Here is a 56,487-nt window from a genome sequence, read left to right as displayed (position 1 = left end):
GGGGTGATCAGCGCAGCTATTGAGCGACGCGCCAAAACTTCGGTCCGTTGGCGCGTAAGTGCGGCGTGGGAGGGCATAGGCTCTCGGCGGATCATTCGCGCTCCTTCTTGCTCAGCGAGTAGGCCACGCCAGCGCACGGCGCCGAGGTGTACATCGTGCCCAGCTACTCGGCCAGTTGCGCGCGTCAGGCAGCGATCCGCGCGGCATCGACGGCGGCATCCAACTTGGTGCCCGTGTTCTCGATAAGGATGCCGTTGCGGCCGATGCTCACCGGGGTATTGCGCGCCCATCGATAGCGCTGAGCATCCTCGCGAAGATCATCAATCCAGCCGCCGGGAGCGTTGGCAGTGATCCAGTCGTTCAGGCTATCGATTGCCGTGTGGAGCGTGGCATCGCACTTTTTTTTCCTCGCTGTCCGCAGGAAGCGGCACAGCGATGGTGCGGATGAATGCGATGGCTGCGCGGTTGATCAGCGAACCATCCTCGGGCAATTCGCACAGGTAGTCGGCCGGGTTGGGGGACGATCCTTCCTTGCGGTTGCAGCGCGGGAAGTGGGATTCGAGGGAGATGGTCGCGGGACGGTAGGTGGTCATGGCTTATTGCTTCCCGCGGGCAACCGGCTTGACCACGAAATCGGGCGCATTGAATTCGATGCGCGGGATCTCCCCTTCGGCTTGCAGACGACGCACGTCGACATGAACATGAGCGGCGACGTGGCCGCGCGTGGCCTTACCATAGGCAAGGCCGTCGATATGGTACGAGCCGCAGGAGGGGCAGACATACGAATAGCCGTCGTGTGAGCGGAGGGGCGCTCGCTCTGCAGGTGATTTGCACAGAGGGCAGCCGGCAGGTTCGAGTGACATATCGGTCTCCTTTTGGTTGCTGGTGGATGGAGATAACAATGCTCTCGCCCCGACCAGTATTAAGCAAAACCCGCACAGCATTTTTTGTGTGAGGTTTTTTGTTACCTGTTCAAAACGCCTGCATTTAGCCCGACAAAAACACGCGGCAACAAGCGTCATCGAATTCGCGTTAGTCTTTTCGAGTCGAATCGATGCAGCCACCGCTTCCACGCAGCCATCCCTTCGCTACATCGTCGGCGAGTCACGCCAAGCCGGTGAAGTTGCCTTGCCCCCCGTCGTCCAGTACTGATCGGCCGGCTCCTCGAGCGTGGCATAGTGGCGCTCGCCACGTGTGCGCACGCGAAGCGATCTCGCGTCGAGAAAATCGATGCCTTGCGCGAGCGCGAAGCGCAGCCGCGCTCCATCGTGCTCGATCACCAGGCTGTCGATAGGACGGGGCAGGGCCTTGAGTGCGGCAGTGTCGATGCCCATCAGATAGAGCGTTGCACCGGCGGCCTGCGCGGCGGCCTCGGCTTCCGGGTTCCAGGTATCCGCCGTGAGCAGTGGGTCGTCCACGGTCAGGGTCTGGCACGTGATGGCCACGCCGTGCGTGTCGCGGATGTTGTGGGTGTTGTGAGTTTCGTGGGTGTAGAGATAGATGATGCCCGGATCGCAGGTGAACATAGCCTCACTCAAAAAACACTGTATAGATATACAGTATAGCCGGACTATTTGCGTCCAGCCAGGCCCTCGGTCGCCTGTGCTAACGTATCGGCGTCCAGACCATCCGGCGAGTGAGAATGGGGGAATTTCTAGTTTTTCTCGCAGCGCAGATTTCCGACGCTGTAGCCAATTACATTGGCTACACCCGGAACCCGGCGAAGAATTTCTACTTCTGGATATCCGGCCTGATCATCCTCGCTTGCCTTGCGGCGCTGGTGGTGTCGCGCCGGTAGCGCTAAACGAACTAATGCATCTGTCCGATGCCGTTGCCGACGAAATGTTTCACCATTGGGTGATGGCCGCGGTTGGCGATCCACCGGGGTCTGAGCAGCTCCTGACATCACGGAGTTCGCTCCACAGTGGAGAGCGCCATGATGCCGCCCGTGAAAACCAAGCATACCAACCTCATGGTCGGAGAACCCCTCGACTGGGATGCCGCCAGGCAGGGCGAATTCTCAGGGCTGCCGGTGCACCTGGATACGCCGAATGGCGTGATGCATTCTTTCTGGCAGCCCACGGAGCAGGACATTGCCAACATACTGGCCGGCATGCCCATTCGCCTATCCGTGTTCGGTGAGATGCACCCGCCCGTGGCGGTCGCGGTGACCAATGACGTGATGGACTAGCGAAGCCTTCGCCAATCAATCAGGTTTGTCGCTAAGCGGCGGCGGACTCTACAATCAAGCCATGGACCGCGCGGTGTGCATGTCTCTTCAGGTAGACGTTTGCTGTGCGCGTGGTCCCGGGGCACTGGTTTGGCCGGATGCCGTTTACCGTGTGTTGCGCATACGATAGGAGTACACGATGGCCAAACGCGAGCGCGCTGCCAGGTCCTTGCAGGACGAGGTGAGCCGGCGCATCCAGCGTATCGATGACATTGTGGAGGACGGCGCGAAGATCCGGGTGCCGGCGCCGCAAGCGCATGCACGCGATGCGCGTGGGCGCAACTGGGATATGAAGGCCTTCGGCAATGCCGCAGGCTATGAGCGGAGTATCCGGGTCGTGGTGGACAAGGCGCGTGACGAGTTCGACCTGACCGAGGTGCCGGGCCAGCAAAGCGCTGATCCCTTTGGCACTCCGCCCTCGCTGGAGTGAGCGTTTCGTTGGAGTAAGTCATGCACGCTTGCGATCTCTGCCATCTTCTCGTTGGTGCGCCGACCACGGTGGAGCCGCATGAGAATCTGGCCGCATCGGGTGCGGGCGCACTTGGCATGAACATCAACTCGCGCTGGGTGGACCGGCCCTGGCGGTGCACGGTCTGCGGCGCCTGGATGTTCCAGAATGCCGCCCACGGCGAGCCGCCCAATGTCTGGCGCATGGGGCGCCGCCCACAGGATCGCCCGCAGGACCGGACCTAGGCCCGGCATCTTCCACGGCTGCTGGCCGGACGCTGCGGCATGCTACGATGGCCGGCAAAGGGAGACGCAATGAATGAATCCAGAACACAGCATTACCGAGGCTACGTGATTTTGATCTCGGTGCAGCAGCATGAGCGCGGATGCCTTGTTAGTGCCTCGATTGTCCAGGAGGCCAAAGGCGCGGTGCGCAATCCGTCGCCGCTGCAGTCGTGGGTGGGGCATGAGCAGGGCGAACTGCTGGAAGTCGCCGACCGGGCCCAGGCCCGCGCTTGTCGGCTGATCGACGCGACGGTGGACCATGTTGCCTATGCCGCGGGCTGATTGATTGGTCCGGGCGGCCTGCCTGGCCATACTTTGGCTCGCGCAGAAGTTTTGCGGGCTAGCCTACATGGCGCGGGATCGCTGTCGTTAATCCGGGTATGAACTCATTCGATGCTTCCGAAGAATGCGCCGCAAACGCCGATGCCATGGGTTGGGGCTCGTCGCCGCCGCATGTGCTGGCCGCGGTGCTCAATACCGCCCTGGCCGCTGAGGACCTGAACGGCTTTGCCGCGCTGTTGTCCGACATGGCCCGCGATCGCGGCCTCAAGGGTGCGCGTGGCTCGCACCAGTCCATCTACGACATGCCCTATGCCAGTTTGTTGCCGCGCCAGCAGCATCTGCTGGCCGATGCGTTCGAGCTGCTCATCCGCCTGGGCCTGGAGTTGCAGCCGCGCAGGCCGCGCATGCTCGGCGACAGCCCGGGCAGCCTCCTGGCGCATGGCAACCACGAGATTCCAGCCGACTAGCCGCCAGACAGAGTCCACGCGGTGGTGCGCCAGGCGCGCCACGTGCGCCATAGATGCCACGACGGCCACGCTGCGTGCTAGCATCACGCGAAAGCAGGGTGGTGGCACAGCGTGGCGCTAGCCCTGATCAACCAGATTGCCGCACTGACGGCGACGTATTGCCCGGTCCGATGCCGATCCCGACCTGGCGATGATGCTGACACGGCACGCGCGCGCACGGCCGTGGTGTTCGAGGGGAGCGATCGCGTGTCGTGGAGGTTGCAATGGACGAAGACGAACCTTTCGGGGTAGTGTTCGAGGATTTTCGCGTCATCTGGGTGGCGGAGCGCTTGCAGGACGGCACATGGACGGCGCGTTATTGCTGGAGTCCCGGCACGTCGGAGGCATCCGGCAAGGCACTCCAGGAGGCGGTGCTCAGCGGCAAGTCAAAGCGGCTGCTGGGCGATTTCAAGACCGAAGAGGAGACCATCGACGCGATCAAGGCGGCGGTGCTGCTCGAGGCGAAATGGGGCCGGTGAAGCCTGGCATTGAAGCCTAAGCCAGATAAAGCCTTAGGCCAATCAAGGCCTAAGGCTTGGAAAGCTCCGGCAGCACGACGCTGCTCCATTTCCACGTCCATATGCCTTGGCGCGTCAGGCCAATGAGAATACGTTCGCCATTGTCCTTGGTGGCCGAGGCCTCCACGGTGTTCAGTGCCCGATAGGACAAGCTGTACTTGAGCGCGTCCTTGGCGGCCTCCTCCTCCTTCTTGGCCGGCCTCGCTGATTCGCCTTTGTTTTCCGCCGGGGCAGGCGGCGCGGGGGGCTTTGGCTGCGGCGTCGACGCGGGCTTCTCGCCGGCCATGAGCGCCATGACGCCGGCGGGCGACACCATGGTGTCGATCATGGTGTTGATGACCGCCAGGCCGATTGCCTGCCCGATCCCGGCAAAGGGCGTGTTCTGCAAGGCGGGCGTGCCGAGCTTCTGCTGCAGGCTCAGCGTCAGTTGCGCCTTCAGGCTTTCCCGCAGGGCCGGATAGTCGACATAGCGGGAGAACTTGTCAGCATCGCGCGCTTCGATGGCAGAGCGCATCTGGTAGAGCGCCCAGTAAGGGCTGGCGTAGCTGGTGGCAGCAACGACGATCACCGCGGCAATCGCGGCTTTGACGGGTTTGTTCATCGGGTGTCCGGTGCAAGCGCGCTGGCTAAGGCCCCCATTGTCTCCAATCGGCCGCGCCTGCGTCTACCCGGCTTGCTGGCTGCGCTCCAGCAAGCCGATTTCCCGTACCGCCACCGACAGCATCGACAAGCCGGCCGCGCCCGATGCACGCTGATCCGCCAGCATGCGCGAGAAGCGCTCGATCTGCGCCTGGCGCCCGCCGCGCCATGCCTCGATCAGCTGTGCCGGCGTATCCAGTTCCTGCGGCTGCGCCAGCACGCTGACCGTCAGCGCGCGCTTGAGGCGCCCGAGGTCTTCCAGCGTCGTGGTGCGCGCCAGCAGGTCCCAGTGGCTGTCGGCGGGCAAGGCCAGGGCGCGTTCGCGCAGCCAGCCAAAACTGAACTCCGTATCGAGCGCAAAATAGACGCCCGCCACCAGTGCCAGGCTGCGCTGCGTAGCCCCTGCCACCTCGGCGATATCCAGCGCCGCCGCGGAGATTTCCCCCGCGGCTACGCACAGGGCCAGTTCATCGTCCACGCCGGACTGGCTCAGAGCCTGCCGCCGTTCCGCCAGCGCCGTGGCCTCCGGCCCGGCCAGCAACGCGGGCAGCTGCGGTGTGAGCCAGGCCGCGGCTTCGGCGTAGCGCGCGCTGTTGCCATCGGTGGGGCCACCCGCGTGCGGATGCCGCAGGAACCACAGGCTGGCGTGTTCCAGCAGCCGTCCCACGGCGACGAACATGCGCGCCTGCACGTCGTCGTCGACCCGGTTGTCCAGCGCGTCGATGCGCAACCAGAGCGGGTCCAGGCCGAACACGTCGCGTGCAATCAGGCAGGCGCGCACGATGTCCGCGGGACGCGCATCGGTTTCCTCCTGCATGCGGTGGACAAAGGTGGCGCCGATGCGGTTGACCAGCGTGTTGGTGAGGTGCGTGGCCAGGATCTCCCGGCGCAGCGGATGGCGCAGCATGGTGTCGGCGTGCCGCTGGCGCAGCGGCTGCGGGAAATAGGCGGGCAAGAGGCCGGCCACCAGCGGGTCCTCTGGCAGCGCCGACGTGAGCAACTCGTCGTACAGCCACATCTTGCTGTAGGCCAGCAGCACCGCGCGTTCGGGCGAGGTGAGGCCAAGCCCGGCGGCCTTGCGCTCACCCAGCTCGTCCTCGGTCGGGAGGAATTCCAGCGCGCGCTTGAGGCGGCCGGCGCGCTCCAGCCAGCGGATCAGCCGGCCTTCCGCGTCGAGCAGCGCGGCGGCGTTGCGCCCGGCAACCGACAGCGCCTGGCTCTGGTAGTAGTTGTCCTCGAGCACCAGCAAGCCGACTTCATCCGTCATTTCCGCCAGCAGCTTGTTGCGTTGCTTCTCGGTCATCTCGCCATCCGCCACCACCAGCCCCAGCAGGATCTTGATATTGACCTCATGGTCGGAGCAATCGACGCCGGCGGAGTTGTCGATCGCATCGGTGTTGATGCGCCCGCCATTGAGCGCGAACTCGATGCGGCCAAGCTGCGTGAAGCCAAGGTTGCCCCCTTCGCCCACCACCTTGCAGCGCAGTTCGGCGCCGTTGACGCGCACCGCGTCGTTGCTGCGGTCGCCCACTTGCAGGTGGCTCTCGTGGCTGGATTTCACATAGGTGCCGATACCGCCGTTGTAGAGCAGGTCGACCGGTGCCAGCAGGATCGCGTGGACCAGTTCGGCGGGCGAGAGCGTCGTGGCGCTGATGCCAAGGCAGGCCTGCACCTCGGGTGTGATCGCGATGGTCTTGGCCGTGCGCGGGAACAAGCCGCCGCCGGCGGAGACCAGGCTCATGTCATAGTCGGCCCAGCTGGAGCGCGGCAGCTCGAAGATGCGCTGGCGCTCGCGCAGGCTGGTGGCGGGGTCGGGGGTGGGGTCGAGAAAGATATGCCGATGGTCGAACGCGGCCACCAGCTTGATGTGGGGCGACAGCAGCATGCCGTTGCCGAAGACATCGCCCGACATGTCGCCGATCCCGGCGACGGTGAAATCGGTGGACTGGATGTCGGTACCCATCTCGCGGAAATGGCGCTTCACCGATTCCCATGCACCCCGCGCGGTGATGGCCATCTTCTTGTGGTCGTAGCCGACCGAGCCGCCTGAGGCAAAGGCGTCTCCGAGCCAGAAGCCGTACTCCGCGGAGATGGCGTTGGCATAGTCGGAGAAGCTGGCCGTGCCTTTGTCCGCCGCAACCACCAGGTAGGGATCGTCGCCATCTTCGCGCACCACTTCCGGCGGCGGCACCAGGGTGCCGGCGACGCGGTTGTCGGTGACGTCGAGCAGGCCGCGCAGGAAGGTCTGGTAGCAGGCAATGCCTTCCTGCAGGAAGGCGTCGCGGTCGTTCGCCGGCGGCGGGCGCTTGACCACGAACCCGCCCTTGCTGCCCACCGGCACGATCACCGTGTTCTTCACCATCTGCGCCTTCATCAGCCCCAGCACTTCGGTGCGGAAATCCTCGCGCCGGTCGGACCAGCGCAGGCCGCCGCGCGCCACCGGGCCGCCGCGCAGGTGCACGCCTTCCACGCGCGGGGAGTAGACCCAGATCTCGAACATCGGGCGCGGCTGGGGCAGGCCAGGCACCAGCGCGGGATTGAACTTGAACGACAGGTAAGGGCGCGGCCCGCCGTCGGGACCGTTGCGGAAATAGTTGGTGCGCACCGTGGCGTTGATCACACCCAGGAACAGGCGCAGGATGCGGTCTTCGTCAAGGTTGGGCACCTGGTCCAGCGCCGTGCCGATGGCTTGCTGCAGGCGCTCGCAGCGCGCCGCGCGGGCGGCTTGCGTGGCGGGGTCGAAGCGCGCCACGAACAGTTCCACGAAGCGGGAGGCAATGGCCGGGTTGCCGGTCAGCGCCCGCTCGATGTATGCATCGCTGAAGGTCGACCCGACCTGGCGAAGATAGCGGGCATAGGCGCGCAGGATGGTCACGTCGCGCGCGGCCAGCTCGGCGCGCAGCACCAGGCGGTTGAAGTCGTCGTTCTCGATCTCGCCGTTCCAGGCGCGCGCGAAGGCGTCCTCGAACAGCGCCTTGATGCGCGCGATATCGGCCCCGAGGTCGATGCCGGCCGCGACGCCATCGGCCATTTCCAGCCCGAAATCATGGACCCACACCGGCGCCGCGCCGTTGGGCTCGATCAGGTAGGGACGCTCTTCGTCCACGCGCACGCCAAGGTGCTCGAGCATCGGCAGGCTGAGCGACAGTGCGATCGGCTCGCGCGCGCGGTAGACCTTGAAGCGGAATGCGCCGGGCGCGGCTTCGATGGGCCGGTACAGGTTCATGGCGATGCCGCCGGTGGCCTGCGCCGCCTCCATCAGCTCGATATCCCGCACGGCGGTGCGGGCCGGGTAGTCCTCGCGGTAGCCGGCCGGGAAGGAGTCGCCGTAGCGGCGCAGCAAGCGGTTGCCTTGCTCCTCGCCGGTGCTGTCGAGCAGGGCGGCGGCAAGGTCGTCCTGCCAGCGGCGGGCGGCCTGCAAGATGCGCTCTTCCAGCTCGTCCGGGTTGACCTCGGGCATGGTGCCGGGCTCGCCGCGCACGATCAGCTGGATGCGCGCGAGCGGCGACTCGGAGAGTTGCGGCGTGAATTCGCAGCTGTTGCCGCGAAAGGCGGTCATCAGCAGCTTCTGGATGCGCTGGCGCAGGTCCGTGTTGTACTTGTCGCGCGGCACGAAGACCAGGCAGGAGACGAAGCGGTCGAAGCGGTCGCGCCGCACGAACAGCCGGATGCGCTGATGCTCCTGCAGGCGCAGGATGCCCAGCGTGATGTGGAACAGTTCGTCTTCCTCGGCCTGGAACAGTTCGTCGCGCGGGTACTGCTCGATGATGGTCACCAGCGACTTGTAGAGATGGCCCTTGGTCAGGAAGCCCGCGCGCGCCAGGATGTTGGCGAACTTGCGCCGCAGCAGCGGGATGTCCGCGCACGACATCATGTAGGTGGTGGAGGTGTAGAGGCCCACGAAGCGCCGCTCGCCAAAGAGCTTGCCGTTGGCGTCGGTCAGCTTGATGCCGATGTAGTCCAGGTAGCCGGGCCGGTGCACGGTGGAGCGCGAATTGGCCTTGGTGACGAAGATCGGCGATCTGCCTTCGATGACCGAGGTGGCCGCCGCGGGCAGCTCGGTCAGCGTTTCCGCCTCGGGCGGGCGCAGGCTCTCGCTCAGGATGCCGGCGCCAGAGCCGGGCACGCCGCGCAGGTAGAAGCGGTCGTTCTGGGTAACCAGTTCATAGTCGCGCTGGCCGAGGAAGGTGAAGTGCTCGTCCAGCATCCACTGCAGGAACGCGCAGGCTTCCTGCGTCTCGGGCTGCTTGCCCTCCGGGCCCTGCGCCAGCGTGTCGATGGTGGCGCGGGTGATGGCGGTCATCGCCGGCCAGTCTTGCACCGCAGCGCGCACATCGCCCAGCACGCGGGCAATGCCGTTGCGCAAGGCTTCCTGCGTGGCGGTGTCGCCGCAGCGGTCCACTTCGAAATGGATGAAGGATTCGAGCCGGGGGCCACCGGCGGGCTCGCTCGCGGCGACATCGCCCTCGCTGCCCAGTCCCACCTTGGCGATGGTGCCGTCCGCGTTGCGCCAGACCCGGAACACGGGGTGGATCGCGGAGTGCAGGGCCAGCCCGAGCCGGTTGATCTCCATGGTGACCGAGTCGACCAGGAACGGCATGTCGTCGTTGACGATCTCCACCACTGTGTGGTCGGAGTGCCAGCCGTGCTGCTCGAGGTTGGGGTTGTAGACGCGCAGCCGTGCATTGCCCGGGACAAAGCGCTGGGCGGTCTGCCAGTGCGCCATGACCGCGCCGTAGAGATCGGCTACGTCCCGCTTGAGCAGGTCGTCGGCGTCCGCCAGGTCGTAGTAGTGCCGCAGGAATGGCTCGGCCTGGACGAACATGTCGCCGGGCAGGCGCCCCTGGGCGAACTGCATCAGGTCGGCCAGCAACTGGGCCAGTCGCGCTTCGCTTTCCGCAAGCATGGTGTCTCCCCCAGACGGCTGTTTTTTGGCAGTCGGTTGCCGGCGCTGGCCCGCGCGACGCGCGTCGCGCGGTGCCTGCGCCCTGGCAGCATGATCGTGCTAACTACTGTAGAGCATAAAGGGGGGCACCGCGCACAAAGTGCGCTGCAGGGCAGGGCCGGCTGGCCTTGCCCGCGCCAGGCTGCGCGGGCGTCGGGGTGTATGAGATTTACGACTGGTTTTCATGATTTTATATCGCCGCAGGAATGTACCTGCCGTGGCTACACTGCCTGTCTGCGCCTTACCCGCCGGTAGGAAGCGCGAGCCGAGCTGGGCGCCGGGCCTTGCCGCGGCGCGCGGCACGGCCTCACTGGCCGGGACAGGCATCATGGAGACATAAGATGTACAAGGAACGTATCCGGCTGGCCAGCCTGCTCGACAAGGTCATGCCAGCCGAGGCCGCGGCGGCGATGATCCGGGACGGCATGACCGTCGGCATGAGCGGGTTCACCCGCGCAGGCGACTGCAAGGCGGTGCCGCAAGCGCTGGCAAAGCGCGCGGCGCACGAGCCGCTGCGCATCACGCTGATGACCGGCGCCTCGCTGGGCAACGACACCGACAAGATGCTGGCCGAGGCCAACGTGCTGGCGCGGCGCCTGCCGTTCCAGGTGGACGCCACCTTGCGGCGCAAGATCAACGCGGGCGAGGTGATGTTCGTCGACCAGCACCTGTCCGAAACCGTGGAGCAACTGCGCGGGCGGCAGATCGCGCCGGTGGACGTGGCTGTGGTGGAAGCGGTTGCGATCACCGAATCCGGCGGCATCGTGCCGTCGACTTCGGTCGGCAACTCCGCGAGCTTCGCGATGCTGGCGCAGAAGGTGATCGTCGAGATCAACCTCAATATGCCGGCCGGCCTGGAAGGCCTGCACGACATCTACCTGCCGACACCGCGGCCCCATCGCCAGCCCATTGCGCTGGTCTCGGTGGACCAGCGCATCGGCTTGCCCTATATCCCGGTGGACCCCGCGAAGATCGCCGCCATCGTGATCACGCAAAAGGACGACAGCCCGTCCAATGCGCTGCCGCCCGACCAGGAGACGCGCCAGATCGCCGGGCACCTGAACGATTTCCTGTCGCATGAAGTGCGGACAGGCCGGCTGGCGCCGTCGCTGCAGCCGCTGCAGGCCGGCATCGGCACGATCGCCAATGCCGTGCTGCATGGCCTGATCGATTCCCCCTTCCGCGACCTCACGATGTATTCGGAGGTGCTGCAGGACAGCACCATCGAGTTGCTCGACGCCGGCCGGCTGCGCTTTGCCTCGGCGTCGTCGGTGACCTTGACCGGCGCCGTCTATGCGCGCTTCCTGGCAGACCTGGAGCGTTACAAGACCCGTGTGATCCTGCGCCCGCAGGAGATCAGCAACCATCCGGAGCTGCTGCGCCGGCTCGGGCTGATCACCATCAACACGGCGCTGGAGTGCGATATCTACGGCAACGTGAACTCCACGCATGTGGGCGGCACGCACATGATGAACGGGATCGGCGGGTCGGGAGACTTTGCGCGCAATGCGCATTTGTCGGTGTTCGTCACCAAGTCGGTGGCCAAGGCCGGCGCCATCTCCAGCATCGTGCCGATGGTGTCCCACGTGGATCATACCGAGCATGATGTCGACATCATCGTGACCGAGCACGGCCTGGCCGATCTGCGCGGCCTGGCGCCGCGCGAGCGCGCGCAGCAGGTCATCGCCAATTGCGCCGATCCGCTGTATCGGGAGTTGTTGCGTGATTACGCGGCGCGCGCCACGCGCCGCGGCGGGCATACGCCGCACCTCATCGAAGAGGCGCTGGCCTGGCACGCGCGCTTGCGCGAGGAGGGCACGATGGGTGGCACGAAGGCGGCCCTGGCCGCAGCCTGAGGCGGCTTGTGCTTTGAGCTTCCTCGTCGTCCTTCAGCCTTATCCCTTGAAGATGAGCACAGCCAGCACCAGGGAGGAAGCCATTAGGATCAGCAGGTCTAGCATGATGGTCTCCGAAAGGGAGAGGTCCGGGATAGCGAAAGGGTAAGCCTGCGCTACGGTTCACGCAGCAGGCGGGCTTCCGAATGCATTCTCGGATATCTCGCACATTTCCACATGCGGCGCCATCTGGCTCAGACGGCGTTTCAAGCGGGCGTTGGGCATGGCCGTGTCGATCCCGCTGGCTGGATCTTGCCTGTTCCCTGCGGCCCGGATGGTGCGCTGGCGCACCATCCGGCGGGACGGGCTGCTGCTTGCTGCTGCTGCCGCGGCTTACTGCTTGGCCTTGGCGCCGTCGGTATAGGGATCGAACTTGCCGGCCTTGGCACCGTCCGTGTATGGGTCAGGCTTGCCGGCCTTGGCACCGTCGGTGTACGGATCGGGCTTGCCAGCCTTTGCCCCGTCCGTATAGGGATCGGCCTTCTTCTTGGTGCCGGAAGCGTTCAGGTTCGACTTGGTCGATTTCTTCGCGCCATCCGTGTATGGATCGAACTTGCCCGACTTGGCGGCGCTCTTGTTCGGGTCGGTCTTGTTGGTATGGGCGCCGCCGTAAAGGTCGCCACCATCGGTGTAGTTCTTCTGGGCGTGCGCCAGCTGCGCGCCGCCAAAGGCGGTCAGGGCGACGATGATCAGGGCGGGTACGGTCTTGTTGCGCATTTTCATCCTCGTGAGTAAAGCGTGGGTAGTTCGTGAGCAATGGCCACGGGCAGGGGGCATGGCCGCAAAAATGGTCGTCAGACCAGGGTGACTCTACCGACTTGGGATGATCCTGCGAAGTTAATCTTTCTTCCCACTGTATTGAACCGCGTATTTGCCTGGCAGGTTCTGCGCCAGATCAAGGCAAGCGTTTTTTTGGGGGAGCGCTTATGGGAAAGGGGAAGGGTGCTGGAGGGATGCTTTAGGGCGGGGGTGCCGAAAGCGCGAGCCCTGGCAAGGCCCGGCTGCAGGCAGCCGGGCCATTGCGACGTTACTCGAGCGTAATGTTCTGGTCGTGCGCGATCTTCTTGCGCACTTCCAGCTCGCGCTTGATCTGCGCGGCGTACTGCTGCGGCGTGTTGCCGTCAGGGTAGGCGCCGCTCTCCGCCAGGCGGCGCTTCACGTTCGGGTCCTGCAAGGTCTTCACGGCCGCGTCATGCACCTTGGCGATGATCGCGGCAGGCGTGCCGGCGGGTGCCACCAGGCCGTACCAGGCCATGTTGTTCATGTCCTTCATGCCGGCTTCGGCAAAGGTCGGCACATCGGGCAAGCCATCCACGCGCTTGGGCGCCGCCACCGCGAGGGCGCGCAGCTTGCCGGCCTGGATGTGCGGCATGGACGAGGGCAGGTTGTCGAACTGGCCGCTGACCTGGCCGGCCAGCGTGTCGTTCAGCGCTGGGCCCGATCCACGGTAAGGGATGTGGACCATGTCGGTCTTGGTCAGGAACTTGAACAGTTCGCCGTCGAGGTGGGAGATGCTGCCTTTGCCTGCCGACGCGTAGCTGTATTTGCCGGGGTTAGCCTTGACCAGCGCGATGAACTCCTGCAGGTTCTTGGCCGGCACCTTGGGGTTGATCGTCAACACGTTCGGCACATTGACCAGGTTGGTAATGGGCGCGAAGTCCTTGATCGGATCGTAGGGGTTGCGGGCGTTGGTGGCGGGGTTGGTCGCCATGGTGCTGACCGTGGCAATGCCCAGCGTGTAGCCATCGGGCGCGGATTTGGCCAGCGCGTCGGCGCCGATCGCGCCGCCGCCGCCGCCGCGGTTCTCTACCACCACGACCTGGCCAAGCTCACGGCCGATGCCGTCGGCCACCGCGCGGCCCACGATGTCCGTGGTGCCGCCCGCGGCGAACGGCACGATCAGGCGGATCGGCTTGGTCGGGTAGGTTTGTGCAAAGGCGCTCTGGCACAGGCCAAGGAGGGCCAGGCAAGCTGCGCTGCCGACATTCAATACTGCTTTCAAGAGAGGCTCCCGAGGGTTCTAGGTCTAATGACGGCCCGGGCGGGCGCGGGTTGGGGCACGGCGATCTGCGTCGCGCTTGTTGCCCTCGTTCCTGCCTGCCGCGGGACGCTGGAGATATCGGATGGGTTCCGTGATGCGGAACCATGTTCCGCATTGTGCTCCAGGCGCAATTCAACCGTGAAAGCGTAGCCGGCGGAATCGGTATCAACCCGCGTATGTGTCGTGGTGTGGGAGGGGTTGGCGCGCCAATGGACGCCAATGGAAAAAGCCGGAAGCATTGCTGCTTCCGGCTTTTAGAATTCGCTGGTGGGGCGTGAGTGACTCGAACACTCGACCTACGGATTAAGAGTCCGCTGCTCTACCAACTGAGCTAACGCCCCAACGAAGTCCAAGATTATAGAGGGCAGATTGTGACATTGCAACAGCTATTTGCGCTTAGATGTGTGCTGCCGGGCCCAGCGCGAATTTGCGGCAGTGTTCGAGATAGCCGACCTCATGGCTGGCAATCAGGTCCAGCACGCTGGTCCATAGCCAGGACGGCGCATCCAGCTGCTTGGAGCGATTGCGCGCCAGTTCGCGCAGCCAGGTGCGCTGGGTGGCCAGATCCATCTGGCGCGCGTGGGCGTTGCCGAGCACCTCGCCCAGGTACATCGCGACGCGGCCGGCTTCGTCCTGTGGCAGCGTCTCGATTGCCAGCTTCAGGTCCTGGGGCAGCAACTCGCGGATGAAGACGGCCTTGTCGAGCAATTGCGCGGAAAGAATGCGATCGCCCAGTGCCGGCGAGAGATGCCGGGCGCCTTCCACTACCCGCTCGCCATTGCCGCGCGGCATGTTCGCCTTGGGGTAGCCCGGCGCGGCAGCCTGCACCGCTTCCTTGATATCGATCAGGCAGATTTCGGAATTGGGGCTGTCATTGCTGCCTACGGACAGCAGTGCGGCGAAGCGCAATCGTCCCAGCGAGCTGCAGCCCTTGACCCAGTAGGCGGCGTCCATCACCTCCACGCGCGCGCCTTCGTCGCGGGAGGTCAGCTGCGTGGCGAGGTGGGCGATCTCGCGCCGCTCGAAGAGGGCGCGGATTGCGCGCCGCTCGTCCGGGGCGAGCCGCCAGAACCGGTTGCCGAGCGGAATGGAGGGGGTGGTGTCCTGCAGGCGTTCGCGCGCGAGATGCTTCCATTTGCGCCCCAGGGCCTGGCGCATCACGGTACGTACCGCGACAGGCCGGCGCGAAGTCAGGCCTGCCGCGGCGTCGGGATTATCGAAAGCGCTTTCATAGCCCACCATCAGGCTTTCCAGCATGCGCGCGGTAATCACGCCCGGCAGGTCCGAGCCGCGCGCGGCGGTGGCCAGCGACAGCGCGAGGCGGATCAGGTCGTGCGCCGGGTTGCCGATCACGGTCTGGTCAAGGTCGCGGATCTGGATGTAGACGTGGCCCTGGATATCGGCGATCGGACCAAGGTTGCCCAAATGGCAGTCGCCGCAGATCCAGATGGCCGGGCCCTCGGGCAGGGCGTGCGGCTGCTTGGCCTCCAGCCATTCGTAGAACTTGCGCGTGTTGCCGCGCACGTACGCATGGGCAGAGCGCGCCATCTTCAGGTTCCGGCACCGCATCAGTTCTTCCTGGCGTTTTGCCGGGCCAGGCGTGCGTGGCTTGGCGCTGCGCTTTCCGGCGGTCTTCGTGCCGGTCTTTTTGCTGCTTGTCTTCGTGGCCATGGAAGTCGGAGCGCCGAGCGCTGGCAGGGTATCGAGGCGGGCCGGCCACCATCGGCTGGCAACTGATGTCAGCGTACTCCATGCCGCCTGGAAAGACTGTCAGCGCAACACGGATTTCGTGCGCCTGGCCAACGGCTACAATGCGCTCGTCTTCCCAGGCGCGGGATGCCGCTGCCGCGCTGAATCCAACGCCAGAATCCGGAGTCCGTCATGCATGCCAGAGTCCTGCGCTACCTCGACGAGGTGGTGAGCCGCGGATCGATCCGCCAGGCCGCGCTGCATCTGCACGTGGCGCCGAGCGCGATCAACCGGCAGATCCTGGACCTGGAGACGGAACTGGGCGCGCCCTTGTTCGAGCGCATCAACAAACGCCTGCGCCTGACCCCGCTGGGCGAGATGGTGCTGGCGCACGTGCGCCAGACGCTGCGTGAGCACGCACTGCTGCGCAGCCGTATCGAGGCCGTGAAGGGCGTGCGCCAGGGCGAGGTCACCGTGGCTACCACGGCCGGCCTGGCCGGTTCGCTGATGCCGTCGCTGGTGCATGCATTCCGCCAGCAGTATCCGGGCATCCTGGTGCGCCTGCTGGATCTGCCCGTGGCCGACATTGTCAGCGCCGTGGAGCGCGGCGACGTCGACCTTGGCCTTGCCTACGACCTGCCCGATATCGCCGCCTTCCGCATCCTGGCCAGCAACGACTGGCATATCGGCGCGGTGGTGGCGCCCGGGCATGCGCTGGCCGCGCTGCCGTCGACACTGCTCAGCGAGTGCCTGGCCTGCCCGGTGATCCTGCCCGCGCCGTCGATGTCGATTCGCGCCATCCTCGATGAGGCCTTCGCGCGAGCCGCGATCGAGGTGTTGCCGGTGACCGAGACCACCTCGACCGCGCTGATGCGCCGCCTGGTCATGCTTGGCGCCGGCATCGCTTTCTTGAATCCGCTCGACGTGCTGGAGGAGCGGGAGCGCGGGGCGCTGGCCTGGGTACCGCTGCGCGACGGCCAGTTGCCGTGCCAGACGCTGCGGCTGGTCGCGCGCGCGCGCAATCCGCTGAGCGCGGCGGCGGAACTGATGGCCGAGCGGATTGGCGAGGGCCTGGTGGCACTGTTTGCGGCGGTGCGTTAGCGGCGCAGTGCGCTCGGTTGTGCTGTTTTTGCGCACACCGTCGGTGGAAATCGATGCTTTGCCAAGGCCCGCTGGCGTCTTAGACTGTCTGGGCCGGGCCGCATGATGCGCCGGCCCCGTGTCCACTCCCTTGCGCTGCCCACCCGAAGACCCTGCCATGACCCTCATCCTTATCAATGCCGACATCCTGGTGACCATGGATGCGCAACGCCGCGAGATTCCGGGCGGCGCGCTGGTGGCGCCAGGCCCGACGATCGAATGGGTAGGCGCCACCGCCGAGCTGCCGCCGCAATACCGCCGGCTGATCGACGAGGGCAGTGCCGAGGTGATCGACATGCGTGGCAAGGTGGTGATCCCCGGGCTGGTCAACACGCACCACCACATGTACCAGAGCCTGACCCGCGCCGTGCCGGCGGCGCAGGACGCCGAGCTGTTCACGTGGCTCACCAACCTCTATATGTTGTGGTCGCACCTGACGCCGGAAATGATCGATGTGTCGACCCGCACCGCGATGGCCGAGTTGATGCTGTCCGGCTGCACCACCACCAGCGATCACCTGTACCTGTATCCCAACGGCTCGCGCCTGGACGATTCCATTGCCGCCGCGGCAGCAATGGGCATGCGTTTTCATGCCGCGCGCGGATCGATGAGCGTGGGCCGCAGCAAGGGTGGCCTGCCGCCCGATTCGGTGGTGGAGGAGGAGCACGCCATCCTGAAAGACAGCCAGCGGCTGATCGAGCAGTACCACGACGCATCGCGCCACGCCATGCTGCGCGTGGTGGTGGCGCCGTGCTCGCCGTTTTCCGTCTCGCGCGACCTGATGCGCGAGTCGGCGCTGCTGGCGCGCAACTATGGCGTGTCGATGCACACCCACCTGGCCGAGAACGATAACGACATCGCCTACTCGCGCGAGAAGTTCGGCCTCACGCCGGCCCAGTACGCCGAGGAACTCGGCTGGGTCGGCCCCGACGTATGGCACGCCCACTGCGTCAAGCTGGACGATGAAGGCATCGCGCTGTTTGCCCGCACCGGCACGGGCGTTGCCCATTGCCCTTGCTCGAACATGCGCCTGGCGTCGGGCATTGCGCCGGTGCGCACAATGCGCGATGCCGGCGTGCCGGTCGGCCTGGGCGTGGATGGCAGCGCGTCGAACGATGGCGCCCATATGCTGGGGGAGGTGCGCCAGGCCATGCTGCTGCAGCGCGTGGGTTACGGGCCCGCCGCCATGAGCGCGCGCGAGGCGCTGGAGATCGCTACGCTGGGCGGCGCGCGCGTGCTGGGCCGCGACGATATTGGCGCGCTGGCACCTGGCATGTCGGCCGATTTCGTGTCCTTCGACATGGAGCAGGTGGGCTACGCCGGCGCGGGCCACGATCCGGTGGCGGCGCTGGTGTTCTGCACGCCGGGCAATGTCGCCACCAGCGTGATCAACGGCAAGGTGGTGGTGCGCGATGGCGAGTTGCAGACGGTGGAGTTGCCGCGCGTCCTTGCACAGCATCGCGGGCTCGCGCGTGAATTGTTCGAGCGCGCGAGACAAGCTTGAGGCAATGACCGAATGCGCCGCGCGTGCGACCCCTCTCGAGTGGGGTCGCGTCATGTTTGCAATGTATTCACACTAAGCCCGGGTCGTTCCCTGAACGCCCCTGACCCTTCCCCAGCCCGCCATCGATCGCGGGCTTTTTTTTCGGGTTCTTCGCCGAATTGCGGGGTGGGAGAGTCGAGGCGGCCGGGGGAGCATAGTTCAGGGATCGCTCCGAAGGCTGCGTTCGGGCCAACTCCGGTGACTGTTTCCACCTGGAAGACTAAGCCGAGCTGGTATCTGGTTTCGACGGAAGATTGCACGAAACCCCGCCTGCGCAGCGATGCTGCCGCAGCGGCCAGTCAAGATCGGTGACCTTCGATCAACGCCGCCGCCGGCATGCATCAAAGTGATCTTTCGACGGGGTTAGTTTCACGAAGGCGATCAACTCGGCATGCGCGACAAAAACGACAAAGATAAATTTGACTGAGGCGAATGTCCGGATTCGGCTGAGGATTCAACCGGTCGATGCAACACACCAAGTCCGTGCGCCGGACTCCGTTCCCTATGCGGACGTGCGCTGACGGCGGGCCCGCCGCGCGTCGGCGTGTTCGCGGATCATGTCGATCAGCGCGCGCAGTCCGGCCGGCACGTGGCGGCGGCCCGGATAGTATAGACAGAGGCCGTCGAGCGGGGGTGTCCAATCGTCCAGCACGCGAACCAGCGTGCCAGCTTCCAGATCCGCGGCGACATTCCATTCGGTCAGATACGCAAGACCGAGACCGGCACGCGCCGCCGCCAGCATCAGGCCCGGCTCGTCGAGCGTCAGCGCGCCTTTGCCGTCGATACGCAACGTTTCGCCGTGCCGCTCGAACTCCCACTGATATATTGCGCCGCTCGGCATGCGTGAGCGGATGCAGCGGTGTGCGTTCAGATCGGCGGGCGTGCGCGGCGGTTTTTGCTGCGCAAAATAGGCTGGACTGCCGACCACGGCAAAGCGCTGCCTGTCACCGAACGGCACCGCGATCATCTCCTGCGGCACCGTTCCGGTCAGCCGAATGCCAGCATCGAAGCCTTCGGCGACTATATCGATCAGGCGCCCTTCGGTGACCAGATCGAGCTTCATCTCCGGATAGCGCTGCAGGAATTCGATGAAGAGCGGCATCACCTGCCTGGCCGCGCCGGTTGACGCATTGATACGCAGCGTGCCCGACGGGGTGTCGCGGAAGCTACCGGCCTGTTCGATCGCGACGCGGATCGTGGAGAGTGCGGGCGCGACGCTGTCGACGAACTGCGCGCCGGCTTCCGACAACGACACGCTGCGCGTCGTGCGATTGAAGAGCCGTACGCCGATACGCGCTTCAAGCGCCGCCACAGCATGACTGAGCGCAGACGTCGACATGCCCAGATCCGTCGCGGCCCCGCGAAAGCTGCGATGACGCGCGACGGCCAGCACCGCCTCCAGTTCGCCCAAGCCCGATGTCTTCATTGTCCCAATTTTTTCAACAGCACGTGCCATATTATACTACTAGTCAGCGCAATGCATCGGGTCTATCTTTCGTCGTCTGGAACGTTTTCTGGTGGCAGCCATGCAGATCATCGACAAAATCTATATCGACGGCGCGTTCGTTACACCGCACGGCGACGAACTGTTCAACCTCTTCAATCCGGCGACCGAGCAGGTAATCGGGCGCGCGCGTCTCGCCGACGCGCAAGACGCGCGCGATGCGATCGCCGCCGCAAAGCGCGCGTTTCCCGCGTTCTCCCGCACCAACAAGCGCGAGCGCATCGACATGCTCAAGCGCATGCACGAAGCCGTCGTCGCCAAAGAGGACGAGTTGTACGAGGCGATCACGGAGGAATATGGAGCGCCCGTATCGCGCGGTCGCTGGATGGCGCAGCACGCGAGCAATGTGCTGCTCGAAGCGGCCAAGGTGCTGCAGGACTATGCGTTCACGCATCGCGCAGGCACTGCTGAGGTCCTGATGCAGCCGCTAGGTGTCGCCGGTCTGATTACGCCGTGGAACAGTAACGCGGGCTTCATCTGTGGCAAGCTCGCCGCCGCGCTGGCTGCGGGCTGCACGGCCGTCATCAAGCCAAGCGAGATGAGCGCGATCCAGACGCGCATCGTCACCGAAGCGTTGCACGAAGCCGGCTTGCCGCCGGGCGTGTTCAACATCGTGACGGGACGCGGCGAAACGGTCGGCGCGCAGATCAGTTCGCACCCGGACGTCGCAAAGCTGTCGTTCACCGGTTCGACCGTGGTCGGCAAGACGATTCTGCGCGCGGGTGCCGAGACGTTGAAGCGCGTGACGCTCGAACTTGGCGGCAAGTCGCCGGTGCTCGTGCTCGACGACGCGAACTTCGACGAGGTGGTACCGCTCGTGATTCAGGCCGGCTTCATGAATAGCGGCCAGGCGTGCATCGCGGGTACGCGTATTCTGGTGCCGCAGCAGCGGCTCGCGGAATTCGAAGCGCGGGTGCAGCAAGAAGTTGCGCGCACGCAGGCAGGCGATCCGCGCGATCCGCGCACGACTGTCGGCCCAATGGTCAGCCAGAAGCAGTGGGAACGCGTGCAGCGCTATATCCGTATCGGTATCGACTCAGGTGCGCGTCTGATCGCGGGAGGCGAAGGCCGGCCAGATGGCATCGATGCAGGATGGTTCGTGCGTCCGACCGTCTTCAGCGATGTGGCCAACGACATGGCGATTGCCCGCGAAGAGATCTTCGGTCCTGTGCTGTCGATTATCACGTACCGCGATACTGAAGATGCGGTTGCTATCGCCAACGACACCGATTACGGCTTGCAAGCGTACGTGTTTTCGGCGGATGACCAGCGTGCGCGCGAGCTCGCACGGCGAATCGAAGCGGGTCGAGTACTAGTCAACACGCTGGCACACGAACCGGCCGCGCCATTCGGCGGCTTCAAGCAATCTGGTATCGGCCGCGAATACGGCACGTTCGGGCTCGAGGCTTTTCTCGAGCCGAAGGCCGTTCTCACTGTATCGGCAAGGATCGCCAAGGCCTGTTAGCACCGGTACACATTGGTGGCCTACAGTGCGCGCTTCCACGCTATGCAATGCCCTAGCGCAGGTTCCGTGCACACTGCGTAAGAAGCTGCTGCAGCAGAGCCACGTGCTCAGCGGCAATCCCGTCCAGCATCTCTCCTTCCAGTCGCTTCACCGTTTCGTCGCAGCTCGCTAGCAGCGCCCGCGCGCTGTCGGTCAGGCTCAGCTTGACGATACGGCCATGCATCGGGTCCGGCTCACGAATCAACCAGCCTTTCGCCTGCATTGTTTTGACGATCTCGTTCGCCGACTGCGGCGACATGAATGAGCGCTCTGCCAGTTGCGCGTTGGACAGGCTGCCGCGTGCGTGCAAGACCGACATCGCTGTGAACAACGGCAACGTCAGGCCGTGGGGCGCCAGGGCTTCGCTCAAGCGGCGCTTTACCACGCGGTCGGTGCGGCCGATGAGATAGGGGATACGTATCGGCGCTGGCGGCACACCGGCCTTTTCCGCCTCCCCGCCAGGGGTTGCATGCGCTTTTGCCTTGGCGCTTTGTCTTGTCTGAGATGCCATTGTGATGCTCGATCCTCGTCAGCGTGGACTGCGTTTAGGGGTTTACGCGCGACAATGATAATCTACTTGCTGTATCAGGCTACCTGATATTATATTGGCAACTCGTTAGCCCGCCACTGATTGAGGAGCCACTGAAATGAGCAACTACGAAGGACGCTGGAAGACTGTCGATGTGAAGGTCGAGCAGGGTATTGCCTGGGTGACGTTCAATCGCCCGGAAAAACGCAACGCGATGAGCCCCACGCTGAACGCCGAGATGGTGCAGGTGTTGGAAACGCTCGAACTCGATGCCGATGCGAAAGTGCTGGTGCTGACCGGTGCCGGTGATGCGTGGACAGCCGGCATGGACCTGAAGGAGTACTTCCGCGAAGTCGACGCGGGCCCGGAGATCCTCCAAGAAAAGATCCGTCGCGATGCCTGCCAGTGGCAATGGAAGCTGTTGCGCATGTATGCCAAGCCGACCATCGCCATGGTCAATGGCTGGTGTTTCGGCGGCGGTTTTTCCCCGCTGGTTGCCTGCGATCTGGCGATTGCCGCGGACGACGCTGTTTTCGGGCTGTCCGAGATCAACTGGGGCATCCCGCCGGGAAATCTCGTGAGCAAGGCGATGGCCGATACGGTTGGCCACCGCAAGGCGCTGCACTACATCATGACGGGCGACACATTCACCGGCGTCGAAGCCGCTGCCATGGGCCTGGTCAACGAAAGCGTGCCCAAGGCGAAACTGCGCGAGCATACGACCGCGCTGGCCGGCAAACTGCTGGAAAAGAACCCTGTGGTGCTGCGTGCGGCCAAGCACGGCTTCAAGCGCTGCCGCGAGCTGACGTGGGAGCAGAACGAGGACTACCTCTACGCGAAGCTTGACCAGGCACAACTGCGCGATCCGGAGCACGGACGCGAGCAAGGCCTCAAGCAGTTTCTCGACGACAAAGCGATCAAGCCCGGCCTGCAGACCTACAAGCGCGACTGAAGACGCGGTACCTGGGGCGCCATATCGCCCCGGGGCGAGCAGAACGAGGAGACATACCCATGCATGAAGTCACCATGCTGATCGACGGCCAGCCGTGTGCGGCCGAGACCGGCAAGATGTTTGAACGTCACAATCCCGTTACCGGCGCGCCGGCCTCCCGCGCGCCTGCTGCAAGCCTGGCCGATGCTACGCGCGCCGTGCAGGCGGCCGCGGATGCGTTTCCCCGCTGGGCGGCACTGGCCCCCGGCGAGCGCCGCCAGCGCCTGTTGAAGGCTGCCGATCTGATGGACGCGCGCATCGACGAATTCGTCCGTATCGGCGTCGCCGAAACGGGTGGCATGGCCAACTGGTATGGGTTCAACGTCACGCTGGCGGCGAACATGCTCCGCGAGGCCGCGGCGATGACCACCCAGATCGACGGCAGCATCATACCGACCAACTTGCCAGGCAATCTGGCGATGGCCATGCGCCAGCCGTGCGGCGTCGTGCTCGGCATTGCGCCATGGAATGCCCCGGTCATCCTGGGCACACGTGCATTGGCCATGCCGCTGGCCTGCGGCAACACGGTCATCCTGAAGGCTTCGGAGTCGTGTCCCGGTGTCCACCGGCTTATCGGCACCGTGCTGCAGGAAGCCGGCCTCGGCGACGGTGTGGTCAATGTGGTGACGAATGCGCCGGAGGATGCCGCTGCGGTGGTGGAGCACCTGATCGCGCAGCCTGCCGTGCGGCGCGTGAACTTTACCGGTTCCACCCACGTCGGCCGCATCATTGCCCAGCATGCAGCGCGCCATCTCAAGCCCGCGCTGCTGGAGTTGGGCGGCAAGGCGCCGGTACTCGTGCTCGAGGACGCCGACCTCGACGCTGCGGTGGAAGCCGTGGCCTTTGGCGCCTTCTTCAACCAGGGCCAGATCTGCATGTCGACGGAACGTGCGATCGTGCATGAGGCGATCGCAGACGATTTCGTCGAAAAACTCGTGGCCAAGGCACGCACATTGCGCGCCGGCGATCCGACCGATGCCGGCAGCGTGCTGGGCGCGATGGTCAGCGAGCAGGCCGTGCGGAAGATCGCGGCGCTCGTCGAAGACGCACGAACGCAAGGCGCCAGCCTGCCGCTTGGCTTGCACAGCGACGGCGCGATCCTCCAGCCGGTGATCGTGGACGGCATCACGCCCGGCATGAAGCTGTATCGCGAGGAGTCCTTCGGCCCCGTGGTGACCGTCGCCCGTGTGAAGGATGACGATGAGGCAGTCGCCATGGCCAACGACAGTGAGTATGGCCTGTCCGCGGCCGTGTTCAGCCGTGACATCTCGCGTGCCTTGCTGGTCGCGCAGCGGATCGAGTCCGGCATATGCCATATTAATGGCCCCACGGTGCATGATGAAGCGCAGATGCCGTTCGGCGGCGTGAAGGGCAGCGGCTATGGCCGTTTCGGCAGCAAGGCGTCTGTCGCGGAGTTTACGGATCTTCGCTGGATAACGGTGCAGAATGCACCGCGCCACTATCCAATCTGAAGTCAAGGGCCGCTACGGCCCGCAATGACCGCCTGCCTGGCCCAGGGCAGGCGGGGAATAAAGGGAGACACGGCGTGAATGCAATCGCCTCGACTATTCAGGAATCGGCTCCGCGCTACCGCACCGTCGCCGTCAGCACCGCCACAGCGATTTGCCACAAGGATGGAGACGTCTGGCGCATCACATCCGCCGAAGCACTGGCGGACTACCCCGGCCGGATGACCGATTGCCTCACCGCCGGTGCCGAGCGGCATCCCGACCGGGTGCTTGTAGCTCAGCGCGGCGCGCAGGGCAACTGGATCGAGATCACGTATCGCGAGATGCTGGCCCGTGCCCGTGCGATCGGCCAGGCGCTGCTCGACCGTGGGCTTTGCGCGCAGCGCCCGCTAGCGATCCTGTCGGGCAATGACCTCGAGCACCTGCAGTTATCGCTTGGCGCGATGTGGGCCGGCATCCCTTTCTCTTCAGTGTCGCCGCCTTACTCGCTGGTGTCGACCGACTACGGCAAGCTGCGCCATGTGTTCGAGGTGCTGACGCCCGGCCTCGTGTACGCAGCGGACGGCGCGATGTTCGCGCGGGCAATCGGCGCCGTGGTGCCAGCCGATATGGAGGTAGTGACGCGCGATGGAAGCTTGCCCGGGCGCACGGCCACGGCGTTTGACGCGTTGGTCCAGACGCAGCCAACCAATGTGGACGACGCACAAGCCGCGGTTGGGCCCGAGACGCTGGTGAAGTTCCTGTTTACGTCGGGCTCGACGCGCCAGCCCAAGGCCGTCCCGACCACGCATCGGATGCTCTGCAGCAACCAGCAGATGCTGCGGCAAGCCATTCCCGACTTCACGATCGAGCCGCCGGTACTGGTCGACTGGCTCCCCTGGAACCATACGTTTGGCAGCAGCCATAACTTCGGCATCGTGCTGTACAACGGTGGCACCCTTTACATCGATGACGGCAAACCGGCGCCGGGCAAGTTCGAGGAAACGCTGCGCAACTTGCGCGAGATCTCCCCGACCGCTTACTTCAATGTGCCAAAGGGGTGGGAAGAGCTCGGCCTCGCGCTGGAGCGCGATGCGGCGTTGCGGGAGAGGTTCTTCTCGCGCGTCCGGATCTACTTCTTCGGCGGCGCCGGGCTTTCGCAACAGGCCTGGGACCGGCTGGAGCGCGTGGCGCAAGCGCATTGCGCAGAGCGCATCCGCATCATGGCCGGGCTTGGCATGACCGAGACATCGCCATGCTGCCTGTTCACCACGGCCCCCATCATGCGCGCAGGCTATGTCGGCACGCCGGCGCCGGGATGCGAAGTCAAGCTGGTGCCCGTCAACGGCAAGCTCGAAGCCCGCTTTCGTGGTCCCCACGTCATGAAGGGCTACTGGCGGATGGCGGAAACACCGGCACAGCCGGTCTTCGACGAGGAAGGCTTCTATTGCAGCGGCGACGCGCTGAAGTTTGTCGATGCGGAGCAGCCGGAACTCGGATTCATGTTCGACGGCCGTATCGCAGAAGACTTCAAGCTCAGCTCAGGCACGTTCGTCAGCGTCGGGCCGCTGCGCGCGCGCGTGCTTGCCGCGGGAGCGCCGTACGTCCAGGACGTGGCGATTGCCGGCATGGATCGCGACGACATCGGCTTGCTGGTCTTTCCGCGCATGGAGGATTGCCGGCGCCTATCCGGGCTGGCACCGTCGGCCAGTCATCGCGAGGTACTCGCGGCGCCAGCGGTCAGGTCTGCCTTCAGCCAGATGTTGACGATCCTCAACGAGAGCGCGACAGGTAGCGCATCACGCGTTGCCCGCCTGCTGTTGCTCGACGAGCCGCCCTCGCTGGATCGCGGCGAAATGACAGACAAGGGCACGCTAAATCAGCGGGCAGTGCTTAACCACCGCGCCGCACTTGTCGACGCCCTCTACGGCACCGTTTCTGAAGACGTGATCACGATATAGACGAAGCGACGCCCCTTTCGCTTCGTCGCTTCCTAGCCTTAAGCAGCAGAGAACTGCAGGCCTTTCCAAAAACTGGAGACATTCCATGAAGCCAATGTTTGCCGGTGGCGCCGTGCTGGCCACCGCGGTGGCGCTCGTCTCGCTTTCGCTGTAGCTGAAAGCCGGCGCAAACGCCGTCCGGCCTCGTTACTGACGTGGCCGGGTGACTGACTGTTTCGAAAAGGGGAGTAATCATGCAAGCGTCAACCACTGTACGCGCCGAAGCGACTTCCGGCGTTGCGCTAACACTCGGCCTGTGTTTCGTGGTCGCACTTCTGGAAGGTCTGGACCTGCAATCGATTGGCGTGGCCGCGCCGCGCATGGCGCGCGAGTTCGGGCTCTCCGTTGGCCAGATGGGACTGGCCTTCAGCGCCGGCACGTTCGGGCTCTTGCCGGGCGCCATGCTCGGCGGCCGCCTGGCCGACCGGATCGGCCGCAAGAAAGTCCTGATCGTGGCGACCGCGCTGTTCGGGATCTTCTCGATCGCCACCACGCAAGCCTGGGACTTCTGGAGCCTGCTTGCGATCCGTGTTGCAACCGGCATCGGATTGGGCGGTGCCATGCCGAACCTGATTGCCATTTGCTCCGAGGCCGTGCCGTCACGGCTGCGGAACACCGCCGTCAGCATCATGTACTGCGGCATTCCGTTCGGCGGCGCCATCGCGGCCATCATCGCCATTGTGTTTGCCAGCGATACCGGCTGGCGCCACATCTTCTATGTGGGCGGATTCGGCCCATTGGTGGTCATTCCGCTGCTGTTGATGCTGCAGGAGCCGGGGCGATTCGACCGGCCCGCGGGCGACGCCATCAAGCCCCCACCCGTGAGCTGGGCGTTGTTTGGCGAGCGGCGTGCCACGGCGACATTCTGCATCTGGATCAGTTATTTCTTCACGCTGATCGTTCTCTATTTCCTGCTGAATTGGCTGCCTTCGCTAATGGTCTCCAACGGCCTGACGCGCGCACAGGCCGGATGGGTGCAGATCCTGTTCAACATCGGCGGCGGCTCGGGCGCCCTGTGCATCGGCATGCTGATGGACCGTGGCCGCCCCGCCGCGGTGGTCTCGGGTATGTACGTGGGGGTCATCGTCGCGCTGGCTACCCTGGCCGGGGCGTCGGGGATGAACTGGATGGCGATGGGTGCGTTTATGGCAGGCCTCTTCGTCATCGGCGCCCAGTCCGTGCTGTATGCACTGGCCGCTGCCTACTACCCGATGGCCGTACGCGGTACCGGTGTCGGCGCCGCCGTAGCGGTGGGCCGTCTTGGCTCGATTGCGGGGCCCATGCTCGCGGGGCAACTGCTATCGATGGGGAAGAGTTCGGCAACCATCATCGGCGCTAGCATTCCCATCACGATCATCGCCGCCCTTGCTGCGCTCGTGCTGTTGCGGCGTCCCGCTGCAAAGGACTGACGACGCCGGAGAACGGCACGACTTGAGGGTCGCCGGGCAAGAGCCGGATGACCCGATCCCAACAAAAGGAATCATCCACTCGCGGGAAAGAGGAGAAGCGGGACCATGAAGAACGAGCAGAAGGCGCGCAGCGCGCGCATTGTGTTGGCGGCGTTTGCATTGTCGGCATTGTCGGCATTGCCGACCATGGCGTCGGCACAGTCGGTCACGCTTTACGGCGTGGTCGATACGGGCGTCGAGTATGTCAGCAACATCGGCGCGGCCAAGCAAAGCGTGGTGCGAATACCCAATGTCACCGGTACCGTGCCGTCGCGATGGGGTCTGCGCGGCACGGAAGACTTGGGCGGCGGGCTGAAAAGCGTCTTTGTCCTGGAGTCCGGCTTTGCGCCCGACGCGGGCACTTCGGGGCAGGGTGGCCGGCTTTTCGGACGGCAGGCCCTGGTCGGCCTGTCAGGGGACTGGGGCCAGATCGCGCTGGGACGACAGTACACCATGCTGTTCTGGGCAATGCTCGATCCCGACATCCTCGGCCCTCAGGTCTATGGAACGGGATCTCTCGACAGCTATATACCGAACGCGCGGGCCGACAATGCAGTTTCATACAAAGGCACGTTCGGCGGGTTGACCGTGGGTGCCACCTACAGTTTCGGGCGCGATACGGTCAACGCCGGGCCCAGCCCGGTCGGCACCAACTGCGCGGGGGAGAACCCTAGTGACAAGTCTGCCTGTCGGGAATGGTCCGCACTGATCCAGTACGCCACCAAGACCTGGGGTGTGGCTGCGGCCTATGATTCGCAGCGCGGCGGCCCTGGCGCCTTTGCCGGCCTCACCAGCAGCGGCCTGAAAGATGACCGCTTGTCGCTCAATGGCTACGTGCTGCTGGACAGGACCAAAATCGGGTTGGGTGTCATCCGGCGCGACAACGAGGGCAGCCCGACGCCGCGCAGCGAACTCTGGTATGGCGGTGTCGCTTACGACATCACCCCGGCCTTCACCCTTGCAGGGCAGGTCAACTACCTGAAGTTTTACAACAGCGACAACAAGGCGATCCTGTACGCATTGCGCGGCACCTATGCCTTCTCGAAGCGCACCTCTGTCTACACGACAGCCGGCTACATCAACAACGGCGGTCAGCTTGCACTATCTGTCAGCAGTGGTGCGGCGGGAAGTAATCCGCAGCCCGGGGGCTCACAGTTCGGTGTCATGATGGGCGTCAAGCATATCTTCTGACACGCGCTGTATGCCGGGTCAGGTTTAGGCGGGCGTGATCAAAGCGAGCGATATCGGGCGTTGGTGGAAACGGCCTTGGCGAAGCGTGGTGAGGCGGGTCTCCGACTCCTAGGTGACGGCCATGCGATCTACGAACTTGTTTCCCGATTGCCTATCGTCGCGCGACCGCGGCATAGCCCATGCTCAGGGAAGCGTGTCGGAGGATGTCAGCAATCCAGCTCTGTCCAGACCCTTCGCGATGCGGGCCAGATCCTCCGGATTCCTGAAGGGCATACGGGCGATGCGGTCGGCGAACGAGTAGGCCGGGTTGATGGCGATGAGCTCGTCCCAGACGCCACGCGCTTCGTCGAGATAACCAAGGTTCCCGAGTGCCGAAGCGAGATAAGCCCGGCTCATGTCTGTCTGAGGGACAAGGAGGATGCGCTCCCGCAGGATCGCTACGGCTGTTTCATAGTCGCCGGCAACGATATGGGCCACGCCGAGATGGTGCAGATAGCCCTGGGTGAAATAGGGATCGAGCCGCATGGCCCGCTCCAGATCGCGAATCGCCACCCGAGGGTGCCCCGAATAGATGTTCAGCGTTGCCCGGAGAGACAGTGCTGGGGCGAAATTCGGGTTGAGCGAGAGCGCTTCGTCGACTTCGAGAGCCCAGCGCCTAAAGTCTTTCCGGTACATCGCGACCAATGCGGCCACGCCGTGCGCGAACGGCTCGCCCGGGTCGCGCTCAATCGCTTTGTCGACCAGTTCTTCGGCTTCGGCGAGCGAGCGTTCGGGGTCGTCGGTCCAGCGGTTGTAATAGGCATGGGCGAGGGCCATGCCTAGCGCCGCATAGGGGGCCGGATAGTCGGGATCGAGCGCGATCGCCTGCCGGAACAGGTCGCTCGTTCGCTCGAAGACGGCGACATTCTGCGTCGCGCCCCGTTGCATCGCTCGGCCTCGCAGGAAGCACTGGTAGGCTTCCATATGCGTCGTTCCACCGGATGCAACGCCGGGGCATAGGGCGACCTCAACTGGGCTCAACGCGGCGCTTAGCTCAGCAACGATCTTTCGAGCGATCTCGTCCTGCACCGCGAACATGTCATGAAGTTCCCGGTCGTATCGTTCGGCCCACAAATGGCTACCGCTCACCCCATCACTCAATTGTGCGACCACGCGGATGCGGTCGCCGCTCTTCCGAATACTCCCTTCGACGATGTAGCGGGCGCCGAGTTCGCTGGCGATGCGTCGCACGTCCATGGGCTTGCCTTTGTAGGCAAAGCTGGAGCTTCGGGCGATCACAATCAGGCCCGGGAACTTCGATAACGTCGTGATGATCTCGTCGGCCAGCCCGTCGGCGAAGAAGTCCTGATCGGTATCGTTGCTGAGATTGGCGAACGGGAGGATCGCCAGCGACGGCTTTGGTGAAGGCTGGTCGACGGCTTCTTCAGACGTCGTAATCGAGCCCTGAAAACAATATCCAATGCGCGGAATGGTGGTGATCCACACCTCGCCATCGGGCGCGAGGCCAACCGCCTTTCGCAGCAGAGCGATCTGGACCGAAAGATTGCTCTCCTCGACGACGGTCCCAGGCCAGGCCGCGTCCATGAGCTCCGCTTTGGTGACAATCTCTCCCTGCCGCTTGAGCAGAGCGGCCAACAGCAAGATGCCCCGGCGCCCAACCGCCACGCGCTCCCCCTTCCGCTGCAGCGTCCCGTTGTCGAGATTAAGTAAGAACGGACCGAAGGTGAAACGCTGTCCCTGCATATGACTCCGTGCTGCAACGGTTTTGCGAATTATTCGGACATTATTCGGCAGCCCTTCAATACTCCAGCGCTTGCTGTCGCGATACTGCTCCACGCCGCGGCCCTTTGGTCCATTTTGGCAGCCGCAGAAAAAGCGGCCGCCGTACAAAAAGGAGAGGCAGACGAAATGAGAATCCTACCATCGCCCGCGCCGTCAGTCGCGAGCCAGACGGCCATCGTGCTCGTGCATGGCGGCTTCGTGGATGGCTCCGGCTGGGAAGGCGTCTACAAGATCCTGAAGAGGGACGGCTACGACGTCAATGTGGTTCAGAACGACACCCGATCGCTTGCCGGCGACGTGGCGGCGACCCATGCCGCCATCGACGCGCAGGACAAGCCGGTCATCCTGGTCGGCCATTCCTATGGCGGGGTGGTCATCACGGAGGCTGGCAACCATGCCAAGGTGGCGGGGCTGGTCTATATCACGGCGTTCGCACCGGACGCTGGCGAGTCCGTCGCGACGCTGATCGCCAATCCCGCGCCAGGCGCGCCGGTTCCTCCGATCCTGCCGCAGCAGAACGGGTTTCTCCTGCTGGACAAGGCGAAATTCGCCGAGGCCTTCGCGGCGGATCTCGACCCTGCCAAGGCGGCCTTCATGGCCGACTCCCAGATCCCATGGGGCCTGGACGCACTGAATGGCGCGGCTACCGTTGCGGCCTAGAAGACGAAGCCGAGCTGGTATCTGGTCGCCAAAGACGATCGAATGATCCCGCCCGCCGCTCAGCGCGCCATGTCAGAGCGTGCGGGTTCCACCGCCGTCGAGCTCGAGGGAAGCCATGTGATCTATATGTCTCAGCCCGGTGGTGTGGCCGAACTGATCGAGGCGGCCGCCGAAGCGGTCACGGTTTCCGGGAGCACAAGTTCCGCAGTGCAATTGACCTCGGACAGCAGTAACGCCTGACGAGCACACACTTCCATCACACTTTATCTATGAGGTATCAGATGCGACCCAATTCTTTCTCCTCCTGGCGCACCGTTCTTGGCATGCTGGGCTTTACGTCGCTGACCATCGGCGTCATGGCGCCAAGCCCTGCCGCCGCCGAGCGTGTCAACAACGTGGTGCTCGTCCACGGCGGCTTCGTCGACGGTGGTGGCTGGGAAGCGGTATACAAGCTCCTGAAGGCCAAAGGCCTCAATGTCAGCATTGTTCAAAACCCCACGACGTCGCTCGCGGCCGACGTGGCTGCCACCAAAGCGGTGGTGGACGCGCAAGACGGCCCCGTGGTTCTGGTGGGCCATTCGTACGGGGGGGTGGTCATCACGGAGGCCGGCAACGACCCCAAAGTCTCGCGCCTGGTCTACATTGCGGCGTTCGCCCCGGACAAAGGCGAATCCGTTCAAAAACTGATCGCCAATCCCCCTCCTGGCGCTCCGGTGCCCCCCATCCTGCCGCCGGTCAATGGCTTCCTGATGCTGGACAAGACGAAGTTCGCTGCGGCCTTCGCTGGCGACGTAAAAGCTGAACGTGCCGCCTTCCTGGCGAACGCCCAAGTGCCATGGGGAGTGGACGCTCTGGCTGGTGAAGTCGCCTCGGCTGCCTGGCGTACGAAGCCGAGCTGGTACCTGGTCACCAAAGACGACAAGATGATTCCACCGGACGCTCAGCGCGCGATGTCCAAGCGCGCCGGCGCCAAGGTAGTTGAAACTCCGGGCAGCCATGCCGTATACGAGTCGAAGCCTGCTGCTGTCGCGGCCCTCATCGAGCAGGCCGCTACTTCGAGAAACTAAGCACAGCGCAAAGCGCATGACGCCCTTCGAGCTGAACCTTGAAGGGCGTTTTGCCAAGCGGGCCTTACAAGTCACGTCCACGCAAATCTTCGACTGTCGGCATCTGCTGATGACATAGCAATCGAGAGAATTTAACAAAAAACCCCACTACCAAAAAACCTCGCGGGACCATGACATTTTAGTGACTGCCTGATCTAAAACTAAGTGTTCATGTAATTCTCCTGCCACATTTCTACCGCATCCTCCTGGCGAACTTCAACAGGGGAGCAATCATGAGAAAAAAGCCAATACTGGTGGCGGCGATGATGTCGATCGCCTTGGCTGCATGCGGTAGCGATGGCGACAGCGCCAGCAATGGCGGTGCCGGCACGGCTGCCATACCCGCCACGGCGCCAACCAAGAACGTAGTGTTCTTCCTCGGCGACGGCATGGGCCTGGCCACGATGACCGCGGCGCGCATCTACAAGGTGGGCGAGGATGGTGAGCTGACCATGGACACGCTGCCGGAAACCGGCTTCGTCCGCACCTACTCGAATAACGCCCAGGTCACGGACAGCGCGCCTTCCATGGCGGCCTACATGACCGGCGTGAAGATGAACAACGAGGTTATCTCGATGTCGGCGGACACCAGCGCCTTCGACATCAATGGCAAGGATTACCTGTCGGGCGCCGACAGCACCTGTCCCACCTCAGGCAATGGCACCAGTGTGCCGACCTTGCTGGAGCAGATGAAGGCCGCGGGCTACGGTACCGGCGTGGTCACCACCACCCGCATCACCCACGCCACCCCGGCAGCTACCTACGCGCATCTCTGCCACCGCGACGGCGAGAACACCATCGCCGCCCAGATCGTGCCCAACGGCCCGGGCTACAACACCGCGCTCGGCGATGGCGTCGACGTGATCTTCGGTGGCGGCCGCAAGCACTTCCAGCCGACGACCGTCAGCGGCGGCGCGCGTACCGACAAGCGAGACCTGCTGGCCGAGCTCAAGACCGCGGGCTACACCTACGCGGCCAACCGTGCCGACTTCGACAAGATCGATCCGGCGTCGGCCAAGAAAACGGTGGGCCTGTTTACCGCCAGCCACATGGCCTACGACCTGGATCGGGTGCCCGCAGACGAACCCAGCCTGGCCGACATGACCGGCAAGGCGATCGACCTGCTGGCAGCGAAGAAGAAGGGCTTCTTCCTGATGGTCGAGGGCGGCCGGATCGACCATGCGCTGCACGAGACCACCGCGCGCAAGGCGCTGCAGGATACGGCCGCGTTCGACGATGCCATCAAGTCGGCCATCGCCAAGCTCAACTTCATCGACCCGGGCCTGAAGAACACGCTGATCGTGGTGACCGCCGACCATGACCACACCCTGGTGCTCAACGGCTACGCCAAGCGCACCGGTCCGACCAGCGACAGCAACCCCGGCGTGCTGGGCTTGCTGAAGAACTATGTCACTGGCGCCTACAACACCGATACCACTGGCAACCCGTTCACCATCATCGGCTTCGGCAACGGCGAGAACCGCCCGGCCGCGCGTGGCGCGCTCACCGATGTCCAGGTGTTCGACAAGTCCTACCACCAGGAAGCGGTCATTCCGATGGCCGCGGGCGGCGAAACGCACGGTGGCACCGATGTCTTCATCGGTGCATTGGGCAACGGCGCGAGCAACTTCACCGGGGTGATGGACAACACGGAAGTGTTCGGCCTGATCAAGAAATCATTGGGTCTGTGAACCCAACGCTGACGGAATAAAACCATGAAAAATACGATGATCGGCCTGTCGGCTGCCGCGCTGGCCGCCGCCTGCCTCGCCACGCCCGCGCTGGCCGCGGGTGAAGCCCGCAACGTGATCTTCTTCCTTGGTGATGGCATGGGCCCCACCACGGTCACCGCCTCGCGCATCTACAAGTATGGCGAGAGCGGCAAGCTGAACATGGAATCGCTCAAGCGCACCGCGCGCATCAAGACCTATTCGAACGATGCGCAGACCACCGACAGCGCGCCGTCGATGGCGGCCTACATGACCGGCGTCAAGATGAACAACGAAGTCATCTCGATGTCGGCCGACACAAAGGCCAGCGATGCCACCGGCAAGGGCTATGTGTCGGGCTCCGACACCACCTGCCCGGCAGGCAACGGCTCGCCGGTGACCACGTTGCTGGAGTTGTCCAAGGGCGCCGGCAAGGCGGTGGGGGCGGTCACCACCACGCGTGTCACACACGCCACGCCGGCAGCCACCTTCTCGCATATCTGCCATCGCGACGGCGAGAACCAGATCGCGGCCCAGGCCACGCCCGGCAACGCACTCTTCAATCCTGCGCTCAAGGATGGCCTCGACGTGCTGCTGGGCGGCGGGCTGCGCCACTTCATTCCCCTGGGCGCCACCGGCACCAAGCGCACGGATGCCACCGACCTGACCGCACAATTCCAGAGTGCCGGCTACACCTATGTCAACACCGGCACGGCGCTGCGCGCGGTGGATCCTGCCGCCACCGGCAAGCTGCTCGGCCTGTTCAACCTCGACCACATGAACTACGAACTGGATCGGGTCAAGAACAACGTCGACGAGCCTAGCCTGGCCGACATGACGGAGAAGGCCATCCGGGTCCTGGGCAAGAATCCCAAGGGCTATTTCTTGATGGTGGAAGGCGGCCGCATCGACCACGCGCTGCACGGCACCAACGCCAAGCGCGCCCTGGAAGACACCATTGCCTTCGACGACGCCATCAAGCGCGCGCTGTCGATGGTCGACCTATCCGACACCCTGGTGGTGGTCACGGCGGATCATGACCACACCATGACCATCAATGGCTATTCGCATCGCGGCAACCCCATCCTGGGCAAGACCACCGATGTGAAGACCAAACAGCCGCAGGCCGCGGCCGACGGCAAACCCTATACGACCCTGGTGTTCGGCAACGGTGGTACCCCACGCAAGCCGACGCGCGACGACCTGACCTCGGTGGACACGACGGATGATGCGTATCTGCAGGAAGTCGGTGTGTTGCTGGGCACCCCGGGCGCGGAAACTCATGGTGGCGGCGACGTGATGCTGTTTTCCGGCGGTGCGGGCAGCGCGCCGCTTAAGGGCACCTTTGACAACACGAAGGTGTTTGGCGTGGTCAAGACGGCGCTGGGCTTCTAACGCCGACGACCCGACGAACTGAGGTGCATTGCACGCCGGCACTCTGCCGGCGTGCCCATATCCCGAGAACGAGATGCAAGCTTGCAGCATATCTGGCCGACCTACCACTCGGCCCATGGCCGCCTTTTTAGCGCGCCGGACGATCTCTCTGCCAGGTGGCCTGCTGGTCTGCCTGGCCGCCATCGCGAGCCCCGCGGCGCTTGCCGCGTCAGCCAAGACACCCCTCGCGCTGCGCGTCGAGCATCAGCTTTCGTCGCAGGGTAGTGACGGCGTCAAGCGCGACGTCGCCTTCGCGGAGCACGTCTACCGCTCCGGCGACGCTGTGTGGATCGAACGCGAACTGCCACCCGGGGCAGGGCATGCAGCTGAGCATGCCTCGGCCGGCGCCGGCCACAAGCATGCCGATCTGTCCACGGCGGCCCGTTGGATCGAACAACCGCCCGGGGGAAAGCTATCGGTGCGCTTGGTCAGCGATCCTTTGAAAAAGACCTTCGCTGTCAACCCGGCAGAATACGGCAATATCGGCTTTGACGGCTCCTGGGCCACTGCCTACCATCTGCTGGATCCGGCTGCGCTCAAGAAAATGAAGGCGGTGGGGCCAATACGCGGCGGCGCGCAGCAATACCAATTGCGGCGCGCGGATGAATCCGTCATGGTTTTGTGGGACGTCGCGGGGCAGTATCCGCGCTCAGTGCAGTCGCGCAGTGCCGGGGGAAAGTCCACCAAGTACACGCGGGTGACCGTCGTGGCCACACCGCAGCGCGCGCCATGGGCACGCACCGCGCACTACACGCGCGGCGAGTACACCGATCTCATGGACTGAGGACGCTCACCTGGTGCAACGTGTACATTGCGCTCCCCGTGGGCGCCTGCGGACGCACGCGCGGTGGTGGTCGTGGTTTCAAGGGGGGGGCGGTGGCGGAGGCAGTTCCATACCCTGGGATAGGCTGTGCAAGAATTTGCTCAACCAACCCGCTGAGGTGGCGCGCTCTTCGCAGCCGAGCCACAAGCGCGGCGCCTCGCCCAGTGGCCGCTCCCACCACTGGGCTCGCGTCCATTCGCCGGATCAATCCTTCTCGATCCTTCTTTGACCGGCAGCCTGTATCACTCGCAGACGAAGCGCGCTCCGGTAGTGGGCCGTACGGCACGCAGTCGACGGCACCCAGACGACGGCACGCAGAGGATTAGCCCCGGGAATCGGTGAAGAACTTTTTTGCGTGTTTTCTTTTGAGGGGGTGAATCGCCGGGACTGGGGGCCGACAGAAGTGGAGCGCCAATGGAAAAAGCCGGAAAAGCATTGCTGCTTTCCGGCTTTTAGAATTCGCTGGTGGGGCGTGAGTGACTCGAACACTCGACCTACGGATTAAGAGTCCGCTGCTCTACCAACTGAGCTAACGCCCCAACGAAGAAAAAGATTGTATCACCGTTTTTGAGTTTGTCAAACCCCCTACGTAATTTTTCCTGCGCGAGGGTGCTCTGGAAATACCACGTGCGAATTCGCCGTCGTGCGTGCAACGCCCTGGCAGCCTTGTTCCTGCGCCATGCACCGAACACAGGCATTCACACCGCGGGAACTCGCCCGAGGCTTCGGTAGTCTTGCTTGGGGGCGAGCGAGGCGTAGGCCTTTGCGGACGAGTCGGGCCGACCCATGTTAGGATGATTCTTCACTTGCAATGGAGGGCTGCACCGATGGATATCAAGTTCCAAGAGCAAGAGCGTTACGATATCAACAATGAAGGCTTGCTATTTCACGCCGTTGTCGACGGCCAACCAGTCACCTGCGTGGTGACCCGTGAAGCGCTGTGGGAAGGCTTCAGTGCCGACCAGGTGTTGTCGCTGGAAGAGGCATTCCGCGCCGGGCGTGAAACCATCGAGCGTGCTGCGGTGGTGCTGATCGAGCAGGGCGCTGCCCAGCCAGTGGTAGTCAAGCGCGCCCATGTGGCGCCGCTCTGAAGCGGATCCCAGTCCGGGCCGGTCATCGGTCCGATCCCGGGCTACCGCTTCAAGTCATTGCGGCTTCTCGCCGCCTGGCGCCGGTTTCCCGCCGGCGTTTCTCTTTTTCATTCCCGCCGCTCATCACTGATCTTCCCGGTCTCGCTGGTTGCATTGATCGCGCTGGTCACACTCAAGCCGGTTTTGCCTGATAGCTCGGCCCGCCCGGGCGGCTTGCGCATTCTTCGAAGATGCGTGCCTGGCATTGCGCACAGCCTGCGGGATCGAGGCGTGCAATGATGGTGTGCAGCGCCTGCCGCTTGGTGGAAAAGATGTGGCCCTCGCCCAGCTTCAGCGCGAAGCCGGTCTGGTCCCACGTCTGCAGCACCTGCGTGCGCGGACGATGGAAATACAGGTCGCCGCCAGTGGCGCGCCGCTCGCTCAGCTCGCTTTCCCACATCTCGGCGCCGGCCAGGTCGATGAAGTTCATGCTCTTGGTCATGGCCAGCAGATGGATCTGGCCGGGGTAGGCGCTGCGTGCCTCGTGCAAGCGGTCCGTCACGTACTGGACCGCGCCGAAGTAGATCGCGCCTTCCATGCGCAGCAGCTTTAGCTGGGGGCATTCCGGTTGCGGACGATGCAGTTCGTCGAGCGGCGTGAAGCGCCGGTCGGGGTCGTCGGCGTCCGGCACCAGGCTGCGCACCGCCGGGCGCGAGGTGCGATAGAGATAGGCCACCAGCGACAGGATGGTGCCGAGCAAGACCGCCATCTCCAGGCGGATGGCCAGCGTGGCGACAAAGGTGCTGATGGCGATGGCGAATTCCGTGCGGCTCAGGCTGGCAATACGGCGCAGCCGGCTGAAATCGAACAGGCCCCAGGCCACCAGCAGCAACATCGCGGCGATGGCGGCCAGCGGGATCTGCGCCAGCAGCGAGGCACTGGCCATGACCAGCACCACCAGCAACAAGGCCGAGAAAATGCTGGCCAGCGGCGTCTGCGCGCCGGCCTCGTAGTTGGGCATGGAGCGGTTCAGCGAGCCGCAGGAAATATAGGCGGAGAACAAGCCACCCGCGATATTCGACAGCCCCTGCCCGATGAACTCGCGGTTGGCATCGATGTGCTGGCCCGAGCGCAGCGCCACCGCCTTGGCGATCGAGATCGACTGGCCGAGCGCCACGATGGTCAGCGCTGCGGCAATGCCCAGCAGGTCGGGGATCGCCTGCCAGGAAATACTCGGCAGGTGGAAGGGCGGGATGGCCGACGGAATCGGGCCGACCACATTGACGTGGCGCGCCCCCGCGCTCCAGCCCGGCGCGTTGAGCAGCAGGGCGACGCCGTAGCCCGCCAGCAGGCCGATCAGCATGAAGGGCAGGCGGCGCGAGATGCGCTTCACCGCGATGGTCACCGCCAGCGTGATCGCGGCGACCGTGAACGCGCTCCAGTTGATGCCGTCGGCATTGTCCAGCAGGAAGCGCACCACACCGAAGGCGCTCGTGCCCGTCGGCACGGCCAGCCCGAACAGGTCCTTGAGCGCATAGAGCCCGATCAGCGTCGCCGCGCCGCACGTGAAGCCAAGCAGCACCGAGGGCGAGATGAAGTTGGCCAGCGTGCCAAGGCGCAAGGTGCCCACGGCAAGCTGCAGCAAGCCAACCATGATGGTGACGGCGAGCGCCAGGTTGATGTACTCGGGACTGCCGGCAAATGCCACCGGGCTCAGCATGGCGAACAGCGCCAGCGAGTTGGCGTTGGTCGGGCCGGACATGACATGCCAGCTGGAGCCGAACAAGGCCGCCACGATGCAGGGTATGACCGCCGCGTAGATGCCGTATTGCGGCGGCAGGCCGGCGAGCGTGGCAAAGGCCACGCCCTGCGGCAGCACCAGCACCGCGCCGAGCAGGCCCGCAACCACGTCCGCACGCAAGGAGGCGCGGCTCACGCGGTGACGCCATGCCGGCAACAGGCGCCCGAGCATCCGGTCGCTTGTGCGCCGCGCAGCCGGGGCGGTCATGCTTGCGGGTCTCGCTCGCCGAGGCTCACCAGCAATTCGTCGATGGCGCCATAGACCTTGCCCAGCCGCTCGGCGCCGATCATCTGCTCGAGCTCCTCATAGCGGCGGTCGATCAGCGGCTCCATCTCGGCGATCAGGGCGCGGCATTTGTCGGTCAGCGCGATCAGCTGGCGGCGCTGGTCCGTGGTCGAGCGCGAGCGCAGGATCAGGCCCGCTTCCTCCATGCTCGACAGCATGCGGGTAAGGCTCGGGCTCAGGATCAGGCAGGCATCGGCGAGCTGGTTGGGCTCCATCTCGCCTTGCTCGTTGAGGGTGCGCACCACGCGCCATTGCTGCTCGGTCATGCCGTGCTGGCGCAGGATGGGCCGAAAGCCCGCCATCAACGTTTCGCGGGCTTGCAGCAGCAGGTGGGGGAGGTTGCGGTGGCGGAAGGTGGCCGGTTTCATGCCCGCAAGTGTAGCCGTGCAGCCGCCCGGACGCGAGCCGGTGGCTACCCGGATATGCTGAGCGCTGGCTGGGCGGCTGGCTCTGGCGCAACGCCTCAGCCCAGGTCGAGCGTGGCCACCACCGGCGTGTGGTCCGACGGCTGTTCCCAGGTGCGCGGCACGCGATCGATCACGCAGGCGCTGCACGCCTCGCGCAGGGCCTGCGACAACAGGACGTGGTCGATGCGCAGGCCGGCGTTGCGGCGGAACGCAAACATGCGGTAGTCCCACCAGGAAAAGCTCTTCTCCGGTTGCTCGAACATGCGGAACGCGTCGGTCAGCCCAAGCGCCTCCAGCGCCCGGAACGCGTCGCGCTCCGGCGGTGACACCAGGTTCTGCCCCTCCCACTTCTTGGGATCGTGCACATCCCGGTCTTCGGGCGCGATATTGAAGTCGCCCAGCAGCGCGAGCTTCGGGTACTTCACCATCTCCTCCTGCAGCCACGCGGTGATCGCCTTCAGCCAGCCCAGCTTGTAGGTGAACTTGTCGGAGTCCGGGGCCTGCCCGTTGGGGAAGTACGCGCACACCAGGCGCACGTCGCCATAGGTCGCCGCCACTACGCGCTGCTGGGCGTCGTCGAAGCCGGGGATATTGCGCACCACGTCGGTTGGCGTCGCCATGGTGGCATTGCGCGCCAGGATCGCCACGCCGTTGTACGTCTTCTGGCCGGTGAACACGCTGTGGAAGCCCGCGCTCTCCAGCTCGGCCAGCGGGTACTTGTCGTCCGGCATCTTCAGCTCCTGCAGGCACAGGGCATCGATCGGCGTGTCGGCCTTTTCCTGCTCGATCAGCCAGTCCAGCACCTGCGGTAGCCGGACCTTGAGCGAGTTGACGTTCCAGGTTGCGATTCTCATTTTCAAATAGCTTATTGATTGACGGTTGCCTGGACGACACTGGAATTCGTCCCGGTGTCACCATGGTTTGCCTGCACATTATGAACGACCGCCGCGGCCACAGGCACTTCCAGAGGCAGGTGCCCTCAGGCCCAGGTCTCATGCAGGTGTCGCCACGTGACGCGCGCATCGTCCCTAGCCACGAACAGCGCCGTGGCAAGCCGTTCGGACGTGCCCGTGTTCCAGGCCTGCGTCTCCCGGTAGCTGACCGTGGCCGAGCGCGCGTCCACCTGCACAAGCGTCAATTCATCGATCTTGATCTGCAGCCCGGGCCGGGCGCCGCGCAGCCGTGCGAACAGCGCGGGAAAGCCGCCTTGCTCCATGCGCGCACCGGTTGGCGAGATCATGCTGAAGCCCGGCCCAAACCGTTGCAGCAGTGTTTCTAATACGGCGTCGGGGCAATCGGCGCTCGACAGCCATTGTTCGATCAGCACATGGGTCTCAGCAACTTCAAGCAGGCAAAGCTTTGCGAGGTCAGGCATGGATGGGTGTTCCTTTGAGAGTAGGCGGGCGGGTTGCCCTGGAGGTTAGCGAGGCGTTGCTGATGCCGCTGGCTGGCGCTCATGTCCGTCGTCCAGGCGCCAGACGACAAGCAGCGGCACGAGGGTGCATAAGCTGGCGATGAGAAAACACCCATGGAATACCTGCGTCAGCACGAGGGCGCCGCGTGCCGGGGCGAGGTCGGCGATGCCTTGCCGGGCCAGCAGTTGCCCCAATAAAAGGCTGGCCAGGGCGACGCCGGCGCAAAACGACAATTGACGATTCAGGTTCCATATTGCGCTGGCACGGCCCATCCACGCCGGGGCCACATTCAGCAGCGCCAGGGTTTGCGCAACGCTTGAGCAGATGCCGCCGCCAGCCCCCATCAGCGCGAAGGCGGCCACCATGCGCAGCGTGTCGCCAGCTTCGCTCACGGTCGCCAGCATGGCGATGCCCGCCGCGTGCGCGCCGAGAGCCGGCAGCAGCAGGACGCGGGACCCCAGCCTGCTGAAGAGCCGCCCGGCCAGCGTCATCCCCGCTGCGGCCGCCAGGGCGTAGGGAATCATCCGGGCCCCTGCATCGACGGCCTTCAGGCCTAGCGCGCTTTGCATGAAGAACATATTGAGCAGGCTGACGCCGGTAAACACGCCGGGCACGAACAGGTAGACGACCATGGCTGCCCGTAGCAGCGGATCACGCAGCACGCGCAAATCCAGGACCGGGTGCTGCCGCCGGCGTACATGCCGCAAAAGCAGCAAGCCGGCGGCGACGCCGCCTGCGACGAGCACGGTGCCCACGCTGTGTCCCCGACATGCTCGAAACGCGACATGCCGATCAGCAGCAGCGCAAGCGACAGGCTGACCAGCCCCATGCCGGCAAGGTCTGGCTGGTGTCCTTGGATGTTCTCGCCTGGCCGCAGCCAGAGCACGGCAAGCACAAGCGCCACCAGGGCCAACGGGACGTTGAGCCAGAAGACCCAGTGCCATCCCAGGCTGTCCACGACGTAGCCGCCCACCAGGGGAGACAACGCTGGCGCGAGTAGTGCGCAGGCCATCACCATCACCGACAAACGCGCGCGCTCGGCCTGGGGGTAGAGCCGGTACGTCATGGCTTGCCCGACAGGAATCAGAAGCCCGCCCCCCAGGCCCTGCAGCAACCGCCACGCGATCAGCGCCTCGATGCTGCCGGCGAATCCGGCGCCGGCCGCGGCCAGCGAAAAAATCCCCAGCGATGCCACGAAGATCGCCTTGTCGCCGTAGCGGCCCGCCAACCACGTGCTTGCCGGGATGACCAGCGTCAGCCCCAGCGTGTAGGCATTGGCCACCCACGCGACGGCCCCAACGGACGTTTGCAGCGACTGGCCGATATCGGGAAACGCGACCGACGCCATGAACATGTTGACCAGGTCGATAAAGAAGCCAAGGAGGTAGACCAACGCAACGCGTGATTTGTAGGGCATGGGAAAGTCGTGCAATGGCGGCGCGCGCCATGCAGGTTCAGGCGGGAAGACGGCATTCTAGAAACCCTGGAGAGATAAAAAAACAACCTTGCGGCCGATATACTGTTCTCTGATTTTTGACAATAGGCCTGGGCCGCTGAGAACATGATCAACCTGAACCGTCTGGCGATGTTCGTGGCCGTGGTGGAATGTGGCTCGTTCACCGCGGCAGCCGACACGCTGGGCACCACCAAGGCCGTGGTCAGCTTCAACGTGAAGCAGCTGGAGCAAGAGCTGTCGGTGGCTTTGCTGACGCGCAGCACGCGGCGCCTGGCGCTGACGGAGGCGGGCGAGCGGTTCTTCCACGACTGCGCGGTCTTGTTGAGGCAGGCAGACGCGGCAGTGGAGCAGGTCCGGTCGGGACATTCGTCCTTCTCGGGCAGCTTGCGCGTGACGGCGTCAGTGGATTACGGCAATCTCGTCGTTGCCCCCGCGCTGGCCGGTTTTGCGCGCCTGCATCCCGATCTGCGGGTGAGCTACCAGGCCAGCTCGACCCACGCCGACCTGATCGCGGAGCGGCTGGACGTCGCCATCCGGGTGGGGCCGCTGGAAGACTCGGGGCACCGCGCTAACCCGATCGGGTATTTCAAGCTGGTGATCGTCGCCAGCCCGGCATTGCTGAGGACAAGCGGCACGCCCGATTCGCTGCAGGCGATGGCGGCGCTGCCGTGGCTCGCCAATCGCGCGGGGCAGAGCGGGCAATGGACCCTGTCCGACGCACAAGGCCAGTCGCACACGATCCGGGTCCGCAACGTGGCCCACGCGGATACGGCCTCGGCCTTGCTAGCGTTTGTGCTGGCCGGCTGCGGCGTCGCGGCGCTGCCCGAGTGGCTGCTTGGCGACCATCTCAAGAGCGGACGGCTCCAGATCCTGATGCCGGACCATGCCTTGCCAAGGACCGAGGTCTTCGCCGTCTATCCGGATACGCGGCACGTCAGCGCCAAGGTCCGCGGGTTTATCGACCATCTGCGCGCATCCGGGCCCGCAAAGGGCTAGGGCTTGAACGAGCCCTCGATGGTATAGCGCGACCCCGGATGCACCAGCCGCGCCAGCGTGATCGGCGAGCCCTGGCTTTCGGTGCGGCGGATCACGATCAGGCAGGGCTCGCTTGGCTTGACGCCCAGCAGCTCGGCCTCCTGCTCGGTGGGCAGTTGCGCCTCGATGGAGTATTGCGCCTCCCACAGCGGTGCCACGGTCAGCAGGTAATTGGTGGGTGTGGTCTTGGTGAAGTCCACGTCCAGGTAGTCAGGCGCGCGGGCGGGGTTGACGTAGCGATCCTCGCATAGCAGCGGTATGCCGTTCTCGCTATGCACGATCAAGGTGTGGAAGACCTTGCTGCCGACGGGCAATCCGATCCGCGCCGCCAATGCCTCGGTGACGACTTCGGCGCGCGCCATATGCACGTCCGAGCGGTGGCGGTGGCCCCGCTCCGTGATCTCGTCGTGCAGGTCGCGGATGGTCAGGGTGGACGACGCGCGATAGGGCTGGGTGGCGAACGTGCCCACGCCCTGCACGCGCTCGACCAGGCCTTCGGCCTGGAGCTCGCGCACCGCCCGGTTGGCGGTCATGCGGCTGACGCGGAACTGGGTGACCAGCTCGGATTCCGACGGCATCAGCGTGCCGGGCGGCCAGCGCCCGGCGCTGAGTCCGTCCTTCAGGTAGTTCTTGATGTGCGCGTAGGCGGCGGCGGGTGGCAGGTAGGTCATGGCACGCAGTTTACTTGACCACGCTTGTCTAGCCAATTTCCATTGGCGGGGATTTTCCGTTTTAACGTCGGCGTCCGCCAGGGAAAGGGCGGCGGCGGCCTTTGGTTTTGGCTTCGCTCAGGGTAATCCCGACTCGTTGATTTGTTGTCTTATCTTGTATATACAAGAATATGTGGCGCAATCGATGATTCGCGGTTGCGGGAAGCGCGGGAAGCGCGGGCGAAAGGGCTATCGGGGACGGCATGGCAACGGTGAGCACAAGGGTGAACGTATTTCCGGGTTGGTATGTGGTTGGCGCGACGCACGTGCTGCTGGCGCTCATATTTGGCGCCGCGTACTCGTTCGGCGCATTTTTCGCGAGCATCCAGGAGGGCTTCCGGGTGGGTAGTTCGTCGACGGCTTCGGTGTTTTCGTTCACCGCGCTTATTTACTACATGGTGGGCGTATTCTCGGGCTCCCTGGCCGACCGCATCTCCACCCGCCGGGTCATTGCGATGGGCATCGTCTTGCTGGCGCTGGGCTTTGCCATCGCCAGCGTCGTCACGGATTCGCTGGCGTGGTTCCTGGTTGCCTTCTGTTCGCTGGTGGGCCTGGGCGTCGGCCTGGTCTATGTGCCGGCGGTGACGGCGGTGCAGCGCTGGTTCGTCAGGCATCGCAGCAGGGCGTCGGGCCTTGCGCTGGCGGGCACCGGGCTTGGCACGTTTGTCGGGCCGGTGGTGGCGGGGCTGCTGATGGAGCAGATGAGCTGGCAGGCGACGATGCGTTGCTTCGCGCTGGCCATCGCCGTGGTCGGGCTGGCTATGGCGATGCTGCTAAAGGGGCGGCCGGAGGAGGCCGGTCTCCATCCCGATGGCGCGCCTGCGGCGCTTGGCACTGCCCATTCGCCCCTTCCATCCGGGCTCAGCCTGGCGCAGGCCGTGCGCGGCGGGCGATTCTGGTGGTACTTCGGCGCCATCCTGCTGGGCTCGGTCGGCCTGTTCGCCGCGCTGGTCCATATCCATCCGTACGCGCGGCAGCATGGCTTGTCTTCCACGGCGGGGAATCTGCTGATCGGGCTGGTGGGTGCCGGCAATATCCTGGGCCGCCTGTTGCTGGGCGGGCTGGGTGACAGGCTGGGTCCCGGGCGGCTGCTCTTGTGGCTGACGCTGATGCTCGCGCTGCTCAACGGCGTGTGGCTTGGGGCAACGAGCTTCCCGGCGCTGGCGCTGTTTGCCGTCCTGTTCGGCGCGGCCAACGGCGGCTGCATTTCCTTGTACCCGGCGCTGGCCGCGACATGGTTCGGCACGGCAAACCTTGGGGCGATCCTGGGGGCGTTGTATATCGCGGTGGGCATTGCCGCGATGGCGGGCGGCAGCCTGGCCGGCTGGCTTTTCGATGCCTACGGCAGCTACTCGGTGGCGATTGCGGCGAGCGGGTGCTGCGCATTGCTGTCGACCGCCTGCATTGCCCGTGCGAGCCACCATGAAAAAAGCGGCTCAGACTGAGCCGCTCAACGGGTTTTGCTGAAGGCGCTCTGCCTTACGCCACCGCCATGCCGCCGTGCCGCAGCAGTGCGTCGATCTGCGGCGCGCGGCCGCGGAACGCGGTGAACGATTCCATGGCCGGGCGGCTGCCGCCGACGGACAGGATCTCCCGGCGGTAGCGCGCGCCGGTCTCGGCGTCCAGCACCGTGCCGGAGAGCTTCGCGGCTTCCTCGAAGGCCGCGTAGACGTCGGCGGACAGCACTTCGGCCCACTTGTAGCTGTAGTATCCCGCCGCATACCCGCCGGCAAAGATATGGCTGAAGGTATTGGGCCAGCGCGAGAGCGGGTGCTGCGGCACCACGTGGGCGCGATCGTTGATCTCCCTCGACAGCGTCAGCACGGACTTCTCGCCCGCGGGGTCGAAGCTGGTGTGCAGGTGCATGTCGAACGACGAGAACACGATCTGGCGCAGCGTCATCATGCCGTTCTGGAAGTTCTTCGCAGCCAGCATGCGCTCGAACAGGTCACGCGGCAGCGGCTCGCCGGTGTCGACGTGCGCGGTCATGTCAGCCAGCACCTCGTACTCCCAGCAGAAGTTCTCCATGAACTGCGAGGGCAGCTCAACGGCATCCCATTCCACGCCATTGATGCCGGACACCCCCAGCTCGCCCACCTGGGTGAGCATGTGGTGCAGGCCGTGGCCGAACTCGTGGAACAGCGTGATCACTTCGTCGTGGGTGAAGACCGCGGGCTTGCCGCCCACCGGCGCCGTGAAGTTGCAGGTCAGGTAGGCCACCGGGGTCTGCACGCGGCCGCCGTCGAGCTGCTTGCGGCCGCGGGCATCGTCCATCCATGCGCCGCCGCGCTTGCCTTCGCGGGCGTACAGGTCGATGTAGAACTGCGCCAGCAGCTCGCCCTCGGGCGAAACCACGCGGAAGAAACGCGCGTCAGCGTGCCACGTCTGGGCCTGGTCGGCTTCGATGCGCACCGAGAACAGCTTCTCCACCACGCTGAACAGGCCCTTGAGCACCTGCGGCTCGGGGAAGTATTGCTTGACCTCTTGCTCGGAGAACGCGTAGCGCTGCTCGCGCAGCTTTTCCGAGGCGTAGGCCACGTCCCAGGGCGACAGGTCATCCAGGCCCAGCTCGCTCGCGGCGAAGGCCTTGAGCTCGGCCCAGTCCTTCTCGGCGTACGGGCGCGCCTTGGCGGCCAGCTCGTCCAGGAAGCGCAGCACTTCGGCCGGCGATTCCGCCATCTTGGGCACCAGCGAGACCTCGCCGAAGGACGCGTAGCCGAGCAACTGCGCTTCTTCGCGGCGCAGCGCGAGCTGCTCGCGCATATTGGCCGTGTTGTCCCATTCAGCCTTGCCCTGGCCGTACTGCTCGGCCAGTTCCGAGGCGCGGGTGACGCTGGCCTCGTACATGGTCTGGCGCAGCGCGCGGTCGTCCGCGTACTGCAGTACCGGGAAGTAGGAGGGAAAGTGCAGGGTGAATTTCCAGCCCGGCTTGCCGTCCTTCATGGCGGCATGGCGCGCCGCTTCCAGCGCGTCTTCCGGGATGCCGCTCAGGCGGCTCTCGTCCTCGATCACCAGCGCGTAGGCATTGGTGGCATCCAGCACGTGGTCGGAGAAGGCCTTCGACAACTGGGCCTGCTGCTCCTGGATCGCGGCGAAGCGGGGTTTCTTGTCTTCCGGCAGTTCGGCACCACCCAGGCGGAAGCCGCGCAACTCGTTTTCCATCAGCTGGCGGCGGGCCGCGCTCATGGTGGCGAATTCGGGGCTGGCGGCGATTGCCTTGTACTTGTCGTAGAGCGCCAGGCTCTGGCCCAGCGAGGACCAGAACTCGGTCATGCGCGGCAGGTTGTCGCTGTGCGCCTGGCGCAATGCCGGCGTATCCGCCACCGCGCTCAGGTGGCCCACCACGCCCCAGGCGCGTCCCAGCGGCTCGGTGGCGGCTTCCAGCGCTTCCACGGCGTTGGCCCAGGTGGCTTCGGTGGCGGGGTCCTCGGCACGGTCGACGGCGGCTTGGGCGGTGGCCAGCAGCACGTCCAGCGCCGGGGCGATGTGCTCGGGGCGGATCTCGGAGAAACGCGGCAGGTCGGTGAAATCCAGCAGCGGATTGGCGCCGTCCGCGGTGTTTTCGGCGTTGGCTTGATTGGCGGCTTGGTCCATGGCGTCTCTCTTGGCAGGGCCGGTAAAGGCAATACCCCGCACATTGGGGCGGGGCGGCAGGTTTTCCAGTGCCAGGCAGCGCCGGGCGCACAAAGGCGCCGGCGCCGTCCGCGGCAGGCCGCGGGCGGCGGCCTCTACAGCATGCGCGACGTTTAGCCGGCTGCGCGCTCGGCAGCTTCCAGCGTATTGATCAGCAGCATCGTGATGGTCATCGGGCCAACGCCGCCCGGCACCGGCGTGATGTAGCCGGCTACTTCCTTGACGCCGTTGAAGTCGACATCGCCGCACAGCTTGCCGTTGTCGTCGCGGTTCATGCCGACGTCGATCACGGCCGCGCCGGGCTTGACCATGTCGGCGGTGATGATGTTGCGCCGTCCCACCGCGGCCACGATCACGTCCGCGTCACGGGTATGGGCAGCCAGGTCGCGCGTCTTGCTGTTGCAGATGGTGACGGTGGCGCCGGCCTGCAGCAGCAGCATCGCCATCGGCTTGCCGACGATGTTGGAGGCGCCGACCACCACCGCGCGGGCGCCGCGCAGCGGGAAATCGACCGATTCCAGCATCTTCATGCAGCCATAAGGCGTGCACGGGCGGAACAGCGGGGCGCCGGTCATCAGCGCGCCGGCATTGGCCACGTGGAAGCCGTCCACGTCTTTTTCCGGGGCGATCGCTTCGAGCACTTTGTGGCTGTCGATATGCTTGGGCAGCGGCAGCTGCACCAGGATGCCGTGGATGTGCGGGTCGCGGTTCAGGGCATCGATGCGGGCCAGCAGGTCGGCCTCGGAAAGGTCGGCGGGGTAGCGGTCGAGCGAGGAATGGAAGCCATTGTCGTCGCAGGCCTTGACCTTGTTGCGCACATAAACCTGGCTAGCCTGGTCTTCTCCTACCAGGACCACGGCCAGGCCGGGCCGGTGGCCGCGTTCGGTCAGGCGGGCGGCACGCTGGGCGGCTTCAGTGCGGAGTTGCTTGGCAAGGGCGTTGCCGTCGATGAGTTGGGCTGGCATGGGGGTGGGCGCTGGAGGGCTGGAGGTGGTCAAAGCGGAATTATAAAGGTTGACGCAACCCGGGGCGCAGGAGAGTAGGGCGCTGGTAGCATGGCCGCATGGATGCCCAGATACCTTTCGCCGTGGCCGCCGCGCCGGCCGAACAAGCCTGTCTCATCGTGCTCAGCCTGGCGGCAATGGCCTGGGCGCTGAGCCGCCGGCCCTGGCAACTGCTGCGGCGCGACGATTTGCACAATGGCTGGCTGGGTGCGCTGGTGTTGCTGGCGCTGCTATGGACGGTCCGCGCCACACTGCCGGGCGGGCTGGCGATCCAGCTTTTCGGCGCCACCTTGATGGTGACCCTGTTCGGGCTGCCGCTGGCGTTGGTGGCGGTGTTCGTGGTCTGCAAGCCGCAATGGGTCGCGACCTTTCGCGACGAGGCGTATCTCAGTCGTTGAACTGGCAGCCCCCCGCAGGCTCGGGGGGGGCTGCCCTTGGGCGCTGGCTCAGCGATTTCAGCTGTTCTTGGACAGGGCCAGGCGCAGCAGGTCGGCCACGGTGTTGACGTTGAGCTTTTCCATGATGTTGGCGCGGTGCGCCTCCACGGTCTTGATGGAAATGCCCAGGTCGTCGGCGATCTGCTTGTTCAGCCGGCCTGCCACGATGCGCTCCAGCACCTGCTGCTCGCGCGTGGTGAGCTTGCCCAGCAGGTCCTTGGCGGCGCGCTGCTCACGGGCGGCGGAGTGGTCGGTGCGGGCCTTTTGCAGCATGCGTTCCACCAGCGAGCGCAGCTCGGACTCATCGAACGGCTTCTCGATAAAGTCGATCGCGCCCTTCTTCATGGTGGAGACCGCCATCGGCACGTCGCCGTGGCCGGTGATGAAGACGATCGGGATATTGATGTTTTCCGCGATCATGCGTTCCTGCAGCTCGGGCCCGCTCATGCCCGGCATCCGCACGTCCAGGATCAGGCAGGAGACCTGGCCCGAGTCATAGGCGGAGAGGAACTGTTCGGCGCTGGTAAAGCTGCGAACCTGGTAGCCATTGCCCTCCAGCAGCCAGGTCAGCGAGTCGCGCATGGCTTCATCGTCGTCGACGATGAAGACGGTCTCGCCGCGGTGGGAGGTGGGGTTTGGCGTTACGGTCATGAAGTCTCCTGGGACATCAAAGTCATTTGCCGCCAAGTGTAACCGGGCCGGGCGGCAAGCAACAGGGGCGGCCCGGGGCGCGCCTTGTCTTGTCGTTGCCGCGCGGCCCCGCCCGGCGCCTTATTGGTCGATCAGCGCCGGCTGCAGCGGCAGCATGATCTTGAACGTGCAGCCGATGCCGTCGGCATTGTTCTCCACCCACAGGCGCCCCTGGTGGGACTCGATGATGGAGCGGCAGATATTCAGGCCCATGCCCATGCCATCGGACTTGGTGCTGAAAAACGGCTCAAACAGGCGCTCCTTCGTGGCCTCGTCGACGCCGGGGCCCTGGTCGATCACGTCGATGCGCATGTTCGGCCCGATCTCGCCCGGCTCGATGCGCGCGTGCAGGCGCACCACGCCGGTGGCGCGCAGCGCCGGCAGCCCGGCCATGGCCTCGACGGCGTTCTTGAGCAGGTTGACCAGCACCTGCTCGATCAGCACCGGATCGACGAACAGCACCACCGGCGGCGCCGGCAGCCGGGTCAGGATGGTGACGCGCCGTCGGGTGGCCTCCAGGTCGGCCAGCCCGACGGCGTCGGCCACGATGTCGTGCAGGGCGGCTTCGCGGCGCTGGGGCTGGCTGCGCTTCACGAAGCCCCGGATGCGGCTGATGATGGTGCCGGCGCGCACGGCCTGCGCCGAGGTCTTCTCCAGGATCGGGATCAGGTCCTCGGCGGTGCTGCGCCCGGAGCGCAGCCGGGCCACCGCGCCCATGCAATAGTTGTTGATGGCCGCCAGCGGCTGGTTCAGCTCGTGCGCGAGCGACGACGCCATCTCGCCCATGGTGGTGAGGCGGCTGGTGAACTGCAGCCGTTCCTCATGCTGGCGCGCCATTTCCTCGGCGGCCTTGCGCACCGTGATGTCGGTGGCGATCTGCATCTGCGCCAGGTGGCCGTCCACCCACTGAATGTAGCGCCGGCGCACTTCGAACCATTTCTGCATGTCGGGCACGAAGACTTCCCGCGCGTCCGAGGAGTAGGGCATCAGCTCGGAGGCCGGCAGGCCGGCGTAGGCGTCGACGAAGTCGGTGGCGTCGCTGGAAACCTGCTCCTTGTCGACCTCGCCGCCGGCCAGCTTGAGGTGGCCCTCGGCTTCCCAGCCGAACAGCTGGCGGTAATAGCGGTTGGCGAACAGCAGTTCGGGCTTGTCGGTGGCCAGCACCGACACCGCGGCGTCCAGGCTCTCCAGGACCGTGGTGAAGCGGTCGTGCGCGGCGGCAAGCTCCTCGCGGGCGCGCTTGGGCTCGGTGATGTCCGTCATCGAGGCCATCCAGCCCGTGTGCCGGCCGCGGCTGTCCACCAGCGGCGAGACGTACATGCGGGCATAGAAGCTGCTGCCGTCGCGCCGCATGGCGCGCATCTCATAGCCGCTGGCCGGGGATTTGCCTTGCAGGGTCAGGTCGATCTGCTTTTGCATCTCCTGGTGGTCGTTGGGCGGCCAGTAGGGGAAGGGCGGCACGCGGCCGACCAGGTCGCTGTCCTGCCAGCCGGTCATGCGGCAGAAGGCGGGATTGACGTAGGTGATGCGGCCGTTCAGGTCCAGCGCGCGCAGCCCGATCAGCATCGAGTTTTCCATGGCTCGCCGGAACGAGGTCTCCGCCAGCAGGGCGCGCTGCGCCTCGGAGCGCCGGCTGGTGTGCCGCCACATGCTCCAAAGGCTCCACAGCAGGAAGCACGATAGCCCCACCACCAGCCACAGCAGCATGTTGTTGGGCAGGTTGGAGGCGGGCGGATAGGCGTCGGCGCGCAGCGACAGCGAGTGCCCAGGCGGGTCGAGCAGCACCTCGTAGGACAGCGCATTGCCCGGCACCGGCCGCAGCGAGGTACTGGCGCGGATCTGGTTGTTCTTGTCGATCAGCGAGAAGCGGTAGCGCTCGGTCAGCTCCGGCGGCAGCAGGTGGGTCAGGATGCCATTGATGGAGTAAAGCGCGCCGAGGGTGCCGAGGAACTCGTTGTCCCGCACGATCGGCACCTCCATCAGCATGAAGCTGTCGCCGCGGTCGTTGACCAGCGGGCGTGAGTACACCACGCGCTGGGTTTCGCGGGCGGCGTCGAAGGTATCGAGCACCTCGGGCTCCAGCGGCTGGTCCTGGGTTTCGCGCAGCCGGCTGGCAAATTCGGAGGTGGACGGCAGCGACCAGCGCCCGCGCCGGGTCGCATCCAGCCAGTTGACGAAGACGATTTCCGGGTTTTCGCGCAGGATTTCCTGCGCGGCGGTACGGTAGGCGCCCTGGTCGAGCTGGGCGGCGGCGATGTCGCGCGCCAGCGAGGCAAGCTGGTCCTGGTTGCTCAGGACGGACAGGCGCACGCGCTGCTGGGCCCAGGCCGCGTCGCGATAGAGCGCGTCGCGCTGCTGCTGGCGCTCGGTTTCATGGAGTGACCACAGGATCACACCCATCGCCGCCGTGAACAGCACGATCGCCACCAGCGGGATGAACATGAACCAGCTGGTCGCCACCAGGTTGCGCCAGCGCAGCCACCACAATCCGCGCGGCGGCCCATTGACGGCAGCGGGCTCGTCCACATGGCCAAGCGTATCGAGGTGCGTCAGCGGGTTGGGCGGGGCGACCAGCGTAGGGTCGCTGCCGCTCGCCTTGGCGGAGCCGGAAGCGGAGGGAGGGACGACTGCGGCGCGGAGGTGGGAAAAGAAATCTTTGAGGGACGGCATGGCGGGATTGACGACTGACCGACCAGTGTAGCGGGATTGCGGCGCCCCGTCGCTTGGGGTAAGCGCCAATGCGGCACTGCGGCATTCCTGCCGAAGGCGCGGCGGGTGCACGGCGTTTGGTGGCAAGGGCTGGCGCAGTTTTGTGGTGCGCTGCGGCAATATTTCACATTATAAGAAACCATATCGCAATTTGAAAATTAGGCTTGTCTTGCCCAATCTGCTTCCATAGAATCGGTCCGACCGAAAAGTGCGGACGGCAGTGCTGCGTCAGGTCCTGCCAGCCTCGCTGGCAAGCTCGGGCGGAGCACTAGCGAAGGACCGTGCGAAGACACTCGCGGCCCGCGCGCCGTACCGTAGTCACACCGTCAGGCCGGGGCTCCCACCACAAGAATCAGGGGGCGCCGAGGCAGGAATTCACCAGGAGACAGTCATGTCAGCTGTACCAGAGCAGATCCTCGGCGCAAGCAGCGCCAACGATGCCGATCCCCAGGAAACCCACGAGTGGCTTGACGCCCTGCAGGGCGTGATCGCCGCCGAAGGCACCGATCGGGCCGCCTTCCTGATCGAGAAGCAGATCGAATACGCACGCGTGAACGGCGTCAACCAGCCGTTCCACGCTGAAACGCAGTACATCAACACCATCCCGGTGGAGCAGCAGGCCCGCATTCCCGGCGACCAGGACATCGAGCACCGCATCCGCTCGTACACCCGCTGGAACGCCATGGCGATGGTGCTGCGCGCCAACAAGCACACCAACGTTGGCGGCCACATCTCCTCGTTTGCCTCGGCGGCCACGCTGTATGACGTCGGCTACAACCACTTCTGGCACGCCCCGTCCGACAAGCATGGCGGCGACCTGGTGTTCGTGCAGGGCCACTCGGCTCCGGGCGTGTATTCGCGCGCCTTCCTGCTCGGCCGCCTGAGCACCGATCAACTCGACAGCTTCCGCCAGGAAGTCGACGGCAAGGGCATCTCGTCCTACCCGCACCCGTGGCTGATGCCGGACTTCTGGCAATTCCCGACGGTGTCGATGGGCCTGGGCCCGATCATGGCCATCTACCAGGCCCGTTTCATGAAGTACCTGCACAGCCGCGGCCTGGTGCAGACCGAAGGCCGCAAGGTCTGGGCATTCCTGGGCGATGGCGAGACCGACGAGCCGGAATCGCTCGGCGCCATCGGCATGGCCGGGCGCGAGAAGCTCGACAACCTGGTGTTCGTGATCAACTGCAACCTGCAGCGCCTGGACGGTCCGGTGCGCGGCAACGGCAAGATCATCCAGGAGCTCGAATCCGAGTTCCGCGGCGCCGGCTGGAACGTGATCAAGGTGGTGTGGGGCAGCCGCTGGGATCAGCTGCTGGCACGCGACAAGAAGGGCCTGCTGATGAAGCGCATGATGGATTGCGTGGACGGCGAGTACCAGACCTTCAAGGCCAAGGACGGCGCCTATGTGCGCGAGTATTTCTTCAACACGCCCGAACTCAAGGCGATGGTGGCCGACTGGTCCGACGAGGACATCTGGCGCCTGAACCGCGGTGGCCACGATCCGCACAAGATCTTCGCCGCCTATAGTGCCGCCAACGAGCACAAGGGCCAGCCCACGCTGATCCTGGCCAAGACCATCAAGGGCTACGGCATGGGCGACGCCGGCCAGGCCATGAACATCAGCCACCAGCAGAAGAAGATGCCGGTGGACGCGATCCGCCGTTTCCGCGACCAGTTTAATATTCCGGTCGCCGACGACAAGATCGAGGAAGTGCCGTACGTCACCTTCGAAGAAGGCTCGAAGGAACTGGAATACATGCGCGCCCGCCGCATGGACCTGGGTGGCTACCTGCCGGCCCGCCGCCAGAAGGCCGAAGCGCTGAAAGTGCCCGAGCTGTCCGCCTTCGACGCGCTGCTCAAGGCCACCAGCGAAGGCCGCGAAGTCTCCACCACCATGGCCTTCGTACGGATCCTGAACACGCTGCTCAAGGACAAGCAGATCGGCAAGCACGTGGTGCCCATCGTGCCCGACGAGTCGCGCACCTTCGGCATGGAAGGCCTGTTCCGCCAGATCGGCATCTGGAACCAGCAAGGCCAGAAGTACGTGCCCGAAGACCATGACCAGCTGATGTTCTACAAGGAATCGCAGACTGGCCAGGTGCTGCAGGAGGGCATCAACGAAGCCGGCGCCATGTGCGACTGGATCGCGGCAGCCACGTCGTACTCGACGCACGGCGTGCAGATGATCCCGTTCTACATCTACTACTCGATGTTCGGCATCCAGCGTATCGGTGACCTGTGCTGGGCGGCTGCCGACATGCGCTCGCGCGGCTTCCTGCTGGGCGGCACCTCGGGCCGCACCACGCTCAACGGCGAAGGCCTGCAGCACGAGGATGGCCATTCGCATGTGTTCCATGCCGCGATCCCGAACTGCATCTCGTATGACCCGACCTTCCAGTACGAACTGGCGGTGGTCATGCAGGATGGCCTGCGCCGCATGTATGCCGAACAGGAAGACGTCTACTACTACCTGACGGTGATGAACGAGAACTACGAACATCCGGAAATGCCGGCTGGCGTGGAAGCCGACATCGTCAAGGGCATGTACCAGTTCCGTAAGGGCGTCGAGAACAGCAACGCGCCGCGCGTGCAGCTGCTGGGCTCCGGCACGATCTTCCGCGAGGTGATCGCCGCCGCCGAACTGCTCAAGAAGGACTGGGGCGTCGAATCCGACCTGTGGGGCTGCCCGAGCTTTACCGAGCTGGCCCGCGAAGGCCACGACATCGAGCGCTGGAACCTGCTGCACCCGACCGAGACGCAGCGCGAATCGCATGTGACCAAGAGCCTCAAGTCGGTGCGCGGCCCGGTGATCGCCTCGACCGACTACGTGCGCGCCTTTGCCGACCAGATCCGTCCCTTCGTGCCGCGCCGCTTCGTGGTGCTGGGCACCGACGGTTTCGGCCGCTCGGACACCCGCGAGAAGCTGCGTCATTTCTTCGAGGTGGACCGTCACTGGGTGACGCTGGCCGCACTGAAGGCGCTGGCCGACGAAGGTGCCATCGGTCGCGACAAGGTGGCCGAAGCCATCAAGAAATACAACCTCGACCCCAACAAGCCGAACCCGATGTCGGTCTAAGCAGACCGGCTGCACGAACCCCCCGCAGGAACGGTAACGCCGCGCCGCGGGTGCCGGGCTCACGCCCGGCGCCTTGCGGCGCGGCGACGTGACAGATGCAGGCAGTGAGGGTAACCTCACACGCTCGTATTTGTCGCGTGCGCTGTCCTGCCCTGGAGACACTGAATGAGTCAAGCGATTGAAATCAAGGTGCCGGATATCGGCGATTACGACGCCGTTCCCGTCATCGAAGTGCACGTGAAACCGGGCGATACCATCAATGCGGAAGACGCGCTGGTGACGCTGGAATCGGACAAGGCCACGATGGACGTGCCCTCGCCCCAGGGCGGCACCGTCAAGGAAGTCAGGATCAAGATTGGCGACAACGTCGCCGAAGGCACCGTACTGGTGATGCTGGAGCCTGCTGGCCAGGCTGCCGCCGCGCCCGCCCCGGCAGCCGCCGCACCGGCTCCCGCCGCCGCCGCGCC

The 56,487-nt window shown here is 65.0% G+C and carries 49 protein-coding genes, 2 tRNA genes and 1 pseudogene (1 of these 52 only partly in view); 28 read left to right on the top strand and 24 right to left on the bottom strand.

What is annotated here, in order from left to right:
• Positions 1-23 carry the 3' portion of a hypothetical protein gene (locus tag ACGLHR_RS10580; protein ID WP_400093695.1) on the top strand. The gene continues 187 nt to the left of window position 1, outside the view, so the window shows 23 of its 210 coding nt (coding positions 188-210); the start codon falls outside the window, past its left edge; it ends in the stop codon at positions 21-23.
• Between the two features lie 342 nt (positions 24-365).
• On the opposite strand, the gene ACGLHR_RS10575 is transcribed toward ACGLHR_RS10580, so the two are convergent.
• From ACGLHR_RS10575 to ACGLHR_RS10565, 3 genes are all read right to left on the bottom strand, one after another.
• The gene (locus ACGLHR_RS10575) at positions 366-593 is read right to left on the bottom strand and encodes a hypothetical protein (RefSeq protein WP_400093694.1); all 228 of its coding nucleotides are present in this window, start codon (positions 591-593) and stop codon (positions 366-368) included.
• Positions 594-596: 3 nt separating this feature from the next.
• On the bottom strand, positions 597-863 hold the full coding sequence (locus ACGLHR_RS10570) for a hypothetical protein (protein ID WP_400093693.1): 267 nt from the start codon (positions 861-863) through the stop codon (positions 597-599).
• Positions 864-1,088: 225 nt separating this feature from the next.
• Entirely contained in the window at positions 1,089-1,526 is a 438-nt protein-coding gene (locus tag ACGLHR_RS10565) for a hypothetical protein (protein WP_400093691.1), read from the bottom strand.
• Between the two features lie 116 nt (positions 1,527-1,642).
• Here ACGLHR_RS10565 and ACGLHR_RS10560 point away from each other — a divergent pair, with 116 nt between their 5' ends.
• The 7 genes from ACGLHR_RS10560 (at position 1,643) to ACGLHR_RS10530 (ending at position 4,229) form a co-directional block, all read left to right on the top strand.
• Positions 1,643-1,798 (top strand): hypothetical protein, encoded by a 156-nt coding sequence (locus ACGLHR_RS10560; protein WP_400093690.1) that lies wholly within the window; start codon positions 1,643-1,645, stop codon positions 1,796-1,798.
• Between the two features lie 138 nt (positions 1,799-1,936).
• On the top strand, positions 1,937-2,191 hold the full coding sequence (locus ACGLHR_RS10555) for a hypothetical protein (protein WP_400093689.1): 255 nt from the start codon (positions 1,937-1,939) through the stop codon (positions 2,189-2,191).
• A gap of 178 nt (positions 2,192-2,369) precedes the next feature.
• Positions 2,370-2,660, top strand: coding sequence for a hypothetical protein (locus ACGLHR_RS10550; protein ID WP_400093687.1), 291 nt, complete (start codon positions 2,370-2,372; stop codon positions 2,658-2,660).
• Between the two features lie 20 nt (positions 2,661-2,680).
• Positions 2,681-2,923, top strand: coding sequence for a hypothetical protein (locus ACGLHR_RS10545; RefSeq protein ID WP_400093685.1), 243 nt, complete (start codon positions 2,681-2,683; stop codon positions 2,921-2,923).
• A gap of 69 nt (positions 2,924-2,992) precedes the next feature.
• Complete coding sequence (locus ACGLHR_RS10540) at positions 2,993-3,244, top strand: hypothetical protein (protein ID WP_267606208.1); 252 nt, start codon at positions 2,993-2,995, stop codon at positions 3,242-3,244.
• A 98-nt stretch (positions 3,245-3,342) separates the two neighbouring features.
• Positions 3,343-3,711 (top strand): hypothetical protein, encoded by a 369-nt coding sequence (locus ACGLHR_RS10535; RefSeq protein WP_400093684.1) that lies wholly within the window; start codon positions 3,343-3,345, stop codon positions 3,709-3,711.
• 263 nt (positions 3,712-3,974) lie between these two features.
• The gene (locus tag ACGLHR_RS10530) at positions 3,975-4,229 is read left to right on the top strand and encodes a hypothetical protein (protein WP_267606210.1); all 255 of its coding nucleotides are present in this window, start codon (positions 3,975-3,977) and stop codon (positions 4,227-4,229) included.
• Positions 4,230-4,278: 49 nt separating this feature from the next.
• Here ACGLHR_RS10530 and ACGLHR_RS10525 read toward each other — a convergent pair whose 3' ends face one another.
• Both ACGLHR_RS10525 and ACGLHR_RS10520 read right to left on the bottom strand, forming a co-directional pair.
• The gene (locus ACGLHR_RS10525; protein WP_400093682.1) at positions 4,279-4,869 is read right to left on the bottom strand and encodes a DUF2939 domain-containing protein; all 591 of its coding nucleotides are present in this window, start codon (positions 4,867-4,869) and stop codon (positions 4,279-4,281) included.
• Between the two features lie 63 nt (positions 4,870-4,932).
• Positions 4,933-9,813 carry an NAD-glutamate dehydrogenase gene (locus ACGLHR_RS10520; RefSeq protein WP_400093680.1) on the bottom strand — a complete coding sequence of 1,627 codons (4,881 nt, stop codon included), beginning with the start codon at positions 9,811-9,813 and terminating at the stop codon, positions 4,933-4,935.
• A gap of 380 nt (positions 9,814-10,193) precedes the next feature.
• Between ACGLHR_RS10520 and ACGLHR_RS10515 the strand changes: the two genes are divergently transcribed.
• Entirely contained in the window at positions 10,194-11,708 is a 1,515-nt protein-coding gene (locus ACGLHR_RS10515; RefSeq protein ID WP_400093678.1) for an acetyl-CoA hydrolase/transferase family protein, read from the top strand.
• A 372-nt stretch (positions 11,709-12,080) separates the two neighbouring features.
• Here ACGLHR_RS10515 and ACGLHR_RS10510 read toward each other — a convergent pair whose 3' ends face one another.
• The 4 genes from ACGLHR_RS10510 to ACGLHR_RS10495 all read right to left on the bottom strand — a co-directional run bounded on the left by ACGLHR_RS10510 (position 12,081) and on the right by ACGLHR_RS10495 (position 15,459).
• Positions 12,081-12,464 (bottom strand): hypothetical protein, encoded by a 384-nt coding sequence (locus ACGLHR_RS10510; RefSeq protein WP_400093677.1) that lies wholly within the window; start codon positions 12,462-12,464, stop codon positions 12,081-12,083.
• Between the two features lie 310 nt (positions 12,465-12,774).
• Positions 12,775-13,749, bottom strand: a complete 975-nt coding sequence (locus ACGLHR_RS10505; RefSeq protein WP_400093676.1) for a tripartite tricarboxylate transporter substrate binding protein BugE — start codon at positions 13,747-13,749, stop codon at positions 12,775-12,777.
• A gap of 304 nt (positions 13,750-14,053) precedes the next feature.
• A tRNA-Lys gene (locus ACGLHR_RS10500) sits at positions 14,054-14,129 on the bottom strand.
• Positions 14,130-14,184: 55 nt separating this feature from the next.
• Positions 14,185-15,459, bottom strand: coding sequence for a DUF2252 family protein (locus ACGLHR_RS10495; RefSeq protein ID WP_400093674.1), 1,275 nt, complete (start codon positions 15,457-15,459; stop codon positions 14,185-14,187).
• A 210-nt stretch (positions 15,460-15,669) separates the two neighbouring features.
• Between ACGLHR_RS10495 and ACGLHR_RS10490 the strand changes: the two genes are divergently transcribed.
• Positions 15,670-16,578 carry a LysR substrate-binding domain-containing protein gene (locus ACGLHR_RS10490; RefSeq protein WP_318233047.1) on the top strand — a complete coding sequence of 303 codons (909 nt, stop codon included), beginning with the start codon at positions 15,670-15,672 and terminating at the stop codon, positions 16,576-16,578.
• 157 nt (positions 16,579-16,735) lie between these two features.
• Positions 16,736-18,121, top strand: a complete 1,386-nt coding sequence (locus tag ACGLHR_RS10485; RefSeq protein ID WP_400093673.1) for an 8-oxoguanine deaminase — start codon at positions 16,736-16,738, stop codon at positions 18,119-18,121.
• A 541-nt stretch (positions 18,122-18,662) separates the two neighbouring features.
• Here ACGLHR_RS10485 and ACGLHR_RS10480 read toward each other — a convergent pair.
• Entirely contained in the window at positions 18,663-19,586 is a 924-nt protein-coding gene (locus ACGLHR_RS10480) for a LysR family transcriptional regulator (RefSeq protein ID WP_400093729.1), read from the bottom strand.
• Positions 19,587-19,686: 100 nt separating this feature from the next.
• Here ACGLHR_RS10480 and ACGLHR_RS10475 point away from each other — a divergent pair, with 100 nt between their 5' ends.
• Complete coding sequence (locus ACGLHR_RS10475) at positions 19,687-21,129, top strand: aldehyde dehydrogenase family protein (protein ID WP_400093672.1); 1,443 nt, start codon at positions 19,687-19,689, stop codon at positions 21,127-21,129.
• 52 nt (positions 21,130-21,181) lie between these two features.
• On the opposite strand, the gene ACGLHR_RS10470 is transcribed toward ACGLHR_RS10475, so the two are convergent.
• A complete protein-coding gene (locus ACGLHR_RS10470) occupies positions 21,182-21,538 on the bottom strand; it encodes a MarR family transcriptional regulator (RefSeq protein WP_318233051.1) in 357 nt (118 codons plus the stop codon).
• A gap of 277 nt (positions 21,539-21,815) precedes the next feature.
• Here ACGLHR_RS10470 and ACGLHR_RS10465 point away from each other — a divergent pair, with 277 nt between their 5' ends.
• The 5 genes from ACGLHR_RS10465 to ACGLHR_RS10445 all read left to right on the top strand — a co-directional run bounded on the left by ACGLHR_RS10465 (position 21,816) and on the right by ACGLHR_RS10445 (position 28,775).
• Entirely contained in the window at positions 21,816-22,649 is an 834-nt protein-coding gene (locus ACGLHR_RS10465) for a p-hydroxycinnamoyl CoA hydratase/lyase (RefSeq protein WP_400093670.1), read from the top strand.
• A 59-nt stretch (positions 22,650-22,708) separates the two neighbouring features.
• Positions 22,709-24,160, top strand: coding sequence for an aldehyde dehydrogenase (locus tag ACGLHR_RS10460; RefSeq protein ID WP_400093669.1), 1,452 nt, complete (start codon positions 22,709-22,711; stop codon positions 24,158-24,160).
• 74 nt (positions 24,161-24,234) lie between these two features.
• Positions 24,235-26,097, top strand: a complete 1,863-nt coding sequence (locus tag ACGLHR_RS10455; protein ID WP_400093667.1) for a feruloyl-CoA synthase — start codon at positions 24,235-24,237, stop codon at positions 26,095-26,097.
• A 233-nt stretch (positions 26,098-26,330) separates the two neighbouring features.
• On the top strand, positions 26,331-27,545 hold the full coding sequence (mhpT, locus tag ACGLHR_RS10450; protein ID WP_400093666.1) for a 3-(3-hydroxy-phenyl)propionate transporter MhpT: 1,215 nt from the start codon (positions 26,331-26,333) through the stop codon (positions 27,543-27,545).
• Between the two features lie 105 nt (positions 27,546-27,650).
• Entirely contained in the window at positions 27,651-28,775 is a 1,125-nt protein-coding gene (locus ACGLHR_RS10445) for a porin (RefSeq protein WP_400093665.1), read from the top strand.
• Between the two features lie 183 nt (positions 28,776-28,958).
• Here ACGLHR_RS10445 and ACGLHR_RS10440 read toward each other — a convergent pair whose 3' ends face one another.
• Positions 28,959-30,611, bottom strand: coding sequence for a winged helix-turn-helix domain-containing tetratricopeptide repeat protein (locus ACGLHR_RS10440; protein ID WP_400093663.1), 1,653 nt, complete (start codon positions 30,609-30,611; stop codon positions 28,959-28,961).
• On the opposite strand from ACGLHR_RS10440, the pseudogene ACGLHR_RS10435 reads away from it, so the two are divergent.
• The 5 genes and pseudogenes from ACGLHR_RS10435 (at position 30,519) to ACGLHR_RS10415 (ending at position 36,250) form a co-directional block, all read left to right on the top strand.
• A pseudogene (locus ACGLHR_RS10435) lies at positions 30,519-31,457 on the top strand (alpha/beta hydrolase). The gene ACGLHR_RS10440 and the pseudogene ACGLHR_RS10435 sit on opposite strands and share 93 nt — an antisense overlap.
• Positions 31,458-31,498: 41 nt before the next feature.
• Positions 31,499-32,284 (top strand): alpha/beta fold hydrolase, encoded by a 786-nt coding sequence (locus tag ACGLHR_RS10430; RefSeq protein WP_400093662.1) that lies wholly within the window; start codon positions 31,499-31,501, stop codon positions 32,282-32,284.
• A 272-nt stretch (positions 32,285-32,556) separates the two neighbouring features.
• Positions 32,557-34,014 carry an alkaline phosphatase gene (locus ACGLHR_RS10425; protein WP_400093660.1) on the top strand — a complete coding sequence of 486 codons (1,458 nt, stop codon included), beginning with the start codon at positions 32,557-32,559 and terminating at the stop codon, positions 34,012-34,014.
• Between the two features lie 24 nt (positions 34,015-34,038).
• Positions 34,039-35,427, top strand: a complete 1,389-nt coding sequence (locus ACGLHR_RS10420; protein ID WP_400093659.1) for an alkaline phosphatase — start codon at positions 34,039-34,041, stop codon at positions 35,425-35,427.
• A 115-nt stretch (positions 35,428-35,542) separates the two neighbouring features.
• Positions 35,543-36,250 (top strand): hypothetical protein, encoded by a 708-nt coding sequence (locus tag ACGLHR_RS10415; protein WP_400093727.1) that lies wholly within the window; start codon positions 35,543-35,545, stop codon positions 36,248-36,250.
• A gap of 502 nt (positions 36,251-36,752) precedes the next feature.
• On the opposite strand, the gene ACGLHR_RS10410 is transcribed toward ACGLHR_RS10415, so the two are convergent.
• Positions 36,753-36,828: transfer RNA gene (locus tag ACGLHR_RS10410), tRNA-Lys, on the bottom strand.
• 288 nt (positions 36,829-37,116) lie between these two features.
• On the opposite strand from ACGLHR_RS10410, the gene ACGLHR_RS10405 reads away from it, so the two are divergent.
• The gene (locus ACGLHR_RS10405) at positions 37,117-37,380 is read left to right on the top strand and encodes a DUF1488 domain-containing protein (protein WP_006159541.1); all 264 of its coding nucleotides are present in this window, start codon (positions 37,117-37,119) and stop codon (positions 37,378-37,380) included.
• A 172-nt stretch (positions 37,381-37,552) separates the two neighbouring features.
• On the opposite strand, the gene ACGLHR_RS10400 is transcribed toward ACGLHR_RS10405, so the two are convergent.
• The 6 genes from ACGLHR_RS10400 to ACGLHR_RS10375 all read right to left on the bottom strand — a co-directional run bounded on the left by ACGLHR_RS10400 (position 37,553) and on the right by ACGLHR_RS10375 (position 42,684).
• Positions 37,553-39,331: a SulP family inorganic anion transporter gene (locus tag ACGLHR_RS10400; RefSeq protein WP_400093726.1), complete on the bottom strand. Its 1,779-nt coding sequence runs from the start codon at positions 39,329-39,331 to the stop codon at positions 37,553-37,555.
• Positions 39,332-39,363: 32 nt separating this feature from the next.
• A complete protein-coding gene (gene hpaR / locus ACGLHR_RS10395) occupies positions 39,364-39,813 on the bottom strand; it encodes a homoprotocatechuate degradation operon regulator HpaR (RefSeq protein ID WP_318233063.1) in 450 nt (149 codons plus the stop codon).
• Between the two features lie 95 nt (positions 39,814-39,908).
• Positions 39,909-40,706, bottom strand: a complete 798-nt coding sequence (xth, locus tag ACGLHR_RS10390) for an exodeoxyribonuclease III (protein ID WP_318233064.1) — start codon at positions 40,704-40,706, stop codon at positions 39,909-39,911.
• Positions 40,707-40,831: 125 nt separating this feature from the next.
• Positions 40,832-41,227 (bottom strand): hypothetical protein, encoded by a 396-nt coding sequence (locus ACGLHR_RS10385; RefSeq protein ID WP_400093657.1) that lies wholly within the window; start codon positions 41,225-41,227, stop codon positions 40,832-40,834.
• A 45-nt stretch (positions 41,228-41,272) separates the two neighbouring features.
• Entirely contained in the window at positions 41,273-41,929 is a 657-nt protein-coding gene (locus ACGLHR_RS10380; protein ID WP_400093656.1) for an MFS transporter, read from the bottom strand.
• The gene (locus tag ACGLHR_RS10375) at positions 41,821-42,684 is read right to left on the bottom strand and encodes an MFS transporter (protein ID WP_400093654.1); all 864 of its coding nucleotides are present in this window, start codon (positions 42,682-42,684) and stop codon (positions 41,821-41,823) included. Before ACGLHR_RS10375 ends, ACGLHR_RS10380 begins: the two co-directional genes overlap by 109 nt.
• A gap of 144 nt (positions 42,685-42,828) precedes the next feature.
• Between ACGLHR_RS10375 and ACGLHR_RS10370 the strand changes: the two genes are divergently transcribed.
• A complete protein-coding gene (locus ACGLHR_RS10370) occupies positions 42,829-43,719 on the top strand; it encodes a LysR family transcriptional regulator (RefSeq protein WP_400093653.1) in 891 nt (296 codons plus the stop codon).
• Here the strand turns inward: ACGLHR_RS10370 and hutC are convergent.
• Entirely contained in the window at positions 43,716-44,429 is a 714-nt protein-coding gene (gene hutC / locus ACGLHR_RS10365) for a histidine utilization repressor (RefSeq protein WP_318232658.1), read from the bottom strand. The two genes, ACGLHR_RS10370 and hutC, sit on opposite strands and share 4 nt — an antisense overlap.
• Positions 44,430-44,671: 242 nt before the next feature.
• On the opposite strand from hutC, the gene ACGLHR_RS10360 reads away from it, so the two are divergent.
• Complete coding sequence (locus ACGLHR_RS10360; RefSeq protein ID WP_400093651.1) at positions 44,672-45,913, top strand: MFS transporter; 1,242 nt, start codon at positions 44,672-44,674, stop codon at positions 45,911-45,913.
• A gap of 34 nt (positions 45,914-45,947) precedes the next feature.
• Here ACGLHR_RS10360 and ACGLHR_RS10355 read toward each other — a convergent pair whose 3' ends face one another.
• Both ACGLHR_RS10355 and folD read right to left on the bottom strand, forming a co-directional pair.
• The gene (locus ACGLHR_RS10355; protein WP_400093649.1) at positions 45,948-48,062 is read right to left on the bottom strand and encodes a M3 family metallopeptidase; all 2,115 of its coding nucleotides are present in this window, start codon (positions 48,060-48,062) and stop codon (positions 45,948-45,950) included.
• 152 nt (positions 48,063-48,214) lie between these two features.
• The gene (folD, locus tag ACGLHR_RS10350) at positions 48,215-49,066 is read right to left on the bottom strand and encodes a bifunctional methylenetetrahydrofolate dehydrogenase/methenyltetrahydrofolate cyclohydrolase FolD (RefSeq protein WP_267606241.1); all 852 of its coding nucleotides are present in this window, start codon (positions 49,064-49,066) and stop codon (positions 48,215-48,217) included.
• Between the two features lie 98 nt (positions 49,067-49,164).
• On the opposite strand from folD, the gene ACGLHR_RS10345 reads away from it, so the two are divergent.
• On the top strand, positions 49,165-49,503 hold the full coding sequence (locus ACGLHR_RS10345; RefSeq protein ID WP_400093647.1) for a hypothetical protein: 339 nt from the start codon (positions 49,165-49,167) through the stop codon (positions 49,501-49,503).
• 57 nt (positions 49,504-49,560) lie between these two features.
• Here the strand turns inward: ACGLHR_RS10345 and ACGLHR_RS10340 are convergent, their stop codons facing one another.
• The gene (locus tag ACGLHR_RS10340) at positions 49,561-50,193 is read right to left on the bottom strand and encodes a response regulator transcription factor (RefSeq protein WP_006155997.1); all 633 of its coding nucleotides are present in this window, start codon (positions 50,191-50,193) and stop codon (positions 49,561-49,563) included.
• A 120-nt stretch (positions 50,194-50,313) separates the two neighbouring features.
• A complete protein-coding gene (locus ACGLHR_RS10335; protein WP_400093646.1) occupies positions 50,314-52,902 on the bottom strand; it encodes a PAS domain S-box protein in 2,589 nt (862 codons plus the stop codon).
• Positions 52,903-53,332: 430 nt separating this feature from the next.
• On the opposite strand from ACGLHR_RS10335, the gene aceE reads away from it, so the two are divergent.
• Positions 53,333-56,020, top strand: coding sequence for a pyruvate dehydrogenase (acetyl-transferring), homodimeric type (gene aceE / locus ACGLHR_RS10330; protein WP_267606243.1), 2,688 nt, complete (start codon positions 53,333-53,335; stop codon positions 56,018-56,020).
• 165 nt (positions 56,021-56,185) lie between these two features.
• Positions 56,186-56,487 (top strand): biotin/lipoyl-containing protein (locus tag ACGLHR_RS10325; protein WP_400093644.1); only part of this gene is annotated, 302 nt, incomplete at its 3' end.

This window comes from Cupriavidus sp. CuC1 (assembly GCF_044627735.1).
Lineage (GTDB): Bacteria > Pseudomonadota > Gammaproteobacteria > Burkholderiales > Burkholderiaceae > Cupriavidus > Cupriavidus ulmosensis.
Note: the sequence above shows the minus strand (reverse complement) of the source record. Positions and strands in the feature narration are given on the sequence as shown.

Coding starts and splice junctions, on each gene's coding strand:
- ACGLHR_RS10575 (WP_400093694.1), bottom strand. CDS start 593: ATGACCACCTACCGTCCCGCGACCATCTCCCTCGAATCCCACTTCCCG.
- ACGLHR_RS10570 (WP_400093693.1), bottom strand. CDS start 863: ATGTCACTCGAACCTGCCGGCTGCCCTCTGTGCAAATCACCTGCAGAG.
- ACGLHR_RS10565 (WP_400093691.1), bottom strand. CDS start 1,526: ATGTTCACCTGCGATCCGGGCATCATCTATCTCTACACCCACGAAACT.
- ACGLHR_RS10560 (WP_400093690.1), top strand. CDS start 1,643: ATGGGGGAATTTCTAGTTTTTCTCGCAGCGCAGATTTCCGACGCTGTA.
- ACGLHR_RS10555 (WP_400093689.1), top strand. CDS start 1,937: ATGATGCCGCCCGTGAAAACCAAGCATACCAACCTCATGGTCGGAGAA.
- ACGLHR_RS10550 (WP_400093687.1), top strand. CDS start 2,370: ATGGCCAAACGCGAGCGCGCTGCCAGGTCCTTGCAGGACGAGGTGAGC.
- ACGLHR_RS10545 (WP_400093685.1), top strand. CDS start 2,681: ATGCACGCTTGCGATCTCTGCCATCTTCTCGTTGGTGCGCCGACCACG.
- ACGLHR_RS10540 (WP_267606208.1), top strand. CDS start 2,993: ATGAATGAATCCAGAACACAGCATTACCGAGGCTACGTGATTTTGATC.
- ACGLHR_RS10535 (WP_400093684.1), top strand. CDS start 3,343: ATGAACTCATTCGATGCTTCCGAAGAATGCGCCGCAAACGCCGATGCC.
- ACGLHR_RS10530 (WP_267606210.1), top strand. CDS start 3,975: ATGGACGAAGACGAACCTTTCGGGGTAGTGTTCGAGGATTTTCGCGTC.
- ACGLHR_RS10525 (WP_400093682.1), bottom strand. CDS start 4,869: ATGAACAAACCCGTCAAAGCCGCGATTGCCGCGGTGATCGTCGTTGCT.
- ACGLHR_RS10520 (WP_400093680.1), bottom strand. CDS start 9,813: ATGCTTGCGGAAAGCGAAGCGCGACTGGCCCAGTTGCTGGCCGACCTG.
- ACGLHR_RS10515 (WP_400093678.1), top strand. CDS start 10,194: ATGTACAAGGAACGTATCCGGCTGGCCAGCCTGCTCGACAAGGTCATG.
- ACGLHR_RS10510 (WP_400093677.1), bottom strand. CDS start 12,464: ATGCGCAACAAGACCGTACCCGCCCTGATCATCGTCGCCCTGACCGCC.
- ACGLHR_RS10495 (WP_400093674.1), bottom strand. CDS start 15,459: ATGGCCACGAAGACAAGCAGCAAAAAGACCGGCACGAAGACCGCCGGA.
- ACGLHR_RS10490 (WP_318233047.1), top strand. CDS start 15,670: ATGCATGCCAGAGTCCTGCGCTACCTCGACGAGGTGGTGAGCCGCGGA.
- ACGLHR_RS10485 (WP_400093673.1), top strand. CDS start 16,736: ATGACCCTCATCCTTATCAATGCCGACATCCTGGTGACCATGGATGCG.
- ACGLHR_RS10480 (WP_400093729.1), bottom strand. CDS start 19,586: ATGAAGACATCGGGCTTGGGCGAACTGGAGGCGGTGCTGGCCGTCGCG.
- ACGLHR_RS10475 (WP_400093672.1), top strand. CDS start 19,687: ATGCAGATCATCGACAAAATCTATATCGACGGCGCGTTCGTTACACCG.
- ACGLHR_RS10465 (WP_400093670.1), top strand. CDS start 21,816: ATGAGCAACTACGAAGGACGCTGGAAGACTGTCGATGTGAAGGTCGAG.
- ACGLHR_RS10460 (WP_400093669.1), top strand. CDS start 22,709: ATGCATGAAGTCACCATGCTGATCGACGGCCAGCCGTGTGCGGCCGAG.
- mhpT (WP_400093666.1), top strand. CDS start 26,331: ATGCAAGCGTCAACCACTGTACGCGCCGAAGCGACTTCCGGCGTTGCG.
- ACGLHR_RS10445 (WP_400093665.1), top strand. CDS start 27,651: ATGAAGAACGAGCAGAAGGCGCGCAGCGCGCGCATTGTGTTGGCGGCG.
- ACGLHR_RS10430 (WP_400093662.1), top strand. CDS start 31,499: ATGCGACCCAATTCTTTCTCCTCCTGGCGCACCGTTCTTGGCATGCTG.
- ACGLHR_RS10425 (WP_400093660.1), top strand. CDS start 32,557: ATGAGAAAAAAGCCAATACTGGTGGCGGCGATGATGTCGATCGCCTTG.
- ACGLHR_RS10420 (WP_400093659.1), top strand. CDS start 34,039: ATGAAAAATACGATGATCGGCCTGTCGGCTGCCGCGCTGGCCGCCGCC.
- ACGLHR_RS10415 (WP_400093727.1), top strand. CDS start 35,543: ATGGCCGCCTTTTTAGCGCGCCGGACGATCTCTCTGCCAGGTGGCCTG.
- ACGLHR_RS10405 (WP_006159541.1), top strand. CDS start 37,117: ATGGATATCAAGTTCCAAGAGCAAGAGCGTTACGATATCAACAATGAA.
- ACGLHR_RS10400 (WP_400093726.1), bottom strand. CDS start 39,331: ATGCTCGGGCGCCTGTTGCCGGCATGGCGTCACCGCGTGAGCCGCGCC.
- hpaR (WP_318233063.1), bottom strand. CDS start 39,813: ATGAAACCGGCCACCTTCCGCCACCGCAACCTCCCCCACCTGCTGCTG.
- xth (WP_318233064.1), bottom strand. CDS start 40,706: ATGAGAATCGCAACCTGGAACGTCAACTCGCTCAAGGTCCGGCTACCG.
- ACGLHR_RS10385 (WP_400093657.1), bottom strand. CDS start 41,227: ATGCCTGACCTCGCAAAGCTTTGCCTGCTTGAAGTTGCTGAGACCCAT.
- ACGLHR_RS10375 (WP_400093654.1), bottom strand. CDS start 42,684: ATGCCCTACAAATCACGCGTTGCGTTGGTCTACCTCCTTGGCTTCTTT.
- ACGLHR_RS10370 (WP_400093653.1), top strand. CDS start 42,829: ATGATCAACCTGAACCGTCTGGCGATGTTCGTGGCCGTGGTGGAATGT.
- hutC (WP_318232658.1), bottom strand. CDS start 44,429: ATGACCTACCTGCCACCCGCCGCCGCCTACGCGCACATCAAGAACTAC.
- ACGLHR_RS10360 (WP_400093651.1), top strand. CDS start 44,672: ATGGCAACGGTGAGCACAAGGGTGAACGTATTTCCGGGTTGGTATGTG.
- ACGLHR_RS10355 (WP_400093649.1), bottom strand. CDS start 48,062: ATGGACCAAGCCGCCAATCAAGCCAACGCCGAAAACACCGCGGACGGC.
- folD (WP_267606241.1), bottom strand. CDS start 49,066: ATGCCAGCCCAACTCATCGACGGCAACGCCCTTGCCAAGCAACTCCGC.
- ACGLHR_RS10345 (WP_400093647.1), top strand. CDS start 49,165: ATGGATGCCCAGATACCTTTCGCCGTGGCCGCCGCGCCGGCCGAACAA.
- ACGLHR_RS10340 (WP_006155997.1), bottom strand. CDS start 50,193: ATGACCGTAACGCCAAACCCCACCTCCCACCGCGGCGAGACCGTCTTC.
- ACGLHR_RS10335 (WP_400093646.1), bottom strand. CDS start 52,902: ATGCCGTCCCTCAAAGATTTCTTTTCCCACCTCCGCGCCGCAGTCGTC.
- aceE (WP_267606243.1), top strand. CDS start 53,333: ATGTCAGCTGTACCAGAGCAGATCCTCGGCGCAAGCAGCGCCAACGAT.